50 protein-coding genes (1 of these 50 running past the window's edge) are annotated in these 57,012 nt (G+C 68.3%); 28 read left to right on the top strand and 22 right to left on the bottom strand.

Going from position 1 to position 57,012, the window contains the following annotated elements:
• Window positions 1–13: 13 nt before the first annotated feature.
• From ASC46_RS07345 to ASC46_RS21515, 4 genes are all read right to left on the bottom strand, one after another.
• Window positions 14–2,230 carry an amylo-alpha-1,6-glucosidase gene (locus tag ASC46_RS07345; RefSeq protein ID WP_055458645.1) on the bottom strand — a complete coding sequence of 739 codons (2,217 nt, stop codon included), beginning with the start codon at window positions 2,228–2,230 and terminating at the stop codon, window positions 14–16.
• A 48-nt stretch (window positions 2,231–2,278) separates the two neighbouring features.
• Window positions 2,279–3,370, bottom strand: coding sequence for a glycosyltransferase family 4 protein (locus ASC46_RS07340; RefSeq protein ID WP_055458958.1), 1,092 nt, complete (start codon window positions 3,368–3,370; stop codon window positions 2,279–2,281).
• A gap of 307 nt (window positions 3,371–3,677) precedes the next feature.
• Complete coding sequence (locus ASC46_RS07335; RefSeq protein ID WP_055458644.1) at window positions 3,678–4,343, bottom strand: polysaccharide biosynthesis/export family protein; 666 nt, start codon at window positions 4,341–4,343, stop codon at window positions 3,678–3,680.
• Window positions 4,343–4,516, bottom strand: a complete 174-nt coding sequence (locus tag ASC46_RS21515) for a hypothetical protein (RefSeq protein ID WP_169790092.1) — start codon at window positions 4,514–4,516, stop codon at window positions 4,343–4,345. The genes ASC46_RS07335 and ASC46_RS21515 overlap by 1 nt, the downstream gene beginning before the upstream one ends.
• Window positions 4,517–4,901: 385 nt before the next feature.
• On the opposite strand from ASC46_RS21515, the gene ASC46_RS07330 reads away from it, so the two are divergent.
• From ASC46_RS07330 to ASC46_RS07300, 7 genes are all read left to right on the top strand, one after another.
• Window positions 4,902–6,371, top strand: coding sequence for a hypothetical protein (locus ASC46_RS07330; protein WP_055458643.1), 1,470 nt, complete (start codon window positions 4,902–4,904; stop codon window positions 6,369–6,371).
• Window positions 6,368–7,657 carry a polysaccharide biosynthesis protein gene (locus ASC46_RS07325; protein ID WP_141659667.1) on the top strand — a complete coding sequence of 430 codons (1,290 nt, stop codon included), beginning with the start codon at window positions 6,368–6,370 and terminating at the stop codon, window positions 7,655–7,657. The genes ASC46_RS07330 and ASC46_RS07325 overlap by 4 nt, the downstream gene beginning before the upstream one ends.
• Window positions 7,658–7,662: 5 nt before the next feature.
• Window positions 7,663–8,790 (top strand): glycosyltransferase family 4 protein, encoded by a 1,128-nt coding sequence (locus tag ASC46_RS07320; RefSeq protein WP_055458641.1) that lies wholly within the window; start codon window positions 7,663–7,665, stop codon window positions 8,788–8,790.
• A gap of 159 nt (window positions 8,791–8,949) precedes the next feature.
• Window positions 8,950–10,401, top strand: a complete 1,452-nt coding sequence (locus ASC46_RS07315; RefSeq protein WP_055458640.1) for an undecaprenyl-phosphate glucose phosphotransferase — start codon at window positions 8,950–8,952, stop codon at window positions 10,399–10,401.
• A 28-nt stretch (window positions 10,402–10,429) separates the two neighbouring features.
• Window positions 10,430–11,272, top strand: coding sequence for a WecB/TagA/CpsF family glycosyltransferase (locus tag ASC46_RS07310; protein WP_055458639.1), 843 nt, complete (start codon window positions 10,430–10,432; stop codon window positions 11,270–11,272).
• Between the two features lie 466 nt (window positions 11,273–11,738).
• Entirely contained in the window at window positions 11,739–13,997 is a 2,259-nt protein-coding gene (locus ASC46_RS07305) for a GumC family protein (RefSeq protein ID WP_169790091.1), read from the top strand.
• A gap of 128 nt (window positions 13,998–14,125) precedes the next feature.
• Window positions 14,126–14,938, top strand: coding sequence for a class I SAM-dependent methyltransferase (locus ASC46_RS07300; protein ID WP_055458637.1), 813 nt, complete (start codon window positions 14,126–14,128; stop codon window positions 14,936–14,938).
• 18 nt (window positions 14,939–14,956) lie between these two features.
• Here ASC46_RS07300 and ASC46_RS07295 read toward each other — a convergent pair whose 3' ends face one another.
• The 3 genes from ASC46_RS07295 to ASC46_RS07285 all read right to left on the bottom strand — a co-directional run bounded on the left by ASC46_RS07295 (window position 14,957) and on the right by ASC46_RS07285 (window position 17,868).
• Window positions 14,957–15,751, bottom strand: a complete 795-nt coding sequence (locus ASC46_RS07295) for a class II glutamine amidotransferase (protein WP_055458636.1) — start codon at window positions 15,749–15,751, stop codon at window positions 14,957–14,959.
• Window positions 15,752–15,902: 151 nt separating this feature from the next.
• Window positions 15,903–17,375, bottom strand: coding sequence for a cryptochrome/photolyase family protein (locus tag ASC46_RS07290; protein WP_055458635.1), 1,473 nt, complete (start codon window positions 17,373–17,375; stop codon window positions 15,903–15,905).
• Complete coding sequence (locus tag ASC46_RS07285) at window positions 17,368–17,868, bottom strand: TspO/MBR family protein (RefSeq protein WP_055458957.1); 501 nt, start codon at window positions 17,866–17,868, stop codon at window positions 17,368–17,370. The genes ASC46_RS07290 and ASC46_RS07285 overlap by 8 nt, the downstream gene beginning before the upstream one ends.
• A gap of 312 nt (window positions 17,869–18,180) precedes the next feature.
• On the opposite strand from ASC46_RS07285, the gene ASC46_RS07280 reads away from it, so the two are divergent.
• The 4 genes from ASC46_RS07280 (at window position 18,181) to ASC46_RS07265 (ending at window position 22,656) form a co-directional block, all read left to right on the top strand.
• Window positions 18,181–19,191 carry an ABC transporter substrate-binding protein gene (locus ASC46_RS07280; protein ID WP_055458634.1) on the top strand — a complete coding sequence of 337 codons (1,011 nt, stop codon included), beginning with the start codon at window positions 18,181–18,183 and terminating at the stop codon, window positions 19,189–19,191.
• 86 nt (window positions 19,192–19,277) lie between these two features.
• Window positions 19,278–20,750: a sugar ABC transporter ATP-binding protein gene (locus tag ASC46_RS07275; protein WP_055458633.1), complete on the top strand. Its 1,473-nt coding sequence runs from the start codon at window positions 19,278–19,280 to the stop codon at window positions 20,748–20,750.
• The gene (locus tag ASC46_RS07270; RefSeq protein WP_055458632.1) at window positions 20,747–21,688 is read left to right on the top strand and encodes an ABC transporter permease; all 942 of its coding nucleotides are present in this window, start codon (window positions 20,747–20,749) and stop codon (window positions 21,686–21,688) included. Before ASC46_RS07275 ends, ASC46_RS07270 begins: the two co-directional genes overlap by 4 nt.
• Complete coding sequence (locus ASC46_RS07265) at window positions 21,688–22,656, top strand: ABC transporter permease (protein ID WP_055458631.1); 969 nt, start codon at window positions 21,688–21,690, stop codon at window positions 22,654–22,656. Before ASC46_RS07270 ends, ASC46_RS07265 begins: the two co-directional genes overlap by 1 nt.
• A 1-nt stretch (window position 22,657) precedes the next feature.
• Here the strand turns inward: ASC46_RS07265 and ASC46_RS07260 are convergent, their stop codons facing one another.
• Window positions 22,658–23,599, bottom strand: a complete 942-nt coding sequence (locus ASC46_RS07260; RefSeq protein WP_055458630.1) for a 2-dehydro-3-deoxygalactonokinase — start codon at window positions 23,597–23,599, stop codon at window positions 22,658–22,660.
• Window positions 23,600–23,706: 107 nt separating this feature from the next.
• Between ASC46_RS07260 and ASC46_RS07255 the strand changes: the two genes are divergently transcribed.
• The 13 genes from ASC46_RS07255 (at window position 23,707) to ASC46_RS07195 (ending at window position 36,341) form a co-directional block, all read left to right on the top strand.
• Window positions 23,707–24,636: a dihydrodipicolinate synthase family protein gene (locus tag ASC46_RS07255; protein WP_055458629.1), complete on the top strand. Its 930-nt coding sequence runs from the start codon at window positions 23,707–23,709 to the stop codon at window positions 24,634–24,636.
• Window positions 24,636–25,802: a mandelate racemase/muconate lactonizing enzyme family protein gene (locus ASC46_RS07250; RefSeq protein ID WP_055458628.1), complete on the top strand. Its 1,167-nt coding sequence runs from the start codon at window positions 24,636–24,638 to the stop codon at window positions 25,800–25,802. The genes ASC46_RS07255 and ASC46_RS07250 overlap by 1 nt, the downstream gene beginning before the upstream one ends.
• 51 nt (window positions 25,803–25,853) lie before the next feature.
• The gene (locus ASC46_RS07245) at window positions 25,854–27,116 is read left to right on the top strand and encodes an ABC transporter substrate-binding protein (RefSeq protein WP_186438086.1); all 1,263 of its coding nucleotides are present in this window, start codon (window positions 25,854–25,856) and stop codon (window positions 27,114–27,116) included.
• A 79-nt stretch (window positions 27,117–27,195) separates the two neighbouring features.
• Entirely contained in the window at window positions 27,196–28,155 is a 960-nt protein-coding gene (locus ASC46_RS07240; protein ID WP_019400526.1) for a carbohydrate ABC transporter permease, read from the top strand.
• A 10-nt stretch (window positions 28,156–28,165) separates the two neighbouring features.
• Window positions 28,166–28,993: a carbohydrate ABC transporter permease gene (locus ASC46_RS07235; protein WP_055458626.1), complete on the top strand. Its 828-nt coding sequence runs from the start codon at window positions 28,166–28,168 to the stop codon at window positions 28,991–28,993.
• Window positions 28,994–29,009: 16 nt separating this feature from the next.
• Window positions 29,010–30,143: an ABC transporter ATP-binding protein gene (locus tag ASC46_RS07230; RefSeq protein ID WP_055458625.1), complete on the top strand. Its 1,134-nt coding sequence runs from the start codon at window positions 29,010–29,012 to the stop codon at window positions 30,141–30,143.
• Window positions 30,144–30,180: 37 nt separating this feature from the next.
• Window positions 30,181–31,164 (top strand): NAD-dependent epimerase/dehydratase family protein, encoded by a 984-nt coding sequence (locus tag ASC46_RS07225; protein ID WP_055458624.1) that lies wholly within the window; start codon window positions 30,181–30,183, stop codon window positions 31,162–31,164.
• On the top strand, window positions 31,101–32,852 hold the full coding sequence (locus ASC46_RS07220; RefSeq protein WP_055458623.1) for an SMP-30/gluconolactonase/LRE family protein: 1,752 nt from the start codon (window positions 31,101–31,103) through the stop codon (window positions 32,850–32,852). Before ASC46_RS07225 ends, ASC46_RS07220 begins: the two co-directional genes overlap by 64 nt.
• Window positions 32,849–33,589 carry an SDR family NAD(P)-dependent oxidoreductase gene (locus ASC46_RS07215; protein WP_055458622.1) on the top strand — a complete coding sequence of 247 codons (741 nt, stop codon included), beginning with the start codon at window positions 32,849–32,851 and terminating at the stop codon, window positions 33,587–33,589. Before ASC46_RS07220 ends, ASC46_RS07215 begins: the two co-directional genes overlap by 4 nt.
• 70 nt (window positions 33,590–33,659) lie before the next feature.
• A complete protein-coding gene (locus tag ASC46_RS07210) occupies window positions 33,660–34,214 on the top strand; it encodes a sigma-70 family RNA polymerase sigma factor (RefSeq protein ID WP_055458956.1) in 555 nt (184 codons plus the stop codon).
• Window positions 34,198–34,971: an anti-sigma factor family protein gene (locus ASC46_RS07205; protein ID WP_055458621.1), complete on the top strand. Its 774-nt coding sequence runs from the start codon at window positions 34,198–34,200 to the stop codon at window positions 34,969–34,971. The genes ASC46_RS07210 and ASC46_RS07205 overlap by 17 nt, the downstream gene beginning before the upstream one ends.
• Window positions 34,972–35,013: 42 nt before the next feature.
• The gene (locus tag ASC46_RS07200) at window positions 35,014–35,739 is read left to right on the top strand and encodes a Bax inhibitor-1/YccA family protein (protein WP_019400518.1); all 726 of its coding nucleotides are present in this window, start codon (window positions 35,014–35,016) and stop codon (window positions 35,737–35,739) included.
• 29 nt (window positions 35,740–35,768) lie between these two features.
• Entirely contained in the window at window positions 35,769–36,341 is a 573-nt protein-coding gene (locus ASC46_RS07195; protein WP_055458620.1) for a DUF2076 domain-containing protein, read from the top strand.
• A gap of 56 nt (window positions 36,342–36,397) precedes the next feature.
• On the opposite strand, the gene ASC46_RS07190 is transcribed toward ASC46_RS07195, so the two are convergent.
• Window positions 36,398–37,288, bottom strand: coding sequence for a LysR family transcriptional regulator (locus ASC46_RS07190; RefSeq protein WP_055458619.1), 891 nt, complete (start codon window positions 37,286–37,288; stop codon window positions 36,398–36,400).
• 150 nt (window positions 37,289–37,438) lie between these two features.
• Here ASC46_RS07190 and ampC point away from each other — a divergent pair, with 150 nt between their 5' ends.
• A complete protein-coding gene (gene ampC / locus ASC46_RS07185; protein ID WP_055458618.1) occupies window positions 37,439–38,611 on the top strand; it encodes a class C beta-lactamase in 1,173 nt (390 codons plus the stop codon).
• Window positions 38,612–38,663: 52 nt separating this feature from the next.
• Here the strand turns inward: ampC and ASC46_RS07180 are convergent, their stop codons facing one another.
• The 11 genes from ASC46_RS07180 to ASC46_RS07130 form a co-directional block, all read right to left on the bottom strand.
• Complete coding sequence (locus ASC46_RS07180) at window positions 38,664–39,014, bottom strand: cytochrome C oxidase subunit IV family protein (protein ID WP_055458617.1); 351 nt, start codon at window positions 39,012–39,014, stop codon at window positions 38,664–38,666.
• Between the two features lie 10 nt (window positions 39,015–39,024).
• A complete protein-coding gene (locus tag ASC46_RS07175) occupies window positions 39,025–39,741 on the bottom strand; it encodes a heme-copper oxidase subunit III family protein (RefSeq protein WP_055458616.1) in 717 nt (238 codons plus the stop codon).
• Between the two features lie 12 nt (window positions 39,742–39,753).
• On the bottom strand, window positions 39,754–40,452 hold the full coding sequence (locus ASC46_RS07170; RefSeq protein ID WP_055458615.1) for a cytochrome c oxidase subunit 3: 699 nt from the start codon (window positions 40,450–40,452) through the stop codon (window positions 39,754–39,756).
• The gene (locus ASC46_RS07165) at window positions 40,449–42,239 is read right to left on the bottom strand and encodes a cytochrome c oxidase subunit I (protein WP_055458614.1); all 1,791 of its coding nucleotides are present in this window, start codon (window positions 42,237–42,239) and stop codon (window positions 40,449–40,451) included. The genes ASC46_RS07170 and ASC46_RS07165 overlap by 4 nt, the downstream gene beginning before the upstream one ends.
• 45 nt (window positions 42,240–42,284) lie before the next feature.
• Entirely contained in the window at window positions 42,285–43,106 is an 822-nt protein-coding gene (locus ASC46_RS07160; RefSeq protein WP_055458613.1) for a cytochrome c oxidase subunit II, read from the bottom strand.
• A 49-nt stretch (window positions 43,107–43,155) separates the two neighbouring features.
• Complete coding sequence (locus tag ASC46_RS07155) at window positions 43,156–43,533, bottom strand: c-type cytochrome (RefSeq protein ID WP_082464745.1); 378 nt, start codon at window positions 43,531–43,533, stop codon at window positions 43,156–43,158.
• A 375-nt stretch (window positions 43,534–43,908) separates the two neighbouring features.
• A complete protein-coding gene (locus ASC46_RS07150) occupies window positions 43,909–46,281 on the bottom strand; it encodes a glycoside hydrolase family 31 protein (protein WP_055458612.1) in 2,373 nt (790 codons plus the stop codon).
• 39 nt (window positions 46,282–46,320) lie between these two features.
• Window positions 46,321–47,622, bottom strand: coding sequence for a TRAP transporter large permease (locus tag ASC46_RS07145; RefSeq protein ID WP_055458611.1), 1,302 nt, complete (start codon window positions 47,620–47,622; stop codon window positions 46,321–46,323).
• 20 nt (window positions 47,623–47,642) lie between these two features.
• Entirely contained in the window at window positions 47,643–48,167 is a 525-nt protein-coding gene (locus tag ASC46_RS07140) for a TRAP transporter small permease (RefSeq protein WP_055458610.1), read from the bottom strand.
• 76 nt (window positions 48,168–48,243) lie between these two features.
• The gene (locus tag ASC46_RS07135) at window positions 48,244–49,224 is read right to left on the bottom strand and encodes a TRAP transporter substrate-binding protein (RefSeq protein ID WP_082464744.1); all 981 of its coding nucleotides are present in this window, start codon (window positions 49,222–49,224) and stop codon (window positions 48,244–48,246) included.
• An 18-nt stretch (window positions 49,225–49,242) separates the two neighbouring features.
• Complete coding sequence (locus ASC46_RS07130) at window positions 49,243–51,102, bottom strand: glycoside hydrolase family 2 protein (RefSeq protein ID WP_082464743.1); 1,860 nt, start codon at window positions 51,100–51,102, stop codon at window positions 49,243–49,245.
• 298 nt (window positions 51,103–51,400) lie between these two features.
• On the opposite strand from ASC46_RS07130, the gene ASC46_RS07125 reads away from it, so the two are divergent.
• Complete coding sequence (locus ASC46_RS07125) at window positions 51,401–52,360, top strand: LacI family DNA-binding transcriptional regulator (RefSeq protein ID WP_245280499.1); 960 nt, start codon at window positions 51,401–51,403, stop codon at window positions 52,358–52,360.
• Here the strand turns inward: ASC46_RS07125 and ASC46_RS07120 are convergent.
• Together ASC46_RS07120 and ASC46_RS07115 are read right to left on the bottom strand one after the other, a co-directional pair.
• Window positions 52,345–53,607 (bottom strand): glycosyltransferase family 4 protein, encoded by a 1,263-nt coding sequence (locus ASC46_RS07120; RefSeq protein WP_055458608.1) that lies wholly within the window; start codon window positions 53,605–53,607, stop codon window positions 52,345–52,347. The two genes, ASC46_RS07125 and ASC46_RS07120, sit on opposite strands and share 16 nt — an antisense overlap.
• Window positions 53,608–53,614: 7 nt before the next feature.
• On the bottom strand, window positions 53,615–54,187 hold the full coding sequence (locus ASC46_RS07115) for a MarR family transcriptional regulator (protein ID WP_245280498.1): 573 nt from the start codon (window positions 54,185–54,187) through the stop codon (window positions 53,615–53,617).
• 251 nt (window positions 54,188–54,438) lie between these two features.
• Between ASC46_RS07115 and ASC46_RS07110 the strand changes: the two genes are divergently transcribed.
• Window positions 54,439–56,202, top strand: coding sequence for a type I secretion system permease/ATPase (locus tag ASC46_RS07110; protein WP_055458607.1), 1,764 nt, complete (start codon window positions 54,439–54,441; stop codon window positions 56,200–56,202).
• Window positions 56,199–57,012: the 5' portion of an HlyD family type I secretion periplasmic adaptor subunit gene (locus tag ASC46_RS07105; RefSeq protein ID WP_055458606.1), read on the top strand. The gene runs 596 nt beyond the window's last position; only the first 814 of its 1,410 coding nucleotides appear in the window; its start codon is at window positions 56,199–56,201; the stop codon falls past the right edge of the window. The genes ASC46_RS07110 and ASC46_RS07105 overlap by 4 nt, the downstream gene beginning before the upstream one ends.

Below are 57,012 nucleotides of genomic sequence, written 5' to 3'. Positions count from 1 at the left end.
GCCAGCTTGCCGCTCAGTTCGTCGTCAGCACGCGGACCGGCCCCGAGCGGTTGAGCACCTCCACGACCACCTGGGCGCGGGACCGTCGCAGGGCGATGTCGACGACGCTGCCGGCGAGCGACAGCCGCCGCAGGGTGACGTGGTCGAGGAAATCCGGCAGCACCGGATGGTCGAAGGTGATCTTCATCCCGTCCGGATCGAAACCGAGGCCTAGACAGGACTGGAGCAGCGACAGCGGCGCGGCCGCGGCCCAGGCCTGCGGCGCACAAGCCACGGGATAGAAGGTCGGTCCCTGCGTGCGCTGGCGCGCGAAGCCGCAGAACAGCTCGGGCAGGCGCCGCATGTCGATGTAGGTGGAGGCCTCGAACAGCCCCTGGAAAAGGCGGGCCGCCGCGCCGCGATGGCCATAGCGGGCGAAGCCGGCGGCGATCAGGGCGTTATCGTGCGGCCAGACCGAGCCGTTGTGGTAGCTCATCGGATTGTAGCGCGCTTCCGTATCCGCGATGGTCCGCACCCCCCAGCCGCAATAGGAGGAGCTCCCCATCAGCGTGTGCATCACCGCTTCCGCTCGCTCCGGCTCGGCGAGTCCGGTGAAGAGCACGTGCCCGGCATTCGAGGAGCGGACGCGGCACGGGCGCTTGGTGCCGTCGAGAGCGATGACGTAGGTGCCGAGCGCCGCATCGAAGAAGGCCTCGTCGAAGCGGCGGCGCAGGGCATCGGCCCGGGCGCCGTAAACCTCGGCCTCCTTGGGGCGGCCCATGCGGCGCAGCATCGCCGCCACCCCCCGCCAGGCACCATAGACATAGGCCTGCACTTCCGCGAGGGCGATCGGACCCTCCGCGATGCTTCCGTCGTCGTGGAAGACGGAGTCGTGGCTGTCCTTCCAGCCCTGGTTGACGAGGCCCTCATCGGTGCGCCGCCCGTATTCGACGAAGCCGTCGCCGTCCCTGTCGCCATGGCTGTCGATCCAGCCGAGGGCCGCCTCGATGTGCGGCCACAGGCGCTCGACCGTGGCGAGGTCGCCGGTGCGCTTCAGATAGGCACCAGCGAGCATGACGAACAGCGGCGTCGAGTCGATGCTGCCGTAATAGCGGCGGAACGGCACCTCGCCGAGCTCGGCCATCTCGCCGTGGCGTACTTCGTGCAGGATCTTGCCCGGCTCGGCATCGGCAAGCGGATCGAAGGTCGTTGCCTGGTTGGCGGCGAGATAGCCGAGCACGCCCCTGGCAATGGTCGGATCGAGCCACAACGTGCAGAGCGCGGTGATGAGTGCATCCCGGCCGAAGACCGTGCTGAACCACGGAATGCCCGCGTAGGGATATGGCCCTTCGGGGGTGTCGGTGATCAGCATGTAGAGATCGGAGACGCTGCGACGTACCGATTCGTTGAAGATGTCGTTCGACGTCGCGATGGAGGCCGCGCGCGTAGCGGACTGGCGCAGCGCGCGCCGCGCGTCGCGCAACGCGCTGAAGAAGGCTCGCCGCGGCGGCTGGTTGGCGCCCTCGAAGCCGCAGTTGATTTCGAGGAACAAAGAGATGCTCTCGCGCGGTGGCAGGTCGAGGATGAAAATCGCGGAGCTGCCGGATAGCCGTGCCGGAGCGGGATCGAAGGCGAGCGTCGTGGCACGGCGGTGCCCGTCAAGCCCGGTGTAAGACAGCACCACCCGGTTGTCGCCGATGTCGGGCGGGTGATGCGTGCCGCGCCGTTCGCGGTGCGAACCGCGCACCTCGAAAAGGTCGGCGAAATCGGCTGCGAAGGCGATTTCGACCGAAAGGCGCCGCGTCTCGGCATCGAAGTTGCGCAACACGAGCCGCTCGAAGCAGCCGGCGTTCCACAGGAAGCGGGACCGGCGCAGATGGATGAGGTCGTGGCCGAGGACGAGCCGCCCCTTCTCGTCGAACAGGTCCGGATTGGTGAGGTCGCAGGTCAGGGTGGCATTGTCGTCGCGCAGGGTCGAGCTGAGCAGCATCGGCCGTGCGCCGTCAATGGTGAGGTAGAGATGCGAGAGATGGCGGGTGTCGCGGTGGAAGATGCCCTCCGGGCTGCCCGGCCCGGAGAGCGCATCGCCGTTGTGGTCGAAGACCGCGAAGGTGTCGCCGTGCTTCAGGGTGCGCGGCCGCCGCTCCTGCAAGGAGGCGGAGGCCGGAATGAAGAACTGCGCGATCTGCGCTGCCCCGGGCCCTGCAGGAGCCGGTGCATGCGGAACAGCTTCTGCGCCGATCGTCTGCATGTCGCAAATCCCGTTCTCGTCAGCCGATGGACCGGGGCCGCGCGGCCGTCAGGCGACGACCTGCAGGCCGGTCTCGCCACCTGCCACGTAAAGGAGCGGCGAGCGCGCCTTGACCCCCGGCAGCGTGCGGTAGATTTCGACATAATCCTCGGCCATGCGCTCGACCGTGAAGCGCCGCTCGAAAGCTGCCCGCACGGCCGACCGGTGGATGAGGCCGAGCCGGCCGACGGCCGCGACCGCTTGGTCGACGTCATCGACGATGAAGCCGGACACGCCGTGCTCGATGACCTCCGGCACCGAGCCGCGGCGCATGGCGATGACCGGGGTGCCGCACGCCATGGCCTCGATCATAACGAGGCCGAAGGGCTCCGGCCAGTCGATCGGGAAGAGGAGAGCGGCGGCATTGCCGAGGAACTCAGCCTTCTCGGCGTCGCCGATCTCGCCCAGGTAGGTGACGTTCGGCGTCGCCGCGACCATGGGGGCGATCTGCTCGCTCCAGTAGGCCTCGTCGACCTTGTCGATCTTCGCGGCGATCTTCAGCGGCAGACCCGTCCGCGCCGCAATCGCTATGGCAAGATCCGGCCGCTTCTCCGGCGAGATGCGCCCGAGGAAAGCCAGATAGCCGCCCTTCGGCCGGTCGTTGAACGGCAGGAGGTCCCGCGGCAGGCCATGATGGACCGTGCCGACCCAGTTGACCGGTGGCATCGGCCGGCGTTGATCATCCGAGATCGAGACGAGCGGGATGTCGGCAAAGGCGGCATAGAAGGGCTTCAGGTCCGGCAGGTCCAGCCGGCCGTGCAGGGTCGTCACGGTGCGGTCGGCGAAATCGCGGATCAGAGGAAAATGCAGGATGTCGATGTGGAAATGCAGCACGTCGAACCTGTCGGCGAGCGCGCGCACGCGATCCAGCATCGCAACGTGGTAGGGCACGTGATCGCGCACGGCCGGGTTGAGCCGCAAGGCGATGTCCGAGCATCGGACGAGTTCGGCGCTCGTGCGGGTGTCGCCGCTGGCAAAGAGCGTCACCTCGTGCCCCTGGCGGACAAGTTCTTCCGTCAGATGGGAAACGATGCGCTCCGTGCCGCCATAAAGGCGCGGTGGGCAGCTCTCGGCGAGCGGGGCGATCTGGGCGATCTTCATCGGCAGGGCCTTCATCGGCAAAACCTCCTCATGCGAGCGAAGCATCGACAATGAACCGCGCAGCTTCGACGCCTGCGCAGCGGCCGTCCCTCCGGGCACGGCAGTCTGGACGCTGAAGGCCTCGACAACGGTCCGGGGCCCGAACAGCGCCGGAAGTCGAACGTTCCCGGCGCGACCGGCCGAAGAGGCCCGGACGCGCCGCAGACGGGCCCCAAGCATTTCTCCTGCCTTGTGGCAAATCGTGGGCAATGGCGGCGAGCCGGCCGCGGCCCGGCAAATTGCGATGCAATCTGATCCGAATGGAGCTCTAGAAGTAGCGCTCGTCGACGCGCAGGTTGTCGCCCGGAAAGACAGGCACGGGGCGGGCCATGTCATGGGCCCGCTCCTCGCTTTCGCCGCGCCGGCGGATGTAGATGCGCCGCTGATCGGCCCGCGGGGTGAAGCCGCCGGCAAGCGCCACGGCCTCGAAGGCCGACAGCCCGGGGCGGAACTTGTACTCGCCGCTGTTGCGCACCTCGCCGAGCACGAAGATGGGCCGGTAGGCGAGGATCTCGACGACGATGCGGGGATTGCGCAGGAGGCCGCCACGGAAGCGCCTGGTCAGCGTGTCCTGCAGGTCGGCGAGGGTCTGGTTCTCGGCCGGTACTGCGCCGATGAGGGGCAGCGTGACCGCGCCGCCGCCGTCGATCTCGAACTGTCCGGAGAGCGCCTCCTCGCCGAATACCGTCACCCGGATGCGGTCGCCGATACCGAGGCGGTAGCGATAGCTCGACGGGGCCGGCTGGTCGGGCCGGGAGATCGTTGCGTCTGTCGCGCCGGCTGCCGTCGGAGAAAGTGCCGCCGACGGCCCGCCGTCGTTCGCAGCGGGGGCGAAGCAGCCGGACAGAAGGGCTGCCAGCGCAAGCGCAGGCGCTGAGGCAGGGCGAGCGGCGGGATTGCGGACAGGCGGCGTGGAGCGCGGGAACGAAACCATCAACGGCCTCTGAGCGGTGTCAGGAACGGAACGCAGCGGATGCGAGGGGCGCAGCCGGCGCCGGGAAGGACGGCATAGGTCATGGCGACGGCGGGGGTCTGCCGACTGAAGTCGACGAGCCCATCCACCCCGAGCGCGACGGCCGGCACGAGGAAGCGGACGGCTGCTGCCATACCCAGCCTTACGGCGCCGTTGCAGGCGAGGCCCAGCAGGCACAGGCCGGTGAGCAGAGCAAGAACCCGTCGGGCTTTTGGAGCCGAACATGGCCGGTGCCGCGCCGCGAAGAAGCGTGAGGGCTGGGCCCGCCGGTCCGCTCCACGATACAGTCCCGCGGCCTCTGGCCGTGCCGACCCACTGGGATGGCGCCGTTCGCCGTTCATCCTTCGCGGATTGCAAGATGAAAACTCTAGATAATATTTTGAATGAAGACGATGAGGATATTATGAAGATAGTTTTGGGAATTTTAAATCAGAAATATATGAGAGAAGTTTGCAATCGATAAGAATTCATCTGCGGGATGTTGCCAAGTCTTGGGATGCAGCGGCGCGACCCGACCCGATGCTGTGCGTCTTCCTGGCCGTAGCGTCGCTGGCGGCTGCGCTGCCGGTGGCGGGACATCTGGCTTTTCCGGCGCTCGGCCCGGTCATGTCTCTCGCCCTGGCGCTCTGTCTCCTGCAGGGCGGACCCGGGATGGTGCCGCCGCTGCTCCTCTTCGTCTTCACTTTTCAGAACAGTTTCGTCGCGATGCTGCTGCCGCTGCTTCCCGACAGGGAGGAGTTCGACACGGTGCGGGGCTACAGCTTCCTGACCGCCGCGCTCCTGTGGGCCGGCTTTGCCGCCTTCCATCTCAGGGGGTGCGCGGGCGCCCCACCGTTGGCGAGACGCCTGATGGCGCTCTCCTTCGCGATGATCGCCGCCGCTGGTGGCTATTGTGTCCTTGGTGCGATCGCCGACCCGCGCGCCGCCCTCGTCTACCTGCGCAACATCGCCCTTCCGGTGATGCTGTTCCAGATCGGCCTCGTCGCCGGTGCCCGCCTCGCGGTGCCGCCCAAGCGTTTCCTGCCGGCTCTCACCCTGATGGTGCTCGCCTTCGGCTATGCCGAGCTCCTCGCCTATGACGCGCTGGCGGCGCTCGTCAATGCCGATGGCTATATCGCCCTGCGCTTCCGGCGCATGATCGACAGCGGCTTGTGGCTGAAAGCCGTCGAAGCGGGCGGCCGCGTGCTGCGTGACGAGCGCGACATGCTGCTGATCAACCCGTTCAACGTGCCTTGGTTCGCAGACTTCGGCCCGATGTTGCACCGCCTCAACGGTCCGAACTTCCATCCGATCAGCTTCGCCTATCTGCTCGGGATCCTGTCCTTCGTTCTCCTTGCCGCGGGCCGCCCCCTTTATCTCGTCGCAACCGTGCCCCTTCTCGCTGTCATCGGCTCGAAGGGCGCCGTCGTGTTCGTGCTCATGGCGCTGGCGGGCTTCTGGCTGCTGCGCCGCCTGCCGCGGCTCGCGGTGCCGACGTTCCTGCTGCTGCTCATGATCTATGCTGCGGCGGCCTTCGTCGTCGGGTTGGAGCAGCGCGACTACCACGTGCTCGGCCTCGTCGCAGGGTTCGAGAGCTTCACAGCCAATCCGCTCGGCCACGGCCTCGGCAGCGGCGGCAACCTCGCCGTCGACCCGGCGGAGCGCGACTGGCAGCGCGCGCAGGCCCTGGGCACGGCCGGCCAGGCGGTCGAGAGCGCGCTCGGCGTACTGCTGCACCAGATGGGGATCGGCGGTCTCGCGCTTCTGGTGGGCTATGTCGTCATCGCCGGAACGGCCCTGCGGCTCCATCGGGCGGGGGGCGGGCCGTTCGTCGCTGCCGTCGCTGTTGCCGTGCCGGCGCTGCTGGTCAACGGGGCCTTTCAGGAGGAGGCGCTGTTCGCGCCGCTCGCCATGGGGGCCTTGATGCTTGTGACCGGCCTCGCAATCGGCCGTGCCGTGCGGCAGCAAGCCTCTCGTGCCGGGCAGCCGCCGTACGAGGGGCACCCGTGATGGACGGTGCACGGCCGGTGCGTGCCATTCTCGCCGGGGCAGGCCCGGTGCTGGCGCTCAAGTTTGCAGGGGCGGCCGCAGCTTTCGGCATGTTCGCCGTGACGGCCCGCACCTTGGATGCCGAGGCCTTCGGCCGACTCGGCATCTGGTTCAACGCGATGTCCTTTCTGGCTGTCGCCGCGTTGTGCGGCCAGGAAACACTGATTCTCAAGGTCTGGGCGACCGGGACCGTCGCCTGCCGGCATGGCCTCATGCGGTTCGCGCTCGGCAACATGATCGCGGCGGCGCTTGCGTTCTTCGTGGTGGCGCTCACGGTTACCCATGCAGCCGGTCTCGATCCGTCGCCGGGCCTCGCCGCTGCCGCCGGCGCCTTTCTCGTGGCGCAGGCGATGCTGCATCTGACCTCTCATGCGAGCCGCGTGGGCCTCGGCATAGGCGTGGCCGAGGGGCATCGGGAGGTCGTCTGGCGGCTGGCGGCCGCCGGCACCGCCATCGCGTGCCTCTGCGGCGGGTGGCCGTTCGTGCCGGAGGCCTTCCTCGCCGTGGCAGCCCTTTGCATGGTCGCAAGCGCCACCTGGCAATGGCGCCGGCTCTCGTCCAGCATGCGGGGCGGTGCTGGCCCGGTTGCTGCCGACCGGCGCGGCTGGCGGCGGCAGATGGGTGGCATGTGGCTCGCAGCCATCCTCGACGCTGGCCATCAGTATCTCGATGTGGTGCTCATCGGGCTGCTGCTCGATCCGTCGGCCGCGGCCGGTTATTTCGCCGCCGCTCGCGTCGCGGCGATCTTCCCGATCCTCGCCGGGGGGCTCGCCAACTATGCCTCCGGCCAAATTGCCGCGCTCTTCCCGACCGGCCGGAGGCAGCGGCTGCAGAGCCTGCTGGCCTGGCTCCAGTCGCTTGCGGCAGTCGGGGCGGTCACCGGCCTCGCCGTGGTTGCGGTATGGGGCGCGGCGCTGCTCGCGATTTTCGGCGACGGCTACCGGGATTTCGCGCCGATCCTCCGCCTCCTCGCCCTGGGGGCGGCCGTTTCGCTTCTCGCGGGACCGGCGCCGCACCTGTTGCTGCTGTGCGGTTACGAGCGCGCCTATCCGATGGCGGGCATCGCGGTCCTCGTTCTGCGGATGGTGCTCGTCGTCGTCCTGGGTAGCACCTTCGGCGCCGTCGGCGCGGCGGCAGCGGTGGCCTTTATGGCGTCCCTTCAGGCCGTCATCCTCAACCGCCTATGCCGACGCCGGCTGGGCATCGACCCGTCGGTCATCGCGCTCCTGCGGCATGCAAACAGGTGAGCGACATGGCTGACGGCCCCCTCCGACTGCTGTTCGTTCAGCCTCAGGCCGAAGGTGCCGGCGCCCAGGAGCTGGCGCGTCTGCTCGGCGAGAAGCTCGCGGAGCGGGGGTTCGAGGTTCATCACTGCTTTCTCTACCGGCGCACGGGCTTCTACGACGGCCTGCCGCGCGTGCATTACTGTGCCGCCAGCCGTCCACGCGATGCCGTCGCGCTCTTGCGGCTTCTCATCGCGCTCCTGCGCCATCTGCGCAGGGTGCGGCCGCATGCTGCGGTTACCTTCCAGCACTGGGGCAACGTGATCGCCGCGCCCATCGCGCGGGTGACCGGCGTCCGTTGCGTCCTCGCCAACCGCACCTCCGCCACCCTCGCCATGCGGCCCGTATTGGCCGCGCTCGACGAGGTGCTCGGCGTGCTGGGCTTCTATTCACGCATCGTCGTCAATTCCGGAGAGGTCGCGCGCGAGTACGACAGCCACCCCGCTGCCTATCGCCGCCGCGTCGTGCGCATCGACCACGGCTTTCGACCGCGCACCGGCTGCCTGCCGCCGGACGCGGCGCGCGAGGCCCTGCGGGCCCGGCTCGGCCTCGGCGCGGAAGCGTCGGTTCTCGGCTGCGTGTCGCGGCTGCACGCGCTCAAGAACCTCCCGGCGGCGGTGCGGTTGCTGCCGGGCGACGCCAGGCGGCATCTCGTCCTCGTCGGGCAGGGGCCGGAGCGGGAGGCGCTCGTCGCGCTTGCGCGCGAACTCGGCTGCGACGAGCGTCTGCACCTGCTTGGCGAGCAGCCCGCCGAGGCGATCGGCGATATTCTCGCCGGGCTCGATCTCTTCGTCTTTCCCTCGTTGGCCGAGACCTTCGGACTCGCCGTCGTGGAGGCGGCGGCGGCCGGCGTCCCCGTCCTTGCCCATGACCTGCCGGTGCTGCGAGAGGTGCTGCAGGTCGACGGCGAGCCCTGCGGGCTCTTTGCCGACGCGCGGGACGAGCGCGCTTTCGGTGCAGCCGCGACGTCGTTGCTCTGCGACGCCGCCGCATCGGCGCGGCTGGCCGCGACGGGCCGGCGCCTCGAACGACGCTACAGCCCTGATGCGATGGCCGCCGCCTACGAACGACTCCTCGGCGATTGCCGTCTCGGCTGACCGGCCGGTCAGCAATTGCGTCACAACCTTACAGTGCATGCATTGAACGGCGCATCTGCAGGACGCAGAATTCGAATATGCCGGCTGTCCACAGGCTGTCCGCAATTGGCCGTTCTGCGGGGAAGCGCCGGGTTTCTCCCTCGATTGCCCATTGAAGCGATGTTGCACCAGCCCCGCACGGACCGCCGCCGTCCCGTCGTCGCGATGCGCGTCGGCAAAGCCTTGCCGAAGCGGCGCACGCTGGCGCTCGATCGCCTGATCCTGGCCATGCTGTTCGCACTCGTCGACTTCTGGGCGTTGCATGTCGCCGCAACGGCGGTCTACCGGGGCTATCATGCCTGGTGGCTGGCGACGCCCTATCCGGCCGATGTGGCGCTCGTCTTCTGCGCGGCCGTTGCTGGTACGACCGCTGTCCTCATCTTCGAGCGCCGCGGCTATGAAATGCCCGGCCTGACGGCTGCCGGTCAGGCGCGGATGCGTCGCCGCATCTGGCTCGGCGTGATGGTGGCCGCCATCGTCATCGCCTTTGCCACCAAGCTCGGCGGCGATCTCTCGCGGGCCGCGGCCTGCATCATCGCCCTGGTTGGCCTTGGTGTTCTGGCGATGACCAACCGGCTATTCGCTGCCGTCGCCCGCTTTGCGCAGGCTTCGGGCTATCTCGCCCGCAGTCGCATCATGCTGGTGGGCGAGCAGGGGCGCATGACCGGCTTCGCCGCTGCGTTCGACGCGGAAGCCTTTGGCCTCGAGGTGGTTGGCCATGTCGATGCGGCACTGTTCGACGCGGGTCCGGCCTGCCGTGCGAGCGTGCTCGACTTCGCGCGCCGGCAGGCAGTGGAGGAGGTCTTCGTCGCGCTGCCGTGGACAGACGACGAGCGCATCGCCCGCATCCTGCGCGGCTTGGCCGAACTGCCCGTGGCGGTGCATCTGTGCCCCGACCGCATCACCAGTCGCCTCGCCGAAGCGCGATTGCGCCTTCTCGACGGTGCCGCCTTCCTGCAGCTGGCGCGTCCGCCGCTCGACAGCAGCGAGGTTATCGTCAAGCGCTGCTTCGACGTCGTGGTGGCGGCCACGGTGCTTGTTCTCCTGGCGCCGCTGCTTCTCGTCATCGCCGTGGCCGTGCGTCTCGACAGCCCGGGCCCCGCGTTGTTCCGGCAGCGCCGGCACGGCTTCAACCGGTCTAGCTTCGTCATCTACAAGTTCCGCACGATGACGGTGATGGACGATGGTCGCAACATCCGTCAGGCCCGCCGTCACGATCCGCGCGTGACGCGGGTCGGGCGCTTTCTGCGCCGCACGAGCCTCGACGAGCTTCCGCAGCTCTACAACGTCCTGCGCGGAGACATGTCGCTCGTCGGCCCTCGTCCCCATGCTCTCGCCCACGACGACTACTACGACGCCCTGATCCGGTCCTATGCCCGCCGCCACAATGTCAGGCCCGGCATCACCGGCTGGGCCCAGGTCAACGGCTGCCGCGGCGAGACGGATACGATCGAGAAGATGCGCAGGAGAATAGAGCTCGATCTGTTCTATGCCGACAACTGGTCTTTCGGACTCGATATGAAGATATTGCAGATGACATTCGCGCAGATATGGCGTCATGACGCCTATTGAACCTCCATCATGCTATCGAGAGGTCGGGATGCGACTGTCCAGCAGCCTCAGCGCGCGTCCACCGGTCGTTACTTTCAGCGATACCGAAGCGCTTTACGAGGCCTTTGCCGCCGGCCGCCTGCCGCGCCTGACCGTCGGCGGCCTGCCGGGGGAGCGCCTCACCCGCCGGCAATGGGCCGAACTGTTCGGGGCGATATGCCGCTGCCGTCCGCGCGGCGAGGCACCACCGCCGTTCTTCTCGTCGATCAATGGCCAGACCATCTCGCGCTATCATCGCGAGGCAGCGGTGCGCGCGCTGTTCCGCCGCTGCGGCGGGCTTGCAGTTGACGGCATGTCGGCCGTCTTCGCCTCGCGGCTCCTGAGCCGCACGCCCTTTCCGGAACGAGTCGCGACGACGGACCTGTTCCATGACGTTGCCCGCCATGCGCAGGACGAGGGCCTGAGCTTTTTCCTTCTCGGCGGCACGGTCGAGACCTGCGCCGCTGCGGCGCGCCAGGTCGCGGCCCTTTATCCGCGGCTGACCATCGTCGGCACCCACCACGGCTTTTTTGCCGAGCACGAGGAAGAGGCGTTGGCGCGGCATATCAATGCACTGGCGCCGGACATCGTGTGGGTATCGATGGGCGTTCCCCGCGAGCAGCTGTTCTGCGTCCGCAATCGCGACCGTCTGCACCGGGTGGGGCTGCTCAAGACGAGCGGCGGACTCTTCGACTTCTTGGCGGGACGCCACAGCCGGGCACCGGTCTGGATGCAGGCCTGCGGCCTCGAATGGCTGTACCGCCTTGGGCTCGAGCCGCGGCGACTCCTGCGCCGCTACGCGACCACCAGTCTCCATGCCGCCGTGGTGCTGATGACCCGCACGGGACGCTAGACCAAAGTGCCGGCCACCACATTGCTTCATCGACGGCAACGCCTTAAAATTGTATTATCAGTATAATGCAAGTTAAAATATATATCTGACACTTGGGTGTCGGCCACCCGGCCGGCGACGGCTGCGAGGGCATTGCCATGTCGAGATCTTTCTTCCAGCCGTTACGCTGCTTGAGATGGCGAGGTGCACATGCAAGGCCGCGCATAATGCAAGGGCGCCGGACTTCCTTTCCGCCGGTTGTGCTCCCGCTCCGATCACCCTGGGAGGCGCCCATGTGCGCGCTGCGAGAATCGTCAGCCCGTCGAGGTCCTGACGGTGCCGCCCCCAGCGGCACCGTTCCGGCCCCGCGGCGCGACCGGTGCCTGCCTCCACGGGCGCCCCTCGTCCGCTCGCGGCGGCAGTCGCACGCCCGGCAGCGCGAACCGTTCGCTTCTCAATCGTTCCAGAACGCGCCTGGATCTCGATGTTGACGCGACGTTCCAGCGAGGGCGCGGGGCTGCCGGCGGTCCCGGCGGGAGAGGCCCACGGCCCGGCGTCGGGCGATATCCTCGATCTGCGCGGTTTGTGGCTCGTGCTGCGCCGTCGCGGAGGCATGGTGGCGGCGACCGTCTGTCTTGTTCTCGCCATCACCGTCATGACCCTGGCGCTGATCGAGCCGCGCTACAGCGCGACCGCCGTGGTGCTGATCGATCCGCGCCAGCAGCGCGTGATCTCCGCCGAGGCGGTGCTTTCGGGGATCGGATCGGACGCGGCCGCTGTCGAGAGCCAGGTCGAGGTCATCGAATCGTCGACACTGGCCCTGCGCGTGATCGCGCGCGAGAAGCTCGAGGGCGATCCCGAATTCGCCGAGCGGGGATTCCTCCTCCGTCTTCTGGAGCAGGTGTCCGTCGGTCGACATTCTCCCGTCCATGACGAGGCGGACTTCCGGCGTGCGGCGGTGCTGGATGCCCTGCGCGAGCGCATGCAGGTGAAGAGGCGTGGGCGAACCTACGTCCTCGAGATCTCGGTCGTGTCGCAGAGCGCACAGAAGGCCGCACGGCTCGCCAATGCAGTGGCGGACGAATATGTGGCCGGCCAGCTCGCCGCCAAGTATCGGGCGACGGAGCGTGCCTCCCAGTGGCTCGGGGGGCGCCTCGAGGCGTTGCGCGAGCAGGTGTATGGCGCCGAGCGGGCGGTCGAGCACTACAAGGCGGAGCACAACCTCGTCTCCGTCGGGTCCGGTGACAACCTTCTCGAGCAGCAGATTGCCGAGATCAGCCAGCAGATGATCCTCGCGCGGGCCAGGACCGCCGAGGCGCGGGCGAAATTCGCGCAGATCCGCGAAGCGGCCAGCGCCGGGGTTGGAGAGCCAGGGATCGCGGAGGCGCTCGGCTCCCTCGTCGTCACCAACTTGCGCACGCAGTTCGCCGAAGCCGCGCGCCGTACTGCGGAGCTCGGCGCACGCTACGGCAGCCAGCACCCGAGCGTCACGGCCGCCAGGGCGCAGGTGGATGACCTGCAGCGCCAGATCGACGCCGAGCTCGCGCGCATTCTGGCCGGCGTGCGCAACGAATACGAGGTTGCCGTCGGGCGCGAGGCATCGCTCGAGGCGAGCCTCGCCGAACTGAAGAAGGAGGCCGCCCGCTGGGGCGAGTCGACGGTGAGGCTGCGCGAGCTCGAGCGCGAGGCCATGGCCCTGCGCTCCGTCTACGAGCAATTCCTGACACGTTCCAAGGAAACGCTGGAGCAGGAGAGCCTGCAGATCGCCGATGCGGAGATCGTCGCTCCGGCCATCGTGCCGACGCGGCCGAGCTACCCGCGGACGGGGCTGGTGCTTGCGGTGGCCTGTGCCGGCAGCATCCTTGCCGGCCTGTCGCTCGCCTTCGCGCTCGAGCATCTCGACGTCGGCTTCCGCAGCATCGGGCAGGTCGAGGCCTGTCTCGGCGTGCCATGCCTCGGCGTTCTGCCCGTCGTCCAGGAACGGCCGCGGCCGATGCCGTTGGCGCCGCAGGCAGCCGGGCGAGACGCCTCCCGATCATGGCTGTGGTCAGCGAACCGGCCAGCGGATGCGCTCATGCGCATTCTCGTGGAGCAGCCGCTGTCGGCTTTCGCGGAAGCCGTACGCAAGGTCCGCGTCGGCCTGCGCTCAGCCGAAGGCGGCGGTGTCCGGGTGCTCGTCGTCGTCTCGGCCCTGCCGGGGGAGGGTAAGTCGACGATCGCCGCCAATCTGGCCCTTGCCCTGAAAGTCGCGGGCGAACGCGTGGTGCTGGTGGACGGCGACCTGCGCAATCCGGCGCTTACCCGCGTCCTGGCGCCACACGCCGAGCAGGGTCTCATCGAGGTCCTGCGCGGGGAGCAGCCGCTGGACGCCATCCTCATGGAGGACAAGGCGACGGGGCTCACGTTCCTGCCGACCGTACGGACCGGAGCGGTGGCCGATGCCGCCGAGCTCGTCGAAACCCACCATTTCGACGCCGTGCTCGAGCGGCTGCGGCTGGCCTTCGACCGTGTCATCGTCGATGCGGCGCCGCTGCTGCCCGTGGTCGACAGCCGCGCCATCATCGGCCGTGTCGACGGCGCCCTGCTGGTGGTCGAATGGGGCAGGATCGATCCTGCCGCCGCGCAGGCGGCGATCCGCACGCTCGCGGCCGATGCCGATCGCGTGATCGGCGCCGTCCTCTCGAAGGTGACGACGGAGGGCTACCGGTACTGTTGCGGCATTGGGAGCGCCGATGGCGGGGCCTGAGTTCCACCGGTGCATTCCGTCGTCGACCGGGCAGTGGCGCGGCAGTCGTCGCCCGTTCGCGAACGGGTCACCGCCATTCTCGCCGGCGCCGACCGGCGTCTCGCAACCAGCACAGCCGGGGTCACACCATGATCCGTGCCACCCTCAAGCAACATGCGCCCTTTCTGATGGGGCCCTGGCGGGCCATGCGCCGCCATGCGCACCGTCTGCGCTACGGGGCGATGGCGGCGGCGGTGGAGCGGCATGCCGGCGGCCGCATCATGGGCGGCCCCTTCGCAGGCCTGCGCTTCCCGGACAGCGGCATCGGCGGATCGTACTATGCCCAGCTCGTCGGCAGCTATGAGGCTGCGCTGGTGCCGGTCATCGAAGATGTCATCGCGCGCGCGCCGGCGGCCGTCATCGATGTGGGCGCCGCCTACGGCTACTATGCCCTCGGCCTTGCGTACCGCTTGCCGGGCGTGCCGGTGATCGCCTACGAGATGGACGCCACCCGCGCTGCTCTTCTCACGCGCTATCGCAGCCTCAACGGGCTCGATGCCGCCGTCGACGTCCGCGGTGCGTGCACGCCCGAGACGCTCGAGACGGCATTGGCCGCAACGGCGGATGCCTTCTTGTTGATGGATGTGGAGGGGGCGGAGGCGGATCTTCTCGATCCGGCGCAGGTGCCGGCACTCCGGCGGACGGAAATCCTCGTCGAACTGCACGAGATGTTCGTGCCCGGCGTGACGGCCATGTTGCAGGCGCGTTTCGCCCGCAGCCACGCCCAGACCCTCGTTTCGGCCTGCTCTCCGCAAGTCGCGACGACCGCCGCGGCGCGCCTCGCCCGGACGGAGCGCCAACGCGCGCTGCTGTGCGCCATGCTGGCCGAGAAACGCGGTGCACAGATGAGGTGGCTGCATTGCAAGCCGAGGTTGGCCGCAGACGACGGAACACCCGTCTGACCGGACCGGTCGCCGTGCTCAGGCCGCCACGGCTTCCGCCGCCCAGGGAAATGGGGCGACCGTCGTTGCCGTGCCGCGCCGCACCGTGATGAAGGCGCCGCGCGGCACCGCCTGCCAGTGATCGCCACCCCGGTCCACCGGCTCGGACGCAACGGTCACTGCGCCGGGCTGCTCGCTGAAATAGAGGCTCGCCGGCCGATCGTCGCAGGCGACGCGGAAACAGTAGAGCGTCTCGCCATCCGTCAGCGCGGCGGTGAAGCGCAGCGCCTCGTCGACACTGGCGTCGCGCATCAGCATCTTGGTGAAGCCGAGTGTGGCGGCAACCGCCTCGGGCGGCGGACTGCCTTTCGCGATCTCGGCCAGGGCGAGCAGGAAGAGGACCTCGGAATCGGTCGTGCCCTGCCGTGCGTGATAGAACTCGTCGGGCAGGGCGGCTTCGAGCCGGCGCTTGATCTGCGCATAGCCGCCGATCTGCCCGTTGTGCATGAACATCCAGCGGCCGTGAGCGAAGGGATGGCAGTTGGCACGGCTGGTCACGGTACCCGTCGCCGCGCGCACATGGGCGAAGAATTGGCCAGAGCGCACCTGTGTGCACACGGAGCGCAGGTTCTCGTCGGACCAGGCCGGGCGCAGGTCGCGGAACAGGCCGGGAATGTCGCGCTCGCCGTACCAGCCGATGCCGAAGCCGTCGCCGTTGGTTGCCGTCTTGCACTCGGCCGCGTGCAGCGACTGGTGCACCAGCGAATGTTCCGATGCGCACACGAGCGTTTCGAGGAAGATCGGCTCCCCCTGGTAGGCGAGAAAGCGACACATCGACGGGCCTCATCGACAGGACGGTGCCGGATTCGGCGACGCACCAGCCACACCACTGGAATCGTGCCGGCTCGCCTTCGTCAAGAGGCGCAACAGGTGCGATGTGCGATGCCGCACCCGATCCGTGGCGCATCCGCCTGCCCAATCCGCATCAGCCCACGGAGCGGAAGGCAGCGAGGGCCCGCTCGCGGGCGGCATCATGCAGGACGAGGCGTGGCGGATAGCGCTTGGCCAGCGCCTCTTCGCCAGCCTCCCACGGGCGATGGATCCGGGAAGCCGGCAGGGACGCCAGCTCCGGCAGCCATTGCTTCACATAGGCGCCATCGGGATCGAAGCGTTCGCCCTGCAGGACCGGGTTGAAGATGCGGAAGAAGGGGGCCGCGTCCGCGCCCGATCCCGCCACCCATTGCCAGCTTGCGGCATTGTTCGCGGGATCGGCATCGATGAGCGTGTCCCAGAACCAGGCCTCGCCCTCACGCCAGTCGATGAGGAGGTGCTTGACGAGGAAGGAGGCCGCGATCATGCGCACGCGGTTGTGCATATAACCGGTGGCCCAGAGTTCACGCATGCCGGCGTCGACGAGCGGGTAGCCCGTCTGCCCGCGCTGCCAGGCGGCGAGGGCGTGCGGATCGTGTCGCCATGGCATGCCGTCAAAGCGGGGTTGCAGGTTGCGGCAGGCCAGTTCGGGATTGTGGAACAGGAGATGATAGGAGAACTCGCGCCAGCCAAGCTCGGCGAGGAACTTCTCGAGTCCTCGCTGGGCCGCGGGCGCCTGCGCTGCCGCTGCCGCCGAGGCCGCGTGCCAGACCTGCCGCACCGAGATGTTGCCGAAGCGCAGATAAGCCGACAGGCGCGACGTTGCCGCCCGGTCGGGCCGGTCGCGCCGCTCCGCGTAGCCGGTCAGGGCCGTCTCCAGGAAGCGGTCGAGTGCGGGCCGGGCACCGGGCTCGCCGCGGATCCAGGCCTCGCGCAAGCCGCCGGCCCAGTCCGGGTTGGACGGCTCGAGCTGAAGATCGGTGAGGCCGACGGCCGGCAGTTGCGCGACGTCGAGGGCGTGGAAGGACAGTCGGTGTGGGGCCGCCAGGGGTCGGGGTGGGGTGCCGAGTGCCGAGGCCGTGCGCCAGAAAGCGGAGAAGACGCGGAACGGCTGGCCCGTCCGGCTGCGTACGGTCCAGGGCTCGTGCAGCAGATGGCCATTGAAGCTGGCGGCCTCGATGCCCTTCGCGCGCAAGGCGGTTTTCACCGACTCGTCGATGGAGCGTTCCGCCGCGCCATAGCGGCGGTTCCAGTAGACCGCGCCGGCGTTGCAAGCGCTTGCCAGCTGCTCGATGATCTCGCGCGCAGGACCGCGCAGCATGACGAGCTGCCCTCCCAACTTGCGCAGCGCTTGGTCGAGCGCAGCGAGCGAGCCGTGCAGCCACCAGCGCGCGGCACCGCCTAACGGTCTCAGGCCCGGGCTCGCCTCGTCATGGCAGAAGACGCAGACGAGCGGTTGCTGGGTCCTCGCCGCTTCCGCCAGCGCCGGATTGTCGGCAAGGCGCAGATCGTCCCGGAACCAGACGACGACCGGTCGGCCGGGTTCGGAGGGATCGTGTCTCGCGGGGTTTTGCCGGCTCTCAGCCATTCAGGCGCCAGATCTCGAGGTTGAGCACCGTGGCGAAGGCTACCCAGGCGGCGAGCGGCCACAGGCAATAGGCCGCGATCGCGTCGAGACGGCGGAAGCGATCGATCGTTGCCAGGATGATCAACAGCTGCGGCATGATGTTCAAGAGCCCGGCCAGCGGGCTGTGAAGCCCGAAGAAGAGCCAGGACCACAGGATGTTGAGCGCGAGCTGGGCGAAGAAGAGCGTGAGGGCGACCCTTCTGCCCGGGGTGTTGGGCGGCAAGCCCAGAATGCGCCAGGCGGCAAGGGCCATGAGCGCGTAGAGCGCGGTCCAGACGGGACCGAAGATCCAGTTCGGCGGATTGAATGGCGGCTTGGCGAGCCCCGCGTACCAGGGCACCAGGCTCGGAAAGGTCACGAGCTGGCCCAGGAGTGAGGCGGCGATGACTGGCAGCACGGCGATGGCCGCGCGCGCCCAAGGAGACGGGCGAAGGGGATGCTCGCGTTCACTCATCGTCTGGTCCCTGTCCGTCGGGGAGCGCAGCGACCGGCGGGTGCCGCCATCCTTCAACGCCGGAGGCTCGGCTTCGTTCAGCCTCCGCTATCCAGCTACAGCACGCGGACGAGCCGTCTTGCGCAGCGCCCGTCTGCATGGTGAGCTTGAGCTGGCCGTGACGGCCTCGGTCCCTTCGTAATCGAGACTGCAGTGAGTTGACAGTTCTTGCAACCGCTGGTTACGTCACCGGCATAAATCGGTTAGATCGCGGCGTTGCCGCGCGGCCAAAGATCCCGATGAACGGGGCGTTACGTCAAGGGGAGTGAAACGATGAAAATCGCAAGGTTGCTGCTTGCCTCGGCCACGCTTGGGCTTCTCGCCGCGCCGCAGGCCCTCGCCGATACGGCGGACAAGAAGATCGCCCTGTCCAACAACTACGCCGGCAATTCCTGGCGTCAGGCCATGCTGAAGAGCTGGCAGAAGGTCACCTCCCAGGCCGTGGCCGACAAGGTGGTGGCGGCCGCGGACGCCTTCACCACCGCCGAGAACCAGGCGACGGAGCAGGCGGCGCAGATCCAGAACCTCGTCCTCCAGGGCTATGATGCCATTGTCGTCAACGCGGCCTCGCCCACGGCGCTCAACGGCGCGGTGAAGGAGGCTTGCGATGCGGGTATCGTCGTCGTCTCCTTCGACGGCATCGTCACCGAGCCTTGCGCTTGGCGCATTGCGGTCGATTTCAAGAAGATGGGGTCGGACCAACTCGACTATCTCGCCGAGCGCCTGCCCGACGGCGGCAATCTGCTCGAGATCCGGGGCCTCGCCGGCGTCTCTGTGGACGAGGAGATCCATTCGGGGATCGTCGCGGGCGTCGCCAAGCATCCGAAGTTCAAGGTCGTTGGCTCCGTCAATGGCGATTGGGCGCAAACCGTCGCACAGAAGGCGGTGGCGGGCATCCTGCCGAGCCTGCCTGAGATCGCTGCCGTCGTGACGCAAGGCGGCGATGGCTACGGCGCGGCCGAGGCCTTCAAGGCGGCCGGGCGCCCGACGCCGATCATCATCATGGGCAACCGCCATGACGAGTTGACTTGGTGGAAGCAGCAGAAGGACGCGAACGGCTACGAGACCATGTCGGTCTCGATCGCCCCGGGCGTGTCGACGCTCGCCTTCTGGGTGGCCCAGCAGATCCTCGACGGCCAGGACGTGCCGAAGGACCTCGTGGTGCCCTTCCTGCGCATCGACCAGGACAACCTCGAGGCCTCTCTCGAGGCGACCGAGCCGGGTGGTGTCGCCAACAAGGAATATACGCTTGACGAGGCCAAGGCCGTCGTCGCTGGCAAGTAGACCGAAACGGCCTCGATCGGAGCCGTCCGGCGGACAAGGCCGGGCGGCTTCCCGTCTCTTCCGCGGGCATCGAACGGGACAGGTCCATGGACGCTCCGTCGGCTTCTGCCATCGTGCAGCTCGAGGGTGTGCGCAAGAGTTTCGGCGCCGTGCGCGCGCTCGCCGGCGTCGACCTCGACGTGCGGGCTGGCGAATGCCTTGGCCTCGTCGGCCACAATGGGGCCGGCAAGTCGACATTGATGCAGGTGCTCGCCGGTACGCTCGCCGCCGACGAGGGTCGGCTCGTGGTCGCGGGCGACGACATCACCGCGAGCGCCGGCGTGGCTGCGGCCCGGGCACACGGCGTCGTCTGCGTTTTCCAGGAACTGTCGCTGTGCCCCAACCTGACGGTGGCCGAGAACGCCCGCGTCATGCACCGCGCCTTCCGGGGCTTCGGCTGGCGCAAGCGCGCCGGCGCGGCCATGGCGGCCATGCTCGACGACATCTTCCCGCGCCACGGCATCGATCCGGCGGACGTGGTGGCGGACCTTTCCATCGCCCGTCGGCAGATGGTGGAGATCGCCCGCGCCTTCCTCGTCACCGACGAGCCGCTGCGCCTCGTCATCCTCGACGAACCGACCTCCTCGCTCGACCAGGTGGTGGCCGAGCAGCTCATGGCCTTCGTGCGCCGCTTCGTCGCCCGGGGCGGCAGCGTCATCCTCATCTCGCACCTGCTCGGCGAAATTCTCGCGACCAGCGACCGTGTCGTGGTCATGAAGGACGGACGCGTCGTCGAGACCCGCCCTGCCCGCGACTTCACGCGCGATAGCCTCGTCGCCGCCATGGGCTCCGTCGCGGCACGGGAGGATGAAAAGCGGGCGGCGGCGGCGCAGCCGGCGGGCGAGGTCGTGGTCGAGGCGCGTCCCGCGCGGCAGGCGGACGGGCGGAGCCTTCGCGCGCGCCGGGGTGAGATCGTCGGCCTCGCCGGGCTTGCCGGCCACGGCCAGACCGATCTTCTCGTGCGCATCAATGCCGCGGCTCAGGGGCGCGAGCCGCACGCGCGCGTTGCCGGCGCGGTCGCCTTCGTCGCCGGCGACCGCCAGTCGGATGGCGTGTTCCCGCTGTGGAGCATCGCGGAGAACATCACGATACGGTCCCTCGGGGGCCTGCGCCGGTTCGGGCTCATCGACCCTGCGGCGGAGGCGCGCATGGCCGAGGAATGGCGCCAGCGTATCGCCATCCGCACGCCCGACATGGGCAACGGCATCCTCTCGCTCTCCGGCGGCAACCAGCAGAAGGCGCTGTTCGCGCGGGCGCTCGCCTCTGATGCCGGCATCGTGCTGATGGACGATCCCATGCGCGGTGTCGATGTCGGCACCAAGCAGGAAGTCTACGGCATGATCCGGGCGGAGGCGGCGCGCGGGCGCACCTTCCTCTGGTACACGACGGAGTTCGACGAATTGCGCCACTGCGACCGCGTCTACGTCTTCCGCGCCGGCGCCATCGTCGCCGAACTGGCCGCCAACGAGATCACGGAAGAACGGGTGCTGCAGTCGTCCTTCGCCGAGGAGGCGGCATGAACGCTCTGATGCCTTCGCCGCGCCTCGTCAGGGCGGCGCTGCCAGCCCTGTCGCTCGCGGCGCTCCTCGTCGCCATCTGGTTCGTGCAGCCGCGGGCCATCAGCTATTTCGGCTTCAACCTGATGCTGAACCTCGCGATGCCGATCGCCTTCGCGACCATCGCGCAGCTCTGCGTCATCACGGTCAACGACCTCGATCTCTCCATCGGCGCCTTCGTCAGCTTCGTCGCCTGCGTCGGCGCCACCTGGCTCAATGCGACCCCGCTTCTCGGGGTCGCGGTGCTCCTCGGCGCGGTCGTCGTCTATGCCCTCGTCGGCGCGCTGATCCACCTGCGCAACCTGCCGTCGATCGTGGTCACGCTCGGCATGTCCTTCTTCTGGCTGGGCTGCTCGGTGCTGCTCCTGCCTTCGCCGGGCGGCAGCGCGCCGGCCTGGCTCGCGGCGCTCGTGAAGGTCAGGACGCCCCTGGTGCCGTTCGCCATCCTCGTCAGCGCCGCCCTGGCGCTCGTCGTCCATGTCGGCCTCATGCGCTCGGCCTGGGGGGCGATCCTGCGCGGGGCGGGCGGCAATCCGGTGGCGGTGGCGCGGGCCGGCTGGTCGTTGCTGCGCACCAAGGTGACGATGTTCGCGCTCGCCGGCTTCTTCGGCGTCCTCAGCGGCCTGTCGCTCGTCGGCCTCACCACCTCGGCGGACGCCAACATCGCCATCCGCTACACGCTCCTGTCCATCGCCGGCGTCATCCTCGGCGGGGGCGAGTTCGTCGGCGGGCGCGTCTCGCCCGTCGGCGCGGTCCTCGGCGCCATGACGCTGACGCTCGCGGGCTCACTCCTGTCCTTCCTGCGCATCTCGCCCGACTGGCAGATCGGCGCCCAGGGCGCCATCCTCATCGTCGTCCTGGCGCTGCGCGCCCTCGTCAACCGGCTCGAGCGGAGGCGCTGATGCGGCAAAGCGCCTTCTCCCGCCTCGCCGACTGGTCCGCTGAGCGGCCCTGGCTGTGGTCCTTCGTCGGCGCGGGCCTCATCTTCCTCGCGACGACCGCCTTCACCAGCGGCAAGGGCGGCGGCGACGTGCTGACGGCGGCGCTCACCTTCGCCACCTTCTACGTCATCGTCGGCATCGGCCAGATGTTCGTCATCACGACGGGACCCGGCAATGTCGACCTGTCGATCCCCGCCAATATCGCGCTCGCCGGGGCCGTGGCCATGAAGGTGATGGACGGCAGCAACGCGATGATCGTGCCGGGGCTCGCCGCCGTCGCCGCCGTTGGGCTCGCCATCGGCTGCTTCAATTTCGCGCTGATCCGCATCCTCTCCATCCCGCCCATCATCGCGACGCTGTCGGCGAGCTTCCTCGTGCAGTCGACGGCGATCGCCTATGGCCGCGGCCTGCGCATCAAGCCGCCGCCGATCTTCGCCGAGCTTGCGACGGGGCGCGTTCTCGGCGTGCCGATCCTCGCCATCATCGCCATCCTGGTCGCGGCGGCGATGGCACTCGTGCTGCGCCGCACGGTCTACGGCCGCTCGGTGCTCGCCATCGGGCAGAATGCGCGGGCGGCGGGGCTCGCCGGCATCCGCGTCGCGCGCGTGCGCTTCGCCACCTATGTCCTCAGCGCCGTCTTCGCGAGCTTCTGCGGGGCGCTGCTCGCCGGCTTTTCGGGCGGGGCCTCGCTCAACATGGGCGAGGAGTTCCTGCTCGCCTCCATTGCGGTCGTCGTCATCGGGGGCACCTCGGTCGCCGGCGGCTTCTCCAACGTGCCGGGCATCTGGGGCGCGTCACTGTTTCTCTACCTGCTCGTGACCATGCTCAACACCTTCGGCGTCGGGGCCGGCGTCCGCCTCATCCTCACCGGCCTCATCATCATCGCCGTCATCGCCCTGTCGGGCGGGCGCCGGCCGGGCCGCGGCTAGATCACACAAGCGCGGTGATGGCGAGCGCCCCGCGCACGGCGGCGTCCTCGGGACCCATGACGACCGCGAGCCCGCTCGCCTCGGCGGCGCGGCGGTAGAGATCGACGAGGTCGTCGTCGCCGACGACGGCGACCGTGTCACCGGCCCTGCACCAGCCGCCGCGCTCGGCCTCGACGAATTCCCAGCCGATGACGAGGCCGGAGAGGTAGTCGACCATCTCGCCCGGCGTGATCTTTCCGGCGAGCCACCCCGTGCGGACGGAAAAGAGGCGGGTCAGGAGACCGCCGGCGTCCGGCTGCGCGTCGCGCGCTGCGGCGAGGCCGCGCGCGAAAGCCTGGCGGTCGGGGACGGCGGGCCGCGCCGCGACCTTGGCGAGGAAGGAGTGGCGCGACAGGGTCGCGAAGATCTCGCCGGTCACGAAGGTCTGGAAGCGTTCGATGCGCCCCCCGGCGATGCGCGCCCATTTGGCGTGGGTGCCCGGCAGGACGACGGTCATGTCACGCCCGAGGCCGAAGCCGACGAGTTGTGTCTCCTCGCCCCGCATCACATCCGGATAGGGCCGGGCCGCCCGATGGGTGAGCCCGGGCAGGAAAGTGACGGTGTCGCCCCCTTCGAGTTCGAGGCGCCGTGCCGCGGCCGCGAGATCCGCCGGACTCGCCGGCGTCGGCACGTAGGGCATCTCCAACCAGCCGTTGCGGCTGCCGATCATGCCGGCGGCGACAATGGACAAGGGGCCACGTCGTTGCCGCCACGGTGTGAGGGTGCGCGCAAGGAGCCCGGAGAAATCGCCGTCCACCATCGACTGGATACCTTGCGGCGTCTCGATGCGCTCACTCTCTTCTCCGTCCGGGCCGATCAGCAGGGCGCGGAATTGCGCCGGTCCCCAATCGAGGACGACGTTGGGTTCACTCTTCGGCTCACGTTTCGCGGCGTCAGCGCCCATTCCAGGACCTCCTCCCGTCTCTCTTGGTTGACACTGCTTAGCACCCGGACATATGATCCACAATAAGCAACAAATGATCCAATATATGGATCAAAGGGAGTAGCGCTGTGCTGAGGGGTATCCTGCCTGTCCTGCCGACGCCGTTCCGGCCTGATGGCGCCATCGACGAAGCCGCCATGCGCCGCCTCGTCGCCTTCGCGCTGCGGAGCGGGGTGGACGGGGTCGTCTTCCCGGGCTTCGCCAGCGAGGTGGAGAGCCTCTCCGGCGAGGAGCGGCGGCGTCTCCTTGCCGTTGTCGTCGATGCCGTTGCAGGGCACGTCCCGGTCGTCGCGGGGGCGAGCGCAGCTTCGCTCGAAGAGACGATCGCCCATTGCCGGGATGCGCTGGCTGCCGGCGTCGGCAGCGTGATGATCCAGGCGCCGCGGGGCATCGGCGCGGACCGCGAGGCGGTCACCGCCTTCTTTCGCGGCGTCGCCGAGGCAGTGCCGGGCCCCGAGATCGTCCTGCAGAACGCGCCGGCCCCGCGCGGCTCGGATCTCGACCCGCGAACGATCCTCGCGGTCGTGCGGGATGTGCCGGCGGTGCGCTGGGTCAAGGAGGAGACGCTGCCCTCCGGTCCGGCCATCACCGCGATCCTCGCCGAAGCGCCGGCGCATCTCGCCGGCGTCATCGGCGGCGGCGGAGCGCGCTACATCCTCGACGAATATGCCCGCGGCGCCTGCGGCGCCATGCCGGCGCTGGAACTCGCCGACCTGCACGTGGCGCTCGACCGTGCCTGGCAGGCGGGGGACCGCGCCCGCGCCCGCGCGCTCTACATGCGCAGCCTGCCGCTCCTCGCCCTGCAGGCGCTCTACCGCATGCGCCTGACGAAACACGTGCTGAGGCGGCGCGGCGTCCTCCACAACGCCGAGGTGCGCGCGCCGACGCCGGAGCTCGATCCGTGGAGCACGGCCGATATCGACGGCTGGTTCGACGAGGTCGCGGATCTCCTCACCGTCATGCCGCCGGCGGCAGCCGAAGCCGTGGGAGCACGCTGATGGCAGAGCGCGTCGCATCCGTCACCGCCCACACCATCACCCTGCCGCGGGAGACGCCCTATCTCGGCGCGCTGCGGCCCGGGGAGGAAGTGAATGCGCGCGGCTACATCGTGCGCAAGGGCAACCGCACGGTCTATCCCACCGTCGATCGCAGCGTCGTCCTGCGCATCGAGACGACGGGCGGGGCCGTCGGCTGGGGCGAGACCTACGGCATCGTCGCGCCGGGCACGGTGCTGGCGCTGGTGGAAGACCTGCTCGGTCCCTTCGTCGTCGGACGCGACCCGCTCGACGCGGCCGTCATCCACGACGACCTCTACGACCTCATGCGCGTGCGCGGCTATACCGGCGGCTTCTATCTCGATGCGCTCGCCGCCATCGACATCGCGCTGTGGGACCTTGCCGGCAAGCTCGCCGGCCTGCCCCTCGTCAAGCTGCTCGGCGGCCAGCGGCGCGAGCGCATCCCGGCCTATGTCTCCGGCCTGCCGGAGCGAACGCGCGCCGCCCGTGCGGATCTCGCCGCGCATTGGCAGAAGAGGGGATTTTCCTCCTTCAAGTTCGCCGCGCCGGTCGCCGACGATGGCCTGGCGAGGGAAATGGCGACGCTGCGCGAGCGCCTCGGCGAGGAGGCGCGCATCGCCTGCGACATGCACTGGGCCCATACGGCGGAGGAGGCGATCCGCCTCATCCGGGCCATGGAGCCGCACGACCTGTGGTTCGCCGAGGCGCCGGTGCATACGGAGGACGTTGCCGGTCTCGCCCGCGTCGCCGCGCAGGTGTCGACGACGATCGCGGCCGGCGAGGAGTGGCGCACGGTCTTTGATCTCGTGCCGCGCGTCGAGCGCCGGGCCTGCGGCATCGTCCAGCCGGAGATGGGCCACACCGGCGTGACCGAGTTCATGCGCATCGGCGGCTATGCTGAGGCGCATCACCTCAAGGTCATTCCCCACGCGACCATCGGCATCGGGCTGTTCCTCGCGGCGAGCCTGCACGCGAGCGCGGCGCTCGCCGCCGTCGACTGCCACGAGTTCCAGCATTCCATCTTCGAGCCCAACCGCCGCCTGCTCACCGGCGACATGGACTGCGCGGACGGGTTCTACACCCTGCCGACGGGGCCGGGGCTCGGCGTCGAGCCGTCCAGCGAGGCACTCGACCTGTTGCGATCATAAGAAACAGACCCAAGGCGACCACGGGAGGAAGCCATGCATCTGACGAAGAGACTGAAAGCCCTGGGCCTTGCCGCGGCGGCCGGCGCCCTTCTGGCGACCGGCACCATCGTCCCCGCCGCGGCCGACACGACCCTGAAATTCGTCTCCTGGCAGAAGGACGAGCGGGGCGTCGGCGACTGGTGGGGTGCGCTCATCAAGGCCTTCGAGGAGAAGCACCCGGGCGTCAAGATCGAGTGGACGAAGGTCGAGCGCGGCGCCTATTCGGATACGATGACGACGCTGTTCGCCGGCGGCTCGCCGCCGGACATCGTCCATCTCGCCTCCTTCGAGTTCCAGAAATTCGCCGACAACGGCTGGCTGGAGAACCTCGATCCCTGGATCGAGAAGGCGAAGCTCAACCTCGACGGCTGGGCCGGCCAGAAGACCTGCGAATGGCAGGGCGACACCGTCTGCATCATGATGCTCTATTTCGGCTACGTCATGGGCTACAACGAGGAGCTCTTGCAGAAGGAGGGGCTCGCCGTTCCCAGGACCTGGGATGAGTTCATCGCCGCGGCCCGCAAGACCACGAAGGATCTCAACGGCGACGGCATCCTCGACCAGTTCGGCACCGGCCACGAGACCAAGGGCGGCGGCGGGCAGTATCTCTCCGAGATGCTGAACTATGTCCTCGATGCCGGCGGGCGCTGGACCGACGCCAACGGCAAGGTGACCATCGACACGCCGGAGATGGTCGAGGGCCTCACCCGCTGGAAGGCGGTGGTGAAGGATAACCTCACGCCGCGCGACCTCTCGGCGGGCGAGGTGCGCCAGCTCTTCGCCGACGGCAAGATCGCCGTGAAGTTCGACGGCCCCTGGCTCTATCCCATCATGCAGAAGGGGGCGGCCAAGGATAAGCTGAAGCTCGCCATGGTGCCCTTCGATCCGCCGGTCGGCGGCTCGTCCAACGTGCTCGGCATGGCGAGCGAGATCTCCGACGACCGCAAGGCGCTCGTGTGGGACTTCATCGCCCTCGCGACCTCGGACGACTTCCAGACGAAATACGCCACCATGGCCGCCTCGACGCCACCGAGCCCGCGGGCCGACGTCTCGGGCGCCAAGGGCGAGACGCCGCATTTCGACCTGCTCGTCGAGGCGGCCCAGGCGGCCGCCAAGGCAGGCGTCGACCGCATCCCGACCGGGCTCGAGATCCAGTACAACGAATTCGCCAAGATGGTCATGGAAGAGGCCCAGCGCATGATCATCCAGGACCTCGACCCGAAGGCCGTCGCCGCGACGATGCAGGCGAAGGCCGAGGCGATCCAGAAACAGTAACGGCCTCAGGTCGAGCACCGGCCCGCCGGCCTCGCCGGCGGGCTCCCGCACCCCGGGGCGCGGTGAGAAGGTTATCGTCATGTCCACGCAGTCCATCCCCGCGCAGCCGCTTGCCGCCCGCGCGCCGGGCCGTCGTCGCCGCTTCGGCCTCGATCTCGCGCGTCCCAGCCGGCGGCACTGGCTCGGCTATCTCCTGCTCGCGCCGGCCGTGCTGCTGATCGCGCTCATCATCGTCTATCCGCTCTTCATCTCGCTCGACCTGTCGTTCCAGAACGTCGGCATCGCCCGGCTCGACCAGCCGCGGCGGCCCTTCACGCTGGCGAATTACGAGCGCCTCTTCACCTCGGCCGAGTTCTGGATGGCCTGCTGGGTGACGTTCAAGCTGCTCGTCATCGTCACCGGCGCCTGTTTCGTGCTCGGGCTCGCGACGGCGCTGCTGGTCAACAACAGGTTCCGCGGCCGCAGCATCGCCCGGCTCTTCGTCGCCCTGCCGTGGGCCGTGCCGGAGGTGATCGCCGTCGTCATCTTCGCCTGGATCTTCGATTCCTCCTTCGGGCTGATGAACTGGCTCTTCATCACGCTCGGGCTGACGAGCCAGACGATCAACTGGTTTTCGGACCCCGACGCCGCCTTCGCCGTGGTGGCGATCACCATGATCTGGAAGGGCTATCCCTTCGTCTCCATCATGGCGCTCGCCGGCCTGCAGTCGATCCCGGAGGATTTCTACAATGCGGCGAAGGTGGACGGGGCCAATGCCTGGCAGCGCTTCACCAACATCACCATCCCGACGCTGATGCCGGTGCTCGGCGTCACCATCGTGCTCGTCATGCTGTGGGTGTTCCGCGACTTCTCCATCATCTACGTGCTGACCGGCGGCGGGCCGCTCAAGGCGACGCAGACGCTGTCGATCATGACCTACGAGCAGGCCTTCGGCTTCTTCAAGATGGGCTACGCCTCGGCCGTGGGCATCGTCACGCTCGTCCTGTGCGTGCTGGCGAGCCTTCTCATGGTCGGCCGCCGCGCCGAAGCCATGTACTGAGGAGGCGGCGATGAAGCTCCGGTCCTCGCGCATCGTGCTCTATCTCGGCGTCGCCGCCACCTGCGCCGTGCTGCTGTTCCCGATCTACTGGCTCTTCGTGACGGCCATCTCGCCGCCGGCGGACCTGCGCTCGCTGCCGCCGCGCTTCTGGCCGGACGTGCCGCAATGGCAGGTCTTCTCGCGGATCGCCGAGGAGCGGCCGATGCTCCTGTGGCTGACCAACTCGACGCTCGCGGCGCTCGGCTCGGTCGCCCTGTCGATGACAGTATCGGTCTTTGCCGGCTACGCGCTGTCGCGCTTCAGGGTGCGCGGCGGCCAGTCCCTCGGCCTCTTCATCCTCACGGCGAAGATGCTGCCGGCGACGCTGCTCGTCATCCCGCTCTTCGGCATCTTCCGCTCTGTCGGGCTCATCGGCAGCCTCTGGTCGGTGGTGCTCGCCCACGCGACGCTGATCGTGCCCTTCACCACCTGGATGCTGAAGGGCTATTTCGACACCATCCCGCGCGAGCTCGAGCAGGCGGCGATGGTCGACGGCTGCTCGCCGCTCGGCGCGCTCTTCCGCGTCATCCTGCCCGTGGCGACGCCGGGGCTCGCGGCCACCGCCCTCTACGGCTTCGTGCTGTCCTGGTCGGACTATGCCTATGCCCGCACCTTCCTGACCAATGCCCAGCAGAGCTGGACGGCCAACCTCGGCATCACGACCATGAAGGGCGAATACGTCACCGACTGGAACGAGATCTCGGCCGCGGCGGTCTTCGTCGCCCTGCCCATCCTCGTCATCTACCTCTTCCTCGAACGCTATCTCGTCGGCGGCCTGACCGCCGGCGCGGAGAAGTAATCCGGAGCAGCGATTTATGGCCGGTATCCGCATCGAGAACGTCCGCAAGTCCTACGGCGCCGTCACGGTGCTCAGGGACTTCAATCTCGACATTGCCGACGGCGAGTTCGTCGTCTTCGTCGGTCCGTCGGGCTGCGGCAAGTCGACCATGCTGAAGATCCTCGCCGGCCTCGAGGAGGCGAGCGGCGGCCGCGTCCTCATCGGCGAGCGGGACGTGACGGACCTCGCGCCCGGCGACCGCGACATCGCCATGGTGTTCCAGAACTACGCGCTCTATCCCCACCTCACCGTCGCCCGCAACATGGGCTTCGGCCTCAAGATGCGCGGCATGGACCGGGGCGAGATCGACCGGCGCGTGAAGGAGGCGGCGAAGATCCTCGCCGTCGACCACCTGCTCGACCGGCGGCCGAAGGAGCTCTCCGGCGGCCAGCGCCAGCGCGTCGCCCTCGGCCGCGCCATCGTGCGCGAGCCGCAGGCCTTCCTCATGGACGAGCCGCTCTCGAACCTCGACGCGAAGCTCAGGGTGCACATGCGCGCCGAGATCAGCGCCCTGCACAAGCGCCTCGGCGTCACCACCATCTACGTCACCCACGACCAGATCGAGGCCATGACGATGGCCGACCGCATCGTCATCATGCGTGACGGGGAGATCCAGCAGATCGCCGATCCCGACACCATGTTCGCCCGGCCCGAGAATCTCTTCGTCGCCGGCTTCATCGGCTCGCCCGGCATGAACTTCCTGCTCGGCAACGTTACCGCCGACGAGCGCGGCGCGCGCGTCAGCCTCTTCGGGCAGGACGTCTCCCTGCCGGTGCCGCTCGCGGCGGTGCCCGGCATCGCCGGCCGGCCGGTCATCCTCGGCCTGCGTCCCGAGCACATCGGGCCGGCGCACGGCCCCGTCTCCTTCGCCGTGAGGCCGCGGCTGGTCGAGAGCCTGGGGAGCGAGAAATACATCTATGTCGACCTGCCGCACGAGAACCGCGGCGCACCGGCGGACGCCAAGGGCGCCGACGACGAGCGCCGGGGCGACGCCCTCATCGCCCGGCTGGTCGATGCCGGCGCGGTGGCCACGGGCGAGCCCATCACCTTGTCCTTCGACCCGGCGCGCCTGCACGTCTTCGACGCCGACACGCACCGGGCCATCCGCTGAGGTTTCGCCATGAGCATCGTCCCATGAGGATCCTCCGATGAGCATCGTCGTCACCGGCAGTGCCGGCCGTATCGGATCTCGGGTCGCGCGCCGCCTCCTCGACGAAGGCGAGGCGGTCGTCGGCTTCGACCTGCGCCCGGCCGGCATCGATCATCCCCGCTACCGCGAGGTCATCGGCGCCTTTTCGGACCCGGCCGCCGCACGGCAGGCGGCGGAGGGCGCTAAGGCCGTTCTTCATCTCGGCGCCTTGATGTCGTGGCGGCGCGAGGATGCCGACAGACTCTGGGAGGCGAACGTCACCGGCACGCGCATGGTGGCCGAGGCGGCCGCGGCCGCCGGCTGCCGGCGTTTCGTCTTCGCCTCGTCCGGCGAGGTCTATCCCGAGAACGTGCCGGCCTATCAGCCCATCGACGAGGACCATCCGCTTGCGCCCCGCACGCCCTACGGCCTCACCAAGCTCCTCGGCGAGGAGATCGTGCGCTTTCTCGGCCGCACGGGCGCCATGGAGACGGTGATCCTGCGCTTCTCGCACACGCAGGATGCGGCCGAGCTGCTCGATCCCGACAGCTTCTTCTCCGGTCCGCGCTTCTTCCTGCACCCCAAGATCCGCCAGCAGGAGGCCTTCGGCAACGCGGCGGCGGTCGCGGCGCTCGAGGCGGTGGACGACGGGCGCGAGGCGCTCGTCCTGTCGCGCAACGAGAACGGCCGGCCCTTCGCCATGCACATCACCGACACGCGCGACATGGTGGAGGGGATCCTGCTCGCCTTGCGCCATCCGGCCGCGGCCAGGGAGGTCTTCAACCTCGGGGCGAGCGAGCCGGTTGACTTCGCGCGCGCCCTGCCGCTCATGGCCGAACGCACGGGCCTGCCTCTGCGCGAGGTCAACCTGCCGGGGCCGGGCATCCACTATCGGACGGCCAACCGCAAGATCCGGGAACGACTGGGATTTACGCCGACATGGACCATCGAGCGCATGATCGACGAGGCGGTCGCGGCGCGCAGCGCGCGGCAGCGGTCGTAAGGCCGGAGGAGCGGGACGTCCCCACCGGCGCGGCCGCACTCGCCAAGGGGCTCTACCTGCTCGAGGTCATCGGCGAAGCGGAGACGCCGCCGCGGTTCAAGGACCTGCAGGCGGCGACCGGCCTGCCCAAGGGCACGCTGGCGCGCATGCTCAACACCCTCGTCCTCTTCCGCCTCGTGCGGCACGAGGAGAGCGACAGCACCTATCGTCTCGGCCACCGGCTCTTCGAGCTGGCGCACCGGGTGTGGGAATCCTTCGACCTGCGCGGGGCGGCCGCTCCGGTCCTCGACCGCCTGGCCGACGAGATCGCCGAGACCGTGGCCATCGCCACCATCGATGCGGACGAGGTGCTCTACATCGACCAGCGCAGCCGCGGCGGCGCCTTCGGCTTTCGCATCGAGGTCGGCCGCCGGGCGCCGCTCCATTGCACGGCGGGCGGCAAGGCGCTCCTCGCCTTCGCCGCGCCGCACGAGCAGCGGGCGCTCCTCGACCGCATCCGGCTCACCCGGCACACGGCGAATACCATTGCCGATGAGGCGGCGCTGACGGCGGAACTCGCGCTGATCCGCGCCCGCGGCTATGCGATCTCGGTGTCCGAGCATGTCGAGGGCGTCTCCTCCGCCGCCGCGCCCATCTTCGACCATACCGGCAAGGCGATCGCGGTGATGGGCGTCTTCGGCCCGAGCGCGCGCCTTCCCAACGACCGCCTGCACGTGCTCGGCCGCGATCTCATGGCGGCGGCGCGGCAGGTCTCGGGCAATGTCGGCGCCGCGCCCATGAACATCACCTCCCAGCTCGGTCCCGGCCACGGCGCTGATCCCGCCGTCGCGTGCGTCCTGCCGTGGGGCGCCCATCTCGCCGAGGGGCCGGTATGGATCGCCGGGCACGAGCGGCTCTACTGGGTCGACATCCTCGCTCCCTCGGCGAACCGCTTCGACCCGGTGACGGGCGAGAACGAGGAACTGCGCCTGCCGCAGCTCATCAGCGCGCTCCTGCCGCGCCGTGGCGGGGGCCTCGTGGCCCTCACGCAGACGGGCCTCGTCGGTCTCGACTTCGCGACGGGCGCGACGACGCCGCTCGTCGACCCCGAGGCGGACATTCCTGACAACCGCTTCAACGACGGCAAGTGCGACCGGCGGGGGCGGCTGTGGGCAGGCAGCATGCGCCTCGACGCGAGCCGCACCTCGGGCTCGCTCTATGTCATCGAGAAGGACCTTTCCTGGCGGCGCGTCTCCTCCGGCTATACCGCCGCCAACGGGCTCGACTGGAGCCCGGACGGGCGCACGCTCTATTTCGTCGATTCCGTGCCCGGCCGGATCTATGCCTTCGATTGCGATCCCGAGACGGGCACGGTCGAGAACCGGCGCGTCTTCGCCGAGGTGCCGCCCGAGGAGGGGAGGCCGGACGGGCTTGCCGTCGACAGCGACGGCTTCGTCTGGTGCGCTTTGTGGGACGGCTGGCGCGTGCGCCGCTATGCGCCCGACGGGCGGATCGACCGGGACGTCGGCCTGCCCGTGCCGCGGCCGACGAGCGTCGCCTTCGGCGGCGCCGACCTGAAGACACTCTTTATCACCTCCGCGCGCGTGCGCCTGCCCTCGCGCGTGCTCACCGAGGCGCCGTTCTCGGGCGGGCTCTTCGCGCTGCCGGTCGCCGTGCCGGGCCTGCCCACGGCGGCTTTTGCGGTATGAGCGCGCTCTACCCTGATCTCGCCGGCCGCGTCGCGCTCGTCACCGGCGGCGCGGACGGCATCGGCCGGGCGACCGTCATGGCGCTCGCGCGCCAGGGCGCCCGCTGCCTCGTGCTCGACATCGATGCGGACAAGGGCGAGCGGCTCGTGGCCGAGGCGCCGGGCGTCGTCTTCCGCCGGGCGGACCTGCGCGACGTCGCGGTGACGGTTGCCGCGATCCGGGACGGCGAGCAGGCGACCGGCCCCGTCGCGCTCCTCGTCAACAACGCCGGCCATGACGAGCGCCATGCCTTCACCGAGGTGACGCCGGACTATTGGGACGACCGCCTCGCCGTGAACCTGCGCCACTTCATGTTCGTCACCCAGGCGGTGGCACCGGGCCTGCGCGCCGGCCGCGGCGCGGTCGTCAACCTCGCCTCCACCTCCTGGATGCAGGGCGCGGTCAACCTCATCGCCTATACGACGGCGAAATCGGCCGTCATCGGCTTCACGCGCTCGCTGGCGCGTGAACTCGGGCCGGGCGGCGTGCGCGTCAACGCCGTCACGCCCGGCTGGGTGATGACGGAGCGTCAGCGCGCCGCCGCGACCGCCGAGCGGCTCGCCCGTGCGGCCGAGCGCCAGGCGCTGCCCGGCGAGATCCTGCCCGAGGACGTCGCGGCGATGATCGTCTTCCTCCTGTCGGGCGAGGCACGCATGTGCACGGGCCAGAACTTCATCGTCGACGCCGGCGTGGTGTAGGGGGCGCGGGGCCGCAAAAATTTCGACGTCCAAGGGACGAATTCGGTCGGCGGCTCCGTATATGGAGCTGATGACGTCGCAACGGTCCCGCTTCGACACCCTCGGACAGCTCACGGCGCTGCGCCGCTATGCGCGGTCGCTGACGCGCGACGATGTCGCTGCCGAGGACCTCGTGCACGATACCTTGCTGCGCGCCTACGAGCGGCGCGGCAGCTTCGAGGCCGGCCGCGGCTTGCGCGCATGGCTGTTCTCCATCCTCCACAACCTTTTCGTGGACGGGCAGCGGGCCCGGCGGGCGGACGAGCGCCGCAAGGCGCTCGTGGCCGATCTCCATCCCGAGCACCAGCCGGCGGTCCAGGACCAGCAGCTGCGCCTCGCCCAGCTGCGCCGCGCCTTCATGGACCTGCCCGACGAGCAGCGCGCGGCGCTTCACCTCGTCGCCATCGAGGGCATGAGCTTCGCCGAAGCCGCGAAAGCCCTCGGCATTCCCTCCGGCACGCTGATGTCGCGCCTTGCCCGGGCGCGCGCGGCGCTCCGGGCACTCGAGGAGGGGGAAGCCGGCGCCCGTCGGGGCAAGGCGCCAGACCTCAAAATCGTAGGAGGATCCGATGGACCGTCCCATTGATCCGATCACCGAGGCCGATCTCGAGGCCTATGTCGAGGACCAGTTGCCCGTGGCCCGCCGGATCGAGGTGGAAGCGCACCTCGTCCGGCATCCGGACGAGGCGGTCCGCGTGATCACGGACCTCAAGATCCGCGACGAGTTGCGGTTGGCCCTCGCCGGGCCGCCCTATGTCGGGCGCAGCGCGACGGCCGAAGCGGCCCTGCGGCTGGAGCGGGGGCTGTCGCGCGACCGTTTCCTGCGCCAGCTGCGCAAGGTGGCGGCTGTCGCCGTCCTCGTTGGGACCGGCTGGCTCGCCCACGCCGAGTTCGGTGCCCTGCGCGTCGGCGAGGTCGTCGCCTCGGCGATCCCGCCAGCCTATGTGGTGGATGCCATGCAGGCACACCGCACGGCCGAGGTACGCGCCGGCATGGCGTCGCAGCCCGCCGTACCGCGCTACGACCCGGCCGAGATCCGCTCGGCGACGGCGATCGGCCTGCCGCCCCTGCCCGAGGGCTGGTCCGTCGCTGACGTGCAGATCTTCCCCTCCACCTTCGGGCCGAGCGTCGAGATGGCGATCCGCACCGAGGCGCTTGGGACGGTGTCGCTCTTTGCCGTGCGACCGGGCGCCTTCGATGTCGTGCCGGCGACGGTCGCTCACCACGGCGATCTCGCCGCCGCCTACTGGCAGATGGGCGAGGTCGCCTATGCGCTCGTGGCGCGCGCCGATTCCAAGGAACTCGACCGGGCCGCCGACCGGCTGGTCCGAGCCCTCTACTGAGTGCAAACCCAAGCAACTGATCCACCCCAGGAGAACCAAGCGATGAACATGCCGAACTATGGCTACGGCTGGCAGGCGGGCGGTGCCCGCGTCGATCGGGCACTCTTCGACGAGGGCCTGCGCCAGCACATGCTGCGCGTCTACAACTACATGGCCCTCGGCCTCGTGCTGACGGGCGTCGTCGCCTTCATCGTCGGCACGACGCCGGCGCTCTACGTGCCGATCTTCTCGACGCCGCTCAAGTGGGTGGTGATGCTGGCGCCGCTCGCCTTCGTTCTGTTCTTCTCCTTCCGCATCCAGACCATGTCGGCGGCCGGCGCGCAGGGCCTGTTCTGGGCCTTCTGCGGCGTCATGGGCCTGTCGCTCGCCTCGATCTTCCTCGTCTTCACCGGCACGAGCATCGCCCGCACCTTCTTCATCGCTGCCGCGATGTTCGGCGCGACGAGCCTCTACGGCTACACGACGCGGCGGGACCTGTCGCAGTTCGGCTCGTTCCTGATCATGGGCCTCATCGGCGTGATCATCGCGAGCATCGTCAACCTGTTCCTCGGATCGAGCGCGCTGCAGTTCGCCATCTCGGTCATCGGCATCCTCGTCTTCGTCGGCCTGACCGCGTGGGACACGCAGGCGATCAAGGAGCGCTATGCCGAGAACTTCGATGCGGAATCGCAGCAGAAGCTCGCTGTCTTCGGCGCTTTCTCGCTCTATCTCAATTTCGTCAACATCTTCCAGCTGCTGTTGAATTTCACCGGCGAGCGGGAAGGCTGAATTCGTTCGAGCAACGGAGCTTCGTGACAATGGACAATCAGGACCGGCAGGCCATCGAGGGTTTGTTCGCCCGCCTCGGCGAGGTCGAGCGCCAGGCGGGCCCGCGGGATCAGGCGGCCGAGAGCTTCATCCGCGAGCGCATGGCGCAGCAGCCGGGGGCGCCCTATTTCATGGCCCAGACCATCGTGATGCAGGACTACGCCCTGCGGGAGGCGCAGCGGCGCATCGAGGAGCTGGAGCGCCAGGCGTCGCGCCCGGCCGGCGGCCTCTTGTCGGGCCTCTTCGGCGGCGGGCAGACGAGCCGCGCCGGTTCCGTTCCGCCGATGCCGCGCAGTGCGGCCGCCCCGGGCGGCGTGGCGCCTGCAGCGGTGCCGCCGGCGGGGATGCAGCCCGGCCGCGGTGGCGGCTTCCTCGCCGGCGCGGCGCAGACCGCCATGGGTGTCGCCGGCGGCGTCCTGCTGGGCAATGCCATCGCCGGCATGTTCGGCGGCAACGAGGCCCAGGCTGCCGAGGCTACGACGCCGGAGGCGGAGCCCGAGCCAGCGGCGGACGAGGGTGGCGGCTTCTTCGATGGCTTCTTCGGGGGCGACGAGGAGATCTGAGCGGAGCCGCAGGAACCTGCCGCGAAGAACGAGGGGCCGGCGCAAGCCGGCCCTTTTCATTCGGAGGCCGGTCTTTCCACGCCGATCTCATCCAGCAACCAGTTGCGGAAGGTCGCCATGGCCGTCGTGTCGCTGCGCGACTGCAGCCGCGTCAGCCAGTAGCGGCCGGTCGCCACGGTGACGGGGAAGGGCTGTCGCAGGGCACCTGTTTCGAGATGCCGCGCGAACATGAGCGGCGGGGCGAGCGCGATGCCGAAACCCTGCAGGGCGGCTTCCATCATGGCGAGGGAGGAATCGAAGACGACGCTCTCGGGCACGGCCGGGCCGGCCCCGACGCCCGCGGCGGCGAGCCATTGCGGCCATTCATCGCTGCGGTAGGAGCGCAGCAGCCGGTGCGCGAGCACATCCTCCGGCTTTGTCAGGCACCGGGCGACCTCCGGCGCGCACAGAACGGACAGGGGAGCCTCCAGCAGCGGCAGGGCATCGATGCCGTGCCAGGCGCCTTGGCCGAAGCGGATGGCGTAGTCGAGGCCCTCGGCGGCGATGTCGACGCGGTTGTTGTTGGTGGAGAGGCGCAGGTCGACGAAGGGATGGCGCGCGCGGAAGGCGTCGAGCCGCGGCAGCAGCCAGCCGACGGCGAAGGTTCCGACTGCGCCGACGGTCAGCACCTCGCGGCCGCCGCCCTCGAAACGCTCCAGTGCCGTGGCGATGCGGTCGAACGAGCCCTGCAGCACCGGCAGCAGGGTCTCGCCCTCGCTCGTCAGCATCAGGCCGCGGGGCAGGCGGATAAAGAGCGTCGCATCGAGCTGCGCCTCCAGCTGTTTCACCTGATGGCTCACCGCTGCCTGCGTGACCCGCAGCTCGATGGCGGCCTTGGTGAAGCTCAGGTGGCGGGCCGACGCCTCGAAGGCGCGCAAGGCATTGAGTGGCAGATAGCGGCGGACCATGGCGGCCCCAAATTTTCTAATGGCTCCCCCGAGATATTATCGTTTGCGAGAGACGGTCATGGAATTGTATTTCGACTATCCTGCGCGCGATTAATCATACAAAGGCGATTAATCTGCGAGAAAGGCATGTGATTTATAGGAGCATAACCGATGAAAAGAAAATATATCGTATCCATATACATCATGTGCTCGTCCATTTTTCTTGCGACAGCGGGCGCTTGTGCGGCAGAACTGGATAGAGGCTTGCTGAAGGCCATCGTCGACGTTGCCATCGAGCCGGTCATGAGAGAGCATGCCGTTCCCGGCATGGCCGTCGGCCTCACGGTGGACGGGAAGCATTACTTTTTCAACTATGGCGTGGCGTCGAAGGAAAGCGGGCATCCGGTAACGGAGACGACGCTGTTCGAGGTCGGCTCGGTCAGCAAGCTCTTCGCGGGGCTGGTGGGTGCCTGGGGCGCCGTGGAGGGCGAAGTCTCGCTCACGGCGCCGGCGAGCAGCTACATGCCGGCGCTGCGCGGCTCCAGCTTCGACAGGATCACCCTGTTGCAGCTCGCCACCTACACGGCCGGGGGCCTGCCGTTGCAGTTCCCGCCCGAGGTCAGGGACGAGGCGAGCATGGTCTCCTACTTCCGCAGCTGGAAGCCCGCCTATCCGGCGGGAGCGCAGCGGGTCTACTCGAACCCGAGCATCGGCCTTTTCGGCCATCTCGCCGCTGCCGGCATGGGCCGCTCCTACGAGGACATCCTTGAAGCCAAGATTCTGCCCAGCCTCGGTATGGCGAGCACCCATGTCCGCGTGCCGCCGGAGCGCATGGCAGACTATGCCTTCGGCTACACGAGGGAAGGCAAGCCGCGGCGCATTTCCCTCGACGTGCTCGGTGCGGCGGCCTACGGCGTGCGGACGAGCGCGGCCGATCTCCTGAAGTTCCTCGACGCCAACATCGCGCCGCCGCAGGACGCGCGGCTGCGCCGGGCCATCGCCGCGACGCAGACGGGCTATGTCCGCGTCGGCGAGATGACCCAAGGCCTCGGCTGGGAGCGATACGACTATCCCGTGTCGCTCGAGACGCTGGTCGCCGGCAACACACCGCAGGCGAGCGGCAAGGGGAAGGCCGCCACCTGGCTCGTTCCGCCCGCGCTGCCACGGCCGGACGTGTTACTCAACAAGACCGGGTCCACCAACGGCTTCGGCGCCTATGTCGCCGTCGTGCCGGGCAGGCGCCTCGGCATCGTGCTCCTCGCCAACCGGTTCTATCCGAACCCCGACCGCGTCCGTGCCGCGCACGCCATCCTAAGCGCCGTGGCGGACGGCGCGGCGCGATAGGGAAGAGGCGATGGATGCCGGCCGAGGGGCGGCGAGCCCGTCGACCGGTGGCCTACTGGCCCGCACTGAAGAAGGCCAGCCGCGTCAGCAAGGTGTAGTCCGCCTCGACGGCCATGGCGGCGAGGAAGGCGAGAATGGCGCCGATCGGCACGAGGATGGCATAGACGAGGGCGAGCCGCTCCCATGCCATGTGCATGAAAACGGCCACGATGAGCCCCGCTTTCAGCATCATGAAGGTCAGGATCAGCGAATAGCGCAGCGTCCCCGTGAGGTGGAAGTAGTCTACGAGATAGGAGAAGGCGCTCAGCACGAAGAGCCAGCCCCAAACGACGAGATAGAGCCGGATGGGGTGGGCCTTGACGACGATGCGGTGAGCCGCGTCGCTGCGGGCGATCTCACTCATGGCGTCCTCCTCACCAGAGGTAGAAGAAGGCGAAGATGAAGACCCAGACGAGATCGACGAAGTGCCAGTAGAGGCCCATGATCTCGACGGCTTCGTAGCGTCCCTTGCGGCCTGTGAAGAAGCCCGGCCGTCCGTGGTCGAAATCGCCGCGGATGACCTTGCGGGCGACGATCAGCAGAAAGATGACGCCGATGGTCACGTGCGTGCCGTGGAAACCCGTGATCATGAAGAAGGCGGAGCCGAACTGCGCCGCCCCCCACGGGTTGCCCCAGGGCCTGACCCCCTCGCTGATGAGCTTCGTCCATTCGAAGGCCTGCATGCCGACGAAGGTGGCGCCGAGGAGGGCGGTCACCACCAGAAGCGCAGCCGTCGGCCGGCGCTGGCGGCGGTAGCCGTAGTTCACCGCCATGGCCATGGTACCGCTGCTCGAGATGAGCACGAAAGTCATGATGGCGATGAGGATGAGCGGCAGATGATGCCCGGCGATCTCGAGGGCGAAGACCTCGCTGGCATTGGGCCAGGGCTCGGCGGTCGACATGCGCGCGGTCATGTAGCCGATGAGGAAGGTGCCGAAGATGAAGGTATCGCTGAGGAGGAAGATCCACATCATGGCCTTCCCCCACGACACGTTGCGGAAGGCGCGCTGATCGGCGGAGAAGTCGGTGACGATCGTCGCCAGGCCGCTCTCGGGTTCGCGGGTGCGATGCTCGGTGAACGCGGTGTTCATCGCGCCTTCCTTTCACGACAGCAACTGGCGGCAGACGGCGAGGAAATCCCCCGCCCAGCCGGTGATGACGGCGAAGAGGACGAGCCAGACGAGGGCGAGGAAATGCCAGTAGAGCGCACAGAGCTCGACGGGCAGCTGCGCCGCCGCGGCATCGGGGCTGCGCCAGAGCTTCACCGTCACGGCGACGAGCGCCACGAGCCCGCCGAGGATGTGCGCGCCATGCAGGCCGGTGAGCACGTAGAAGAAGGAATTGGCGGCATTGTCCGCCAGCCGGTAGCCCGAGCCCGCGAGTTCGTCCCAGGCGATGAGCTGGCCGCCGAGGAAGGCTGAGCCGAAGCCCGTGGCGGCGAGGAGCCCGTCGAGCGCGCGCTCCTTCTCGCCGCGCCGGGCCGACCGGACGGCCCAGACGAGGGCGGCGCTGGCGAGGAGGATGAGCAGGGTGGTCACCCACAGGATGCGCGGCACCGGCAGGGCCGACCAGTCGGCCAGCTGCATGCGCATGGTGTAGGCGCTGAGAAACAGCGAGAACAGGGCGCCGACGACGGCGAGGAAGACGCCGAGCCCCACCTTGGCGGCCGGCATGTGCGCGAGGCCGCCGGTGTCCTCGACGATACCGGCCGCCAGCCACGGCCGGCTCATCAGCCGCTGGCCGTACAGCCACCAGGCTGCGAGCGCGGCAAGGAGGACGAGGAAGGCGACAGCCGCGGTCACGACATGCCTCCCGGCGCGGGTCGGGGCCCCAATGGCACGGCCTCCGGCGGCATGTTCTGCGGAATGAAGTCCTGGGCGACGCCGGGCACGTTGTAGTCATAGGCCCAGCGGTAGACGGTGGGCTGTTCCCTGCCCCAGTTGCCGTGCGGCGGCGGCGTTTCGGGCGTCTGCCATTCGAGGCTTGTCGCCCGCCACGGATTGCCGCCGGCTTCGCGCCCGTGCCGGATGCTCCAGATGAGGTTGAACAGGAAGAGGAGCTGTGCCGCCCCGACGACGAGGGCGAGGACGGTGATGTAGGCGTTGAGCATCTGCGCCGAGGCCGGGAAGAAGCTGGCTTCCCCCATCTCGTGGTAGCGCCGCGGCACGCCGAGGAGACCGAGATAGTGCATGGGGAAGAAGATGGCGTAGGTGCCGAGGAAGGTGATCCAGAAGTGCAGCTTGCCGAGTGCTTCGTTCATCATCCGCCCGGTGACCTTGGGATACCAGTGGTAGATGGCGCCGAAGATGACGAGCACGGGCGCGATTCCCATCACCATGTGGAAATGCGCCACGACGAACATGGTGTCCGACAGGGGCACATCGACCACCACATTGCCGAGGAAGAGCCCAGACAGGCCGCCGTTGACGAAGGTGACGATGAAGCCGAGGGCAAAGAGCATCGGCACGGTGAGATGAATGTCGCCGCGCCACAGGGTCAAGATCCAGTTGTAGACCTTGATCGCTGTCGGCACGGCGATGATGAGGGTTGTCGTGGCGAAGAAGAAGCCGAACCACGGGTTCATGCCGCTGACGTACATGTGGTGCGCCCAGACGACGAAGCTGAGCGCGCCGATGGCGAGGATCGCCCACACCATCATGCGATAGCCGAAGATGTTGCGCCGCGCGTGCGTGGCGATGAGATCGGAGACGATGCCGAAGGCCGGCAGGGCAACGATATAGACCTCCGGGTGGCCGAAGAACCAGAACAGGTGCTGAAAGAGGATGGGGCTGCCGCCGCCGTAGTCGAGCGGCGTGCCGAGCTCGATGAGCGACGGCATGAAGAAGCTGGTGCCGAAGATCTTGTCGAACAGCATCATCACCGAGGCGACGAACAGGGCCGGGAAGGCGAGCAGCGCCATCACGCTCGCCGTGAAGATGCCCCAGACCGTCAGCGGCATGCGCATCAGCGTCATGCCCCGGGTGCGCCCCTGCAGCACCGTGACCACGTAGTTGAGGCCGCCCATGGTGAAGCCGGCGATGAACACGATGAGCGACACCAGCATCAGGATGATGCCGCTCTCCTGGCCGGGCGTGCCGGAAAGGATCGCCTGCGGTGGATAGAGCGTCCAGCCCGCCCCCGTCGGGCCGCCAGGGGCGAAGAAGCTGGCGAGGAGGATGACGACGGCGAGCAGGTAGAACCAGTAGCTCAGCATGTTGGCGTAGGGGAAGACCATGTCCCGCGCGCCGACCATGAGCGGGATGAGGTAATTGCCGAAGCCGCCGAGGAGCACTGCGGTGAGCACGTACACGATCATCATCATGCCGTGCATGGTGATGAGCTGGTAATAGGCGGCGGCGTCGATGAAGGCGAAGGTGCCGGGAAAGCCGAGCTGCAGGCGCATCAGCCACGACAGGAAGAGCGCGATGAAGCCGATCGCCAGCGCCGTCACCGTGTACTGGATGGAGATGGTCTTGGCGTCCTGGCTGAAGACGTATCGCGTCAGCCAGCTGTGCGGATGGTGGAGGGTGAGGTCCTCCACCTCGGTCGCTGCGGTTTCTGCCACCCTGTCGAGGGGAACGTCGGCCATCGCTTCAACCCTCCGCCCTTTCCCGGCCGCCGCGCGGCCGGCATCTCACCGCTCGGCTATCACCGGCACCGCCCGCTGCGCCGCCGGGCGCGCCGGCTGCTGCTGTTCCAGCCAGGCGCGGTAGTCGCTTTCCTCGGCCACCACGACGAAGCCGCGCATGAAAGCGTGGCCGACGCCGCACATCTCGGCGCACAGCACCTCGAAGGTGCCGGTTCGCGTCGGCGTCAGCCAGAAATAGGTGACCATGCCCGGGATGAGGTCCATCTTGGCGCGAAACTCGGGCACGTAGAAGTCGTGCAGCACGTCGAGCGAGCGCAGCACCGCCTTCACGGGCCGGCCGACGGGCAGGTGAAGCTCTCCCCCCTGCACCATGACGTCATCCGCCCCGCGCGGATCGTCCGGGTCGAGGCCGAGCGGGTTGTCATCGGAGACATGCCGGATGGCCGTGGCGCCCAGCCTGCCGTCCGGCCCCGGCAGCCGGTAGCTCCACTGCCATTGCTGGGCGACGATCTCCACCTCGTCGGCATCGGGCGGAACGGTAATGAACTGGCGCCAGACATAGAGCCCCGGCGCCAGCATGGCAGCGACGCCGATGGCGGTGACGACCGTGAGCCACCATTCGAGGCGCCTGTTCTCCGGCTCGTAGAGCACCTCGGCCTGCTGCGGCCGGTGGCGGTAGCGCCAGACGCACCAGGCCATGAAGAGGACGACGGCGACGAAGACGAGCCCGGTGATCCAGAAGGTGATGGTGATGGTGTGGTCGATGTAGCTCCAGTTGGAGGCGATCGGCGTCCACCACCATGGGCTCAGGAGATGGAACACCACAGAGCCGATGGCGATGACAAACAAGGCGAGAGCGACGTACATGGCCCCTTCACCTCGCGGGTTCCATCGGGCGCACGGCCGCGCCCATGGCCTATTGCGTCAGCGCGACGGGCGCCTCGTCGAACTTGTGCAGATAGGCAATGAGATCCTTGATCTTCTGCTCGTCCTTCACTCCGGCGAAGACCATCTTGGTGCCGGGAATCTTCTCGCGCGGATTGCGGATGTATTCCGCGAAGGTTTCTTCCGTCCAGGTGATATCGGCGCCCTTGTTCGCGCCGGAATATTGGAAACCCTCGACCATGCCGGTCTTGCGCCCGAAGAGACCGTTGAGCACCGGCCCGACGGCGTTGCGCGCATTGGGCCCGACCTGGTGGCAGGCTTTGCACTGGGCGAAGACGCGTTCGCCGGCGGCCGCGTCCTGAGCGGCCGCGACTTCCGAGAGGGCGATCAATGCGCCAAGGGTTGCCAACAATGTCAGGACCGCACGCGGCAGACCTCGCGCAAGGGCCGAGGCTCCACACCGCCCGGTGGCTCGCCGTGCCATATCCGTCCCTCCCGAACCGCAGTTCGAGACGTCGCAGCCCCTCGCCGCCGGACATCTACTTCCGGCAGCACCGAGACCTGCCGCGACCCGTAGGAATAGAAGTATAGCCCGAACAGCCCGCCTCGGACAAACGGTTCGATCCTCCGATCGTCGAAGGGTCTCGGAGCCGCGCTGGATACGAGGCTCGATTGGACCTTGATGGGTGCGTTTGCGCCGTCCGCGACGCCGGGCGGGCGCGGGACCTTCCCGGCGCCCACCTGTCGCAACAGCCGGGCCGTCGCCTCGTCAAGAGGCTCGGGATCACGGTGTTTCGGATACGATCTGCACGTCTGTCATCGACCGTTCGGAGAGCGTTGCCCCCGCATGGTCCTCAAGGCGCAGATGCGTCCAGCGCGGCGCATGGCGGCCGCGGCGCAGGACCTCCACCTGCCCATCGGGCAGCATAGCGCAATTGAGGAGAACGTGGTTTGCCGTATCGAGGATGCTCTCGCCGTCGTCGTCGAAGACGACGCGCGGGCGAAGGCCGCCGTGGTGGGAGAAAAGCCGCAGCGCGAGTGTTGCGGGCTCGCCCGGCGCCGGGCCGAGCGGCAGGATGGTGGCGCCGCGCACGAGAAGGGGACAGCGGCCGAGCGGCGCCGCCATCTCGATGCGCCTGCCGCCGGGATGCCACGCGCCCGTATGGAAATCGAACCAGCCCTCCGGCACGGCCGGCAGATAGACCGTGCGCGCCGTGAGGCCGGGATCGACCACGGGCGCGACGAGGAGGTCGTCGCCGAGGAGGAAGCTGTCGTCCTCCTCGTAGGTCAGGGGGTCGTGCGGAAAGGAGAAGAAGGTCGGCTGCAGCAGGGGCACGTGTTCCCGATGCGCTCGCCACAGGAGGGTGTAGAGAAGAGGCGTCAGCCGTTCGCGGAAGGCGAGCGCCGCGCGCACGAGTGGCAGCACCTGCGGGTACATCCACGGCTCGTTGGCGCTGCCGTCGTCGTTCCAGGAATGGATGGTGAAGCGCGGCCAGAATATGCCGTGCTCGATCCAGCGCACGAAGAGCTCGGGTTCCGGCTTCGGTCCGGCGAAGCCGCCGATGTCGTGGCCGAAGTTGAAGAGACCTGAGATGGACAGGCCGTGGCCCATGCGCAGGTTGTAGCGCAGCGTCTTCCAGGCGGTGCGGTTGTCGCCCGTCCAGGTCTGCACGTAGCGCTGCATGCCCGGGCCGCCCGAGCGCGAGATGAGATACGGCCGCTTGCCAGGGGCATGCGCCGTCTGGGCCATATGCGAGGCGCGCATCATCAGGTTGGTCTGCACCGGGCGCAGCGTGGCGATGGTGGTGCCGGCGCCAGCGAGGTCGCAGCCTGCCTTATCGTCCCAGATCTCGAACTCGTTGTTATCGTTCCAGGTCGAACCGATGCCGTTGTCGAGAAGGCTGGTCTTCACCTTGGCGCTCCACCATGCCGACGTCCGCGGATTGGTGAAGTCGAGATAGGCGCCCGTGCCGCCCCAGAACTGCGTAAGATGCGGCTTTGCCGCATCCTCGCTGTCGCGCACGAAGCCGCGAAAGGCCTCGACCTCGGCAAAGAGCGGGTGGTCGGTAAGAAGGGCAGGCTTGATATTGGCGGCGATCTCCAGCCCCGCCGTGCGCAGCCGGCGCGCGAATCCGGCCGGATCCGGAAACTTGTCGCGGTTCCAGTGGAAGACGTAGCGCTTGTCGCCGATCATGGTGTAGCCGGACGACAGCTGGAACGAGCGGCATGGGATGCCGTGCTCGGCGATCAGGGCAAGGAACTCCTCGAACCGCGCCGGCGGGTCGGCGTCGTCTGTGTACTGCATGGTCGAGCCCGAATAGGCGAGCGACCAGCGCGGCGGCAGGGCCGTGCGGCCGGTCAGCGCCGTGAAGCGGGCCGTGACCTCGGCAAGGCTCGGGCCGAAAACGACGTAAAGGTCGAGGTCGCCATCCTCCGCCTCGAAGCTGCGGTAGTCGCCGTGATAGGCGTCGATCTCCTGACCGAGGTCGAAGGCGCCGCGGGCAAGATTGTCGTAGAAAAGGCCGACGCTGTCCCCGCCGCGATCGGGCCGCACGGTGGCATAGAACGGGATGTGCTTGTAGAGCGGGTCGCTACGCTCGGCATCATAGCCCATGGCGTCGATGGTGCCCATGCGCAGGCGCCGGCCGTGCTTGTCCGCATCCCCGCTTTTCTCACCGAAGCCGTAATAGCGCTCCTCACGCCGCCGCACCAGATAGTGCGCAAGGCGTGGTCCGTGGCGGTCGAAGACATAGGCGCTCGTCGGCCGGTCGGCGAGCACCTGCCGCCATGCTCCGTCGGTCTCCTGGCGGAAGAACCAGTCGAGCCGCAGTGGCGCCCGCTGCACCAGGATGCGGTAGAAGGCGGTCTCGACCGTGATGGCGGCCTCATCTTCGGCGATTGTCGCCGCGATGCCGGGGAAGCCGCTGCGAGACAGGCGGTTGCGCCCGGTGAGCGCGTCGGGCTCCTCAGCCTCGCCGGCAAGTTCCGGCGACAGCGACCAGGTGCGGTCGATGCGCAGGCCGTTCGGCCGCAGCACGAGGAACCGGGCGAGATGGGTGTCGAGCAGGTCGATGATGGCGCGATAGCCGCTGTCGAGGGCGAGTTCGACGCGGCCCGCGTCGACCGACACGAGACGAGCTCCCGTCAGCACGAGCATGTTCTAGTCTCCAGGTCGTCGGGTCTGCAGCGGCGCGGGTCAGGGCATCAGCCCGAAGAACCGCGGCAGCCACAGCGAGATGGCGGGGATGTAGGTGACGAGGAGCAGGGCGCCGGTGCTCCACAGGAAGAGGGGGATGAGGGGGCGGAACACCTGCTCGATCGATACCTTGGCGATAGCGCAGCCGATGAAGAGGGCGCTGCCGGTGGGCGGCGAGACGATGCCGAGGCACATGTTGAAGACGAGGATGATGCCGAAATGCACCGGATCGACGCCGAAGCTCTGCAGAACGGGCAGGAAGATGGGGGTGAAGATGAGGATGCCGGGCGTCAGGTCGAGGAAGGTGCCCATGATGAGCAGCACGATGTTGACGAGCAGCAGCGCCATCACCTTGCTGTCGGACACCTGGCGCACCCACTCGCCGATCATCTGCGGGATCTCGGCCAGCGACATCACATAGGCCATGGCCATCGAAGTGCCGACCATCAGTGAGACGATGGCGGTTGCCTCCAGCGTGTCGACGAGGATGCGATAGAGGTCCTGCAGGGACAGCTCGCGGTAGAGAAGCGCGAGCGTCAGGGCATAGACGACGGCGATGGCCGAGCCCTCGGTCGCCGTGAACACGCCGCCGACGATGCCGCCGATGACGACGACAACGAGGCCGAGGCTTGGCAGGGCGGCCACGATGGCGCGCAGCTTCTCGCCGGTGGAGAGGCGGGGTGCGCGGGCATAGCCGCGCTTCTTCGCCATGATCCAGGTGGGAATCATGATGGCGAGACCGAGAACGAGGCCCGGCAGGTAGCCGGCGACAAACAGCGCGGCGATCGAGGTGCCGCCGGACACGAGCGAATAGATGATGAAGGCGCCGGACGGCGGAATGAGGAGCCCGGTGATGCAGGAGGAGATGTTGACGGCAGCGCTGAAGCTCTTGTCGTAGCCTTCCTTGTTCTGCAGGGGCTGCATGGTGCCGCCGATGGCCGAGGCCGCGGCGACGGCCGAGCCCGATACCGAGCCGAAGAGCATGTTGGCGAGGATGGTGATCTGCGCCAGCGCACCGGGCATCCAGCCGACGAAGACCTTGGCACAGTCGATGAGCCGGCGGGCGATGCCGCCCCGGTTCATGATGGCGCCGGCCATGAAGAAGAAGGGGATGGCGAGCAGGGCGAAGCTGTCGAGCCCGGTCGCGATGCGCTGGGCGGTGACGGCGAGCGCCGGCCCCGGCGGCATGATGGTGAGGAGCGCCGCGATCGAGGCAAGGCCCGTGGCGAAGGAGATAGGCACGCCTGCTGCCAGCAGAACGGCGAAGGCGACACTGAGGACAAGGGCGGGGGAGAGTTCCATGCGAGGTCGTCCCTGGCCGATCAGTCGAGGCTCACATGGTCCTCCGCGACCTCGCCGCCGCTCGCCCACTGGGCGAGCACGAGGGCGGCATAGAGCGCGGTGAGGGCGCCGGAGATCGGAATGACGGAATAGACGAGGCCCATCGAGACCTGGAGCGCCGGCGAAACCTGCACGAGGCGCGCCGCGCGCTCGGTCAGCGCATAGCCCCCGTAGACCATGACGGCGACGGAGAAGCCGACGACGAGCAGGGCGATGATCCACTCGAGCACCCGCCGCGGTCCGAAGGAGAGGAGCTGCGTGAGGGCGGTGATGGCGATGTGGCCGCGCCGACCGAGCACATAGGCCGCGCCGAGCAGGCTCACCCAGATGAAGGTGAAGCGGGCGATCTCGTCGGTATATGAGGTGGAGGCGCCGAAGAAGTAGCGCCCGAGCACCTGCCAGACGACGCAGCCCAGCATTACCACCATGAGCGGGACGGTGATGGCGAGCACGAGCGCATCGAGTGCGCGGTGGAGGCGCCGTATGACGCCGAGGCCTGTGCCCATGCTCTTGTCCTCTCCGACAGCTTTGACCAGCGTGGAACGCCCCGGCCCATTCGGAGCGGGGCGCAGTCTGCGTGGCTTACTTGAGCGCCTGGATACGCTCGGCGAGCGAGGCGAGCGCCGGTGTCGCCTTCAGGTCGTCGTACATGGGCTGCACGGCGGCGCGGTAGGCGGCCTTGTCGGCATCGACGAAGGTCACACCCATGGCGACGGCATCACCCTCGGCCTTCCTGAGCTCGGCCTTCCACGCTTCGTTGTGGGCTTTGCCGGAATCGACCGCGGCCTGGCGGATGATGTCCTGCTGGGCGGCGGGCAGCCGCGACATCGTCATCTCGGAGATGAGCAAGACGTCCGGCACGCGGGTGTGCTCGTCGCGCGTGTAGACCTTTGACACCTCACCGTGCTTGGCCAGTGTCAGCGCGGTCACGTTGTTTTCCGCGCCATCAACAACCTTCGACTGCAGCGCCGTATAGAGCTCGCCCCAGGCGAGCGGTGTTGCCGTGGCGCCGAGCAGGTTCACCATGCGCGTCGCGACCGGGCCGGGCTGCACGCGGATCTTGAGGCCGGCGAGATCCTTGGGCGTGGGCACCGGCTTGTTGGCGTAGAAACTGCGCGTGCCGTTATCGTAGTAGGACAGGCCGACGAGGCCCTTGGCCGCCGCCGAATCAAGGATCTCGCGGCCGATCTCGCCATCCGTCACCTTGAAGAAGTGCGCGTCGTCGCGGAACAGATACGGCAGGTCGAAGATGCCGAAGGTCGGTTCGAAGGCGGCCAACGGCGCGGCATTGGTGTGAGCGAAGTCGAGTGCGCCGCTCTGCAGCTGCTCGATGAGCTCGCGCTGCTGGCCCAGCTGGCCGGCGGCGAAGACACGGACCTCGACCTCGCCGTTGGAGCGCTCCTTCACAAGTGCGGCGAAGTTCTCCATCGCCTTGTCGACCGGGTGGTCCTTGGCGAGCGAATGGGCGAGGCGCAGCGTGGTCTTGGCCGCCGCCGGCAGGGGCAGCGCGAGAGCGGCGATGGCAGCGAGCGCGATGGCGCTGCGGCGTGTGGTCTTGAACATCACGAGGGTCCTCCCGGTTTAACTGGCGCCTTGATTCGTCGTCGCGAGCGGCGCCTGCCCGCCCGCGCCGCCGTTCTCCGCCCGCCGCCGTTCGGCCCAGCACGCGGCGAGGACGTCGAAAGCCCGCTTGCGCGTAGTCTTGTCCTCGGCCACGAGGCCCTTGCGGTTATAGCCGCGCTGGAAGACGGTCTGACGGCGTTCGGTGCGGAAGTCGTAGAGGATCCAGGGGCAGACGCCCTGCACATAGCCGGCCCGCGCCAGCGTCGTAAGCTGGGCGCGATAGACGGCCTCCTGGCAGTCCTCGGTGAAGAAGGTGGTGGCGGGGCCGCGCAGGCCCGCCACGGCGTCGGCCCCCGTCTCGGTGATGATGACCGGACGGTCGGGGTCGGAGTTTGCGAGGAGGCGCTCGAGTCCCTCCATCGAGGGCTCGTACCAGCCGAAATACTCGTTGAGGCCGATGACGTCGAGATGGGCGGCGAGCCTGTCCTCGATGCGAAAATGCGCGCGATTGATGAGGCAGGCGGCCGAGACGAGCCGCGTGCCGTCAGCCTCGCGCGCCGTTGCCGCGAGCCGGCTCATGAAGGCATGGCGCGGATCGGTGTCGGCATTCTCGTTGCCGATGCCCCAGATGATGACGCTGGCTCGGTTGCGATCGCGCCGCACCATCTCGCGCAGCTGGTTGTCGGCATCGGCGAAGGTATCTGCCGCCTCGAAGGCGATGGCCCAGTAGACGGGGATCTCCTCCCATAAAAGGAAACCCAGTTCGTCGGCGAGCTCGGCCGCCCGTTCATGGTGCGGATAATGGGCGAGGCGCAGGAAATTGCAGTTGAGCGCCCTGGCATGGTCGAAGCGGCGGACGAGGTCGGCCTCACTCGTCGTCTTGCCGAGGGCGACGTCGTCCTCGTGCACGCAGATGCCGCGCAGGAAGATGGGCTCGCCATTGAGGAGGATGCGCCGGCCGTCGACGCTGATCTCGCGGAAGCCGACGCGGTCGCCAATCTCGTCGTCACCGCAACGAACGGTGACGGCATAGAGGCGCGGGGTGTCCGGGCTCCAAAGCGCCGGGCTGGCCTCGACCTCTATGGAGCCGAAGCCGCCGCTGACGGGCAGGGCGAGCGCGTCGATCAGGCCGTCGACCGCGATGGTCGCGGTGCCGTCTACGGGATCGGACAGGGTTACGTCGAAACGCAGGCGCCGTCCGCCGCTGCCGGGCACCAGGGCGGCGCCGAAGTCGCGGATGAAGACCGGCGGCAGGCGGACGAGCGACACCTCGCGGTAGAGCCCGCCGTAGTTGAACCAGTCGGTGTGCTGCATCGGCACCCGGTCTGGACGACGACGGTTGTCGACCTGGATCTGCAGGCGGTTCTCGCCGTCGACGAGATGGCCAGTCAGCTCGATGAAGAAGGGCGTCGAGCCACCGCGGTGGGCGCCAACGAAGATGCCGTTGAGGAAGACCCGGGCCTCGTAATTCGCCGCACCAACCCGCAGAACGATGCGCTCATCTGCGCCCGTCCGGTGCGTGAAGAAGCGCGTGTACCAGGCCGCGCCCTCGAGATAGGTCCATTCGCGCCGCAGCACGTTCCAGCACGAGGGCACCGGCGCCGTCACCTCGGCGTTGGTGTCGTAGTCGCGGGGCACCGGCCAGGCCTCGACCGGGGCGGGGGCGTCGGCATACCACTTCTGCCGCAGGCCCTCGTCGTAGGGGTCGATCGCAAAGCGCCACTCGCCGTCGAGCGATTCGGCCGCGCGGCCACCCATGAAGACCATGTCGCGCCAGCCCACGTAACCTTTCGCGAAACGGCGCTCGTAGGCTTCGTCATGAAGGTGGTGGTAGGGGTCGATTTGGCCCGGACCATCCATTTCGTCCTGCGCCGACATTCTCTCTCCCGTGCGCTTCCAACCGCGCCGCTTCGGCGGCGTCTCACTCGTTTGCTCGCGAAAGGCGCTGCTCAAAGGGCATTGGCAAACGTTTGCCTTCCGACAGAAGGAACTTGGCAAACGTTTGCCTGCCATGCAAGTTGAATCTCAAGTCGCGCTGAAACCAAAGCGCAGAGTTGACCTCACGGCAGGTCTGCGGACGATTGTCCATGCAAGCAAGGGGGAGGGATGGGGTTTGGCGCCTGCCAGGATCAGGGGCACTTCGACGAAACCAGGGTCGCGGGCATCCCTCGCCGAGGTGGCGGACCGTGCGGGTGTTTCCATCTCAACCGTCTCGCGCATCGTCAACGGCATCGTCGGTCGCGCTTCTGCCGAAACGGTCGCCCGCGTGCGTCAGGCTGTGGATGAACTGGGCTACCGGCCGGATCGAATCGGACGGGCAATGCGGCAACGCCAGAGCAACGTGGTGGCGCTGTTGGCCCCCAACCTCGCCAACCCGGCCATGTCCACCATCGCCGCCTCGACCGAAGAGGCCCTGCGCCGCGTCGGCCATGTCATGGTGCTGTGCGACACACACGACCGGGCCGACCTGCAGGACGAATATCTCGCCGCGATGGCTGCGCAACTGGTGCGCTCCGTGATTTTCCTCGGCGCCGTGGCGAGCCCGGCCCTGCGGGCGGCGAGCGAGGCAGGCGAGGTTTTTCTCTTCGTCAACCGGCGCAATCCGCACGACGAGCGAGCCCCGTTCGTCGGCATCGACAACCGCGGCGCGGGGGCCGCCGTCGCGGCGCATTTTCTGGCGAACGGCCATGCACCACTCGCCGTCATCCATTCCGATCATTCCTCCTCGGCGGTACGGGACCGGACATACGGCTTCATCGATGTCCTTACGAAAGCCGGGATCGCGCCCGAGATGCTTATGCGCCTGAGCGCGCCGGGCGACGACCATCTCGATATCGGCTATCAGGCGGCCGCTGCGATCGTCGCGGCGCCGCAGCGGCCGCGGGCCGTGCTCTGCACAAGCGACCTCATTGCCTATGGCGCTCATCGCCTATTGACGGAGGCGGGGCTTGCCGTGCCGGACGACGTGGTCTTGGTCGGCATCGACGGCAATCCCATCAATCCGTGGCTTGCGCCGTGGCTGTCCTCCGTCGTGATTCCCTATGAGGATTACGGGCCGGTGATCGTCGACAGCCTGGAGCGGATCTGGGCCGGCGAGGATCCCGGCGAGCGGCTGCTGCCCTATGCCTTCGGATAGCCCCGCGCCTGCGGCCGGCGGGCAACGCGACGAAGGGTCATCCGCTCCACAAGTGTCTCGACGAGACCTATCTGGCGGGGCAGGCACCGCTCGAGGGCGAAGCGCATCGCCACCGTCGCCCGGGCCGCTGTCCTGAGCGGTGCGAGGGTCCGCCCGCGAGCGAGTGCTGCGACGATGGTCTCGGCCAGTGCCTCCTCGTCGAAGAAATCGACCAGGAGCCCGTTGCGTCCATGCGCGAGCACCTCCCGCACCGGTGCGGTGGCGGACCCGATGACGAGGCAGCCGCAAGCCATCGCCTCAAGGAACGACCACGACAGGACGAAGGGGTAGGTCAGATAGACGTGCGCCGCCGATATCTGGAACAGGCGCACGAGCGCCGCATGGGGGATGCGCCCCAGGAAGACGATGCGCTCGGGCGGGAGGCCCGTTTCCTCCATCATCGCTTCCCGCCAGGAGCGGCCGTCGTCTCGCGCACGGCCATAGCTGATGCCGTCGCCCCCTACGACGACGAAGAGGGCCGTGGGATGGCGCGCGGCGACGCGCGCGGCGGCACGCATGAACTGGGGAAAACCGCGATAGGGCTCGAGGTCCCGTGCGACGAAGGTCACGACGGGATCGCCCTCGGCGATCACGCGGCCGTCGGGCAGCTTCATCCGGACGCCGGCCTGCGGCCGGCAGAGAGCCATGTCGATGCCGTCGTGGCACACGACGATGCGCCGGCGCAATTCGGCGGGATACTGGTGGCGCTGCCAGCGGGTGGGGCTGAGGCCGGCCTCGATCGCCTCCATGGTGAGGAGCTGCGCCGAATTGCGCATGCGCAGGCGCATACGGTCGTCGAGCGCGGGCTCTTCACCCGGCGCAAAACCCACGTCGCTGCCCTCGCCGCGGTAGAAGAACTCACAATAGCCGAGCATCGGCGTGTACGGCAGCACGTCCTTGGCGAAGAGGAGGCCGCCCCAGCCTATGTGGCCGATGACGACCGCCGGCGGGCCGCTGCGCTGCTTGAGATTGTCGAGCACCGCGGCCACCTGCGCGCCGGTGCGCACGTGCAGCTCTGTCGCCAGCAGATGGGGATGCGGCGTCGCAGCCCGCCGGCCCTCCGTCATGTAGCGCACGATGGCGATGTGCGAGGGGCGTTGCTCCGCCCGCTCGCAGACGAATGTGATGTCCCACCCCTCGGCCGCCATGCGGTCGACGAGGCGGCCGAACTGCCCCGGGAAGTGCCGGTGGACGAAGATCGCCCGCATCGCGCCGTCAGGCGATGCGCGCTTCGCCCGACCTCAGGGCGTCCGTCCAGGTGTGCTCGATCCGGCGCAGCGTGCGGAATGTGATCTCGAGGTCGCGCAGTTCCCCATCATCCCGCACCACCAGCCGATGGTAGCCCTCGTCCACGCCGCGCACCAGCTCGCAGAGCTGGCGCCCCTTGTCCGACAGGCGGATGCGGGCGGAGCGGCGATCACGCACGGAGGCACTGCGCTCGACATAGCCGGCTTCGACCAGCCGCTTCAGATTGTAGGAGGCGTTCGAGCCCAGATAGTAGCCGCGGTCGATGAGGTCGCGCACCGACAGGTCGTCGGGCCCGATGGTGAACAGCATCATCACCTGCGCAGGGCTGAGATCGTCGGCGCCGATCCGCATGAGGTCGACGCGGAACAGGTCGAGATAGCGGCGGTGCAGCCGCTCGATGCAGCGAACCAGCTCAAGGTGCGCCACCGAGCCGGCATCGCCCGCCTCCTCGCGAGGCATTGAGCCGGGAAAATAGGCCCTGTGCCCGTTGGTCGGCATGGCTGTCAAAGCGGTCATCTCATTGGCAGATTTGTGTTCCATGCTGGTTCCCGTCGTATCGCTGCAGTTTTAGATCGATTTTCGAACTATCCTTGCAGCGTTTTCCCAGTTCATTAGGCCTGTCCGATCGAGTCGCCGGCGGCCTTTATATCATTATAACGTTACAATGCATGCGATTCTTCCGCGATGGCAAAGTCTTCGTTGCGAAGAGGCACGCATCGACACATTCTTGCACGAATTTTCGGGCAAAAGTGAGGGACGGCCGAAGCCCATCCGTCCGGAGCGGTATACGCATGAAGAACACCAAGAGGCCGGCCAGCGCCGCGGACCTCATTCACCAGGGCCAGAAGACCTTCTTCGTGGGCCTCGTTTATGCCGGCATCCTCAGCGGCATCATCAACATGCTGCAGCTGATCGTGCCACTGTTCATGCTTCAGGTGCATGACAGGGTGATCAACAGCCAGAGCCTCGATACGCTGGTGATGCTCATGATCATCGCCGGCATCGGGCTCGTCCTCTTCGGCGTCCTCGACTATATTCGCTCACTCACCTTCCAGGTGATGGGCGGGGCGCTGGTGCGCCGGCTCAACCTGCCGGTGCTGCAGGCGGCCATCGCCGCCTCGGTAGGCCGGGGCGGCGTGCGCGCCAGCCAGGCGATTCGCGATCTCAACGACATTCGCTCCTTCCTCACCGGCAGCGCGATCGGCGTGCCGCTCGAGGTGATCTGGTGCCCCATCTTCCTCGCCGTGCTGTTCGCCCTGCATCCGCTCTACGGCATCCTCGCGCTCATCTCGGCGACGATTCTCGTCGTGCTCAGCCTCGTATCGGACTTTCTCACCCGACGCGCCCTGAAGCGCGCCAGCGAATCGTCGGTCGAGAACATCAGCGAGATCAGCGCCAGCCTCCGTCATGCCGAGGCCATCGAGGCCATGGGCATGCTGCCGGCGCTCGCGCGGCGCTGGCGCAGCGCACAAATGCGGACGCTCGACCTCCTCGACACGGCCGCGCGCCGCGGGCGGGCCATCCATTCCGTCACCCGCACGTGTCGCTACATGATGCAGATCGCCGTCCTGTCCGTCGGCGCGACGCTCGTCATCGAGCAGGAGGTCAGCCCCGGCTCCATGATCGCGGCGAGCATCATCACCGGCCGCCTCCTGCTGCCGCTCGACACGATGGTCGACGGCTGGCGCAGTTGGGTCTTCGCCATCGCGGCCTGGAAGCGCGTGCGGGAGCTGCTGGAGAAGCAGACACCCGTGCGCGATACGACCCCGACCCCGCGCACCGAGGGCGACCTGCTTGTCGACCGTCTCGTCTTTGCGCCGCCCGGATCGGATGTGCCGGTGCTCAAGGGCGTGTCCTTCGCCCTGTCGCCCGGCGAGATTCTCGGCGTCGTCGGGCCGTCCGCAGCCGGCAAGTCGACGCTCGCGCGGCTCCTCGTGGGGGTCTTCAAGCCGACGGCCGGTGGCGTCTATCTCGATGGGCACAACGTGTTCCTGTGGGAGCGTGGCTCGTTCGGCGAGATGGTCGGCTACCTGCCGCAGAACGTGTCGCTGCTCGATGGCACCATTCGCGAGAATATCGCCCGCATGGGCGAGGCGGATCCACGCCAAGTGCTCGCGGCCGCGCGCCTTGCGGATGTCCATGACATGATCGGCCGGCTGCCGCTCGGCTACGACACACCACTCGGCGACGGCGGCTACACGCTCTCGGGCGGTCAGCGCCAGCGCATCGGCCTCGCCCGCGCGCTCTACGGAGAGCCGCGGCTCATCGTGCTCGACGAGCCCAACGCCAATCTCGACGCCGAGGGCGAGCAGGCACTGATGCGAGCCATCGTGGCGGCCAAGCAGCGCGGTGCCATCGTCGTGCTCATCGCGCACCGGCCGTCGATCATGCAGGTCGTCGACAAGCTGCTCGTCCTGCAGGACGGCCGTGTCAGCCAGTTCGGGCCCCGCACCTCGATCGTGGCCAGCATTCATCCGGCCGACAAGCCGGCCGCTGCAGTGGCGGACGGCGGGGGCCGCGTCGCTGCGCTCGCGGGTTCCGGGAGGCCGGCATGAAGAAGGACATTGAGATCGTCGCGCCGGAGACGCGCGAGGCCGCACGCCAGCGCGCCAACGAACGCCGCCTCGAGGCGGTGCCCGCGCAGAACTGGGCCGAGCGCTACGAGGCAGATGGGCCGCCCGTGCCGACGCTGCGCGGTCCTGTCATCGCGGGGCTGGTGGCCGTCGTCCTGGGCCTCGGGGGCTTCGTGGGATGGGCTTTCTCCGCGCAGCTCGACAGTGCTGCCGTCGCGACGGCGACGGTCATCGTCGATTCGAAGCGCAAGACGGTGAGCCACCTCGAGGGCGGCATCCTCAAGCAGTTGCTGGTGCACGAGGGCGAGACCGTCAAGGCCGGCCAGCCGCTGGTGCGCCTCGACGACACGCGTGCCCGCGCCGACTATGCCGCCCTCGATGCCAAGCGCATCGGTCTCGAGGCGCGCCTGGTGCGTCTCAGGGCGGAGCAGGCGGGGGCCGGGGAACTCGTCTTTCCGGAGGCGTTCGAGACGTCGCCGAGTCCCATCGCCCGCGAGGTCACGCGCGCCGAGCGCAACCTCTTCAGAGCACGCCGGGAGATGTTCGACCGGAAGGTGGACATTCAGAGGAAAACCATCGAACAGCAGGAGGCGGAGCTTGCCGCCATCCGTGCCCAGACCGAGGCCAACACCCGCCAGCGGGAACTGCTCGACCGCGAATTGCAGGCCATCTCCACTCTCGTCGAGAAGGGCTATGCGCCCCGTCCGCGCCTGACCGAGCTGCAGACGCGCGAGAGCGAGCTTGCCGGGCGCGCCGGCGAGCTCGTGGCCCGCAAGGCCAAGGCTGAGCAGG

It is taken from the genome of Chelatococcus sambhunathii (assembly GCF_001418005.1).
In the GTDB taxonomy this organism is placed as follows: Bacteria; Pseudomonadota; Alphaproteobacteria; order Rhizobiales; family Beijerinckiaceae; genus Chelatococcus_A; species Chelatococcus_A sambhunathii.
This window is presented reverse-complemented; position numbering and strand designations above follow the sequence as displayed.

Bases quoted from the DNA above. Each gene is read 5' to 3' on its own strand.
- ASC46_RS07195 (WP_055458620.1), top strand. From the start codon at position 35,769: ATGGACAATCAGGACCGGCAGGCCATCGAGGGTTTGTTCGCCCGCCTC.
- ASC46_RS07265 (WP_055458631.1), top strand. From the start codon at position 21,688: ATGCGGCAAAGCGCCTTCTCCCGCCTCGCCGACTGGTCCGCTGAGCGG.
- ASC46_RS07240 (WP_019400526.1), top strand. From the start codon at position 27,196: ATGTCCACGCAGTCCATCCCCGCGCAGCCGCTTGCCGCCCGCGCGCCG.
- ASC46_RS07145 (WP_055458611.1), bottom strand. From the start codon at position 47,622: ATGGAACTCTCCCCCGCCCTTGTCCTCAGTGTCGCCTTCGCCGTTCTG.
- ASC46_RS07315 (WP_055458640.1), top strand. From the start codon at position 8,950: ATGTTGCACCAGCCCCGCACGGACCGCCGCCGTCCCGTCGTCGCGATG.
- ASC46_RS07300 (WP_055458637.1), top strand. From the start codon at position 14,126: ATGATCCGTGCCACCCTCAAGCAACATGCGCCCTTTCTGATGGGGCCC.
- ASC46_RS07310 (WP_055458639.1), top strand. From the start codon at position 10,430: ATGCGACTGTCCAGCAGCCTCAGCGCGCGTCCACCGGTCGTTACTTTC.
- ASC46_RS07140 (WP_055458610.1), bottom strand. From the start codon at position 48,167: ATGGGCACAGGCCTCGGCGTCATACGGCGCCTCCACCGCGCACTCGAT.
- ASC46_RS07340 (WP_055458958.1), bottom strand. From the start codon at position 3,370: ATGAAGATCGCCCAGATCGCCCCGCTCGCCGAGAGCTGCCCACCGCGC.
- ASC46_RS07280 (WP_055458634.1), top strand. From the start codon at position 18,181: ATGAAAATCGCAAGGTTGCTGCTTGCCTCGGCCACGCTTGGGCTTCTC.
- ampC (WP_055458618.1), top strand. From the start codon at position 37,439: ATGAAAAGAAAATATATCGTATCCATATACATCATGTGCTCGTCCATT.
- ASC46_RS07150 (WP_055458612.1), bottom strand. From the start codon at position 46,281: ATGCTCGTGCTGACGGGAGCTCGTCTCGTGTCGGTCGACGCGGGCCGC.
- ASC46_RS07345 (WP_055458645.1), bottom strand. From the start codon at position 2,230: ATGCAGACGATCGGCGCAGAAGCTGTTCCGCATGCACCGGCTCCTGCA.
- ASC46_RS07225 (WP_055458624.1), top strand. From the start codon at position 30,181: ATGAGCATCGTCGTCACCGGCAGTGCCGGCCGTATCGGATCTCGGGTC.
- ASC46_RS07260 (WP_055458630.1), bottom strand. From the start codon at position 23,599: ATGGGCGCTGACGCCGCGAAACGTGAGCCGAAGAGTGAACCCAACGTC.
- ASC46_RS07215 (WP_055458622.1), top strand. From the start codon at position 32,849: ATGAGCGCGCTCTACCCTGATCTCGCCGGCCGCGTCGCGCTCGTCACC.
- ASC46_RS07320 (WP_055458641.1), top strand. From the start codon at position 7,663: ATGGCTGACGGCCCCCTCCGACTGCTGTTCGTTCAGCCTCAGGCCGAA.
- ASC46_RS21515 (WP_169790092.1), bottom strand. From the start codon at position 4,516: ATGGCAGCAGCCGTCCGCTTCCTCGTGCCGGCCGTCGCGCTCGGGGTG.
- ASC46_RS07290 (WP_055458635.1), bottom strand. From the start codon at position 17,375: ATGGCTGAGAGCCGGCAAAACCCCGCGAGACACGATCCCTCCGAACCC.
- ASC46_RS07130 (WP_082464743.1), bottom strand. From the start codon at position 51,102: ATGTCGGCGCAGGACGAAATGGATGGTCCGGGCCAAATCGACCCCTAC.
- ASC46_RS07235 (WP_055458626.1), top strand. From the start codon at position 28,166: ATGAAGCTCCGGTCCTCGCGCATCGTGCTCTATCTCGGCGTCGCCGCC.
- ASC46_RS07220 (WP_055458623.1), top strand. From the start codon at position 31,101: ATGGACCATCGAGCGCATGATCGACGAGGCGGTCGCGGCGCGCAGCGC.
- ASC46_RS07210 (WP_055458956.1), top strand. From the start codon at position 33,660: ATGACGTCGCAACGGTCCCGCTTCGACACCCTCGGACAGCTCACGGCG.
- ASC46_RS07205 (WP_055458621.1), top strand. From the start codon at position 34,198: ATGGACCGTCCCATTGATCCGATCACCGAGGCCGATCTCGAGGCCTAT.
- ASC46_RS07330 (WP_055458643.1), top strand. From the start codon at position 4,902: ATGCTGTGCGTCTTCCTGGCCGTAGCGTCGCTGGCGGCTGCGCTGCCG.
- ASC46_RS07175 (WP_055458616.1), bottom strand. From the start codon at position 39,741: ATGAACACCGCGTTCACCGAGCATCGCACCCGCGAACCCGAGAGCGGC.
- ASC46_RS07135 (WP_082464744.1), bottom strand. From the start codon at position 49,224: ATGTTCAAGACCACACGCCGCAGCGCCATCGCGCTCGCTGCCATCGCC.
- ASC46_RS07250 (WP_055458628.1), top strand. From the start codon at position 24,636: ATGGCAGAGCGCGTCGCATCCGTCACCGCCCACACCATCACCCTGCCG.
- ASC46_RS07165 (WP_055458614.1), bottom strand. From the start codon at position 42,239: ATGGCCGACGTTCCCCTCGACAGGGTGGCAGAAACCGCAGCGACCGAG.
- ASC46_RS07120 (WP_055458608.1), bottom strand. From the start codon at position 53,607: ATGCGGGCGATCTTCGTCCACCGGCACTTCCCGGGGCAGTTCGGCCGC.
- ASC46_RS07230 (WP_055458625.1), top strand. From the start codon at position 29,010: ATGGCCGGTATCCGCATCGAGAACGTCCGCAAGTCCTACGGCGCCGTC.
- ASC46_RS07110 (WP_055458607.1), top strand. From the start codon at position 54,439: ATGAAGAACACCAAGAGGCCGGCCAGCGCCGCGGACCTCATTCACCAG.
- ASC46_RS07270 (WP_055458632.1), top strand. From the start codon at position 20,747: ATGAACGCTCTGATGCCTTCGCCGCGCCTCGTCAGGGCGGCGCTGCCA.
- ASC46_RS07285 (WP_055458957.1), bottom strand. From the start codon at position 17,868: ATGAGTGAACGCGAGCATCCCCTTCGCCCGTCTCCTTGGGCGCGCGCG.
- ASC46_RS07160 (WP_055458613.1), bottom strand. From the start codon at position 43,106: ATGTACGTCGCTCTCGCCTTGTTTGTCATCGCCATCGGCTCTGTGGTG.
- ASC46_RS07190 (WP_055458619.1), bottom strand. From the start codon at position 37,288: ATGGTCCGCCGCTATCTGCCACTCAATGCCTTGCGCGCCTTCGAGGCG.
- ASC46_RS07200 (WP_019400518.1), top strand. From the start codon at position 35,014: ATGAACATGCCGAACTATGGCTACGGCTGGCAGGCGGGCGGTGCCCGC.
- ASC46_RS07335 (WP_055458644.1), bottom strand. From the start codon at position 4,343: ATGGTTTCGTTCCCGCGCTCCACGCCGCCTGTCCGCAATCCCGCCGCT.
- ASC46_RS07115 (WP_245280498.1), bottom strand. From the start codon at position 54,187: ATGGAACACAAATCTGCCAATGAGATGACCGCTTTGACAGCCATGCCG.
- ASC46_RS07295 (WP_055458636.1), bottom strand. From the start codon at position 15,751: ATGTGTCGCTTTCTCGCCTACCAGGGGGAGCCGATCTTCCTCGAAACG.
- ASC46_RS07275 (WP_055458633.1), top strand. From the start codon at position 19,278: ATGGACGCTCCGTCGGCTTCTGCCATCGTGCAGCTCGAGGGTGTGCGC.
- ASC46_RS07180 (WP_055458617.1), bottom strand. From the start codon at position 39,014: ATGAGTGAGATCGCCCGCAGCGACGCGGCTCACCGCATCGTCGTCAAG.